This is a genomic window from Streptomyces spiramenti, assembly GCF_012034385.1.
Classification (GTDB): Bacteria; Actinomycetota; Actinomycetes; order Streptomycetales; family Streptomycetaceae; genus Streptomyces; species Streptomyces spiramenti.
In genome coordinates, this window is the sequence record NZ_JAAVJB010000008.1 from 1 (window position 1) to 57,671 (window position 57,671).

The following is a 57,671-nucleotide window of genomic DNA, read 5'->3' on the forward strand; positions in this document are numbered from 1 at the left end:
GTCGCCCCCCGGTCGCGGTCACGCCAGGCGCTGGCTGATGACCTTGGACACCCCGTCGCCCTGCATGGACACGCCGTACAGGGCGTCGGCCACCTCCATGGTGCGCTTCTGGTGCGTGATGACGATCAACTGGGAGCTCTCGCGGAGCTCCGCCATGATGCGGATGAGCCGCTGGAGATTGGTGTCGTCGAGCGCCGCCTCGACCTCGTCCATCACGTAGAAGGGGCTGGGCCGTGCCTTGAAGATGGAGACGAGAAGCGCCACGGCGGTCAGGGAACGCTCCCCACCGGAGAGGAGCGACAGTCGCTTCACTCGCTTCCCGGGCGGCCGCGCCTCGACGTCGACGCCGGTGGTGAGCATGTTCTCGGGGTCGGTGAGCACCAACCGCCCCTCGCCGCCGGGAAAGAGCCGAGCGAACACGCCTTCGAACTCGCGCGCGGTGTCGTGGTAGGCCGCGGTGAACACCTGCTCCACTCTCTCGTCCACCTCCTTGACGACCTGCAGGAGGTCGGCCCGCGTCTTCCTGAGATCCTCCAGCTGCTCGCCGAGGAACTGGTGGCGTTCCTCCAGCGCGGCGAACTCCTCCAGCGCCAGGGGGTTGACCTTGCCCAACTGCTTGTACGCGCGTTCTGCCGCACGGAGGCGGCTCTCCTGCGCTGCACGGTCGAAGGGAACAGGGGCACGGCCGCCTGCCGGCTCCCGCGACCCTTCCGGCAGCGGCGACGGCGGCACCGGCTGCTCGGGCCCGTACTCGGCGACCAGCACGTCCGGCTCGACTCCGAGTTCGTCCAGCGCCCGACCCTCCAACTGCTCGATCCGCAGTCGCTTCTCGGCACCGAGGATCTCGCCGCGGTGGACCGAGTCAGTGAGCCGGTCCAACTCGTCCTTCAACTCGCGGGCCGTCCGGCGTTCGCTCTCCAGAGCGTTCTCCCGCTCCGTGCGCGCCTTCTCCGCGGCGTCGCGTTCCGAGGCCGCGCGTTCCAGCGACGCCTCGACGAAGGCAAGGAGCCGGCGGGCACCGGCTGCCACAGCCGCGCCGACGGCAGCCTCGTGGCGCAGTCGCGCACGGCGCTGCTCGGCACGCGCCCGTGCGTCGCGCTCGGTGGCGGCGGCGCGCATCAGGCCGTCGGCCCGCCCCGTGAGACCCCGGACCCGCTCCTCGTGGGTACGGACCTGAAGTCGCGCTTCCATCTCGGCCTGGCGGGAGGAGGCGCCCTCTTCGACGAGACGGTCCCGCGCGACGCGATCGGGCTCCTCGTCGGTGCCGGCCTCCTCGGCCGCGGCGAGTTGCTCGGTCAGCTCCACTGCTTCCTCCGAGGCCGACCGGGCTGCGTCACGCGCCCGCCCCACGGCACGTTCCGCTCGCTCCGTCTCCTCCGCCAGCGCTCGCGACTCCCCCGCGAGTCGGGCGAGCTCCTGCACGAGGGACGAGCGCTGCCGGTCCGCCGCATGTCGATGGACGCCGAGCTCCTCGACACGTTCGACGGCGTCCACCCGGCTCGCTTCAGCAGCCGCCAGGGCTGCCCGCGCCGTCTCGGCCTCGGCATCGCGCCGGGTGAGTTCCTCGGTCGCCTCGTCCACGGAGGCCTGGAGTTCGATGCGGCTCGGAGCCCCCGCGGAGCCGCCCCGCGCCAGGTGGCGGGAGACCACGTCGCCCTCCGCGGTGACCGCGGTGACCTCTGGCGCCACCTGGAGCAGGCGGTGCGCGTCCTCCAGGCCCGCTACCACCACCACGTCCCGCAGCAGATGGCGCACGGCGGGCATCAGCCCCGGCGGGCCGCTGACGAGGTCCCCCGCCCGGACAGCTCCGTCCGGAATCCCACCGTGCGCACGGGGCGGGGACGCTCCCTGTTCGGCGCCGGGCACGGTGCGCGCCCCGTCCGGCGACCGGCCGCTCCTGCCGCGGGTTTCCCCGTGACGGCCGTCCTCCTCCGGGCTGAACACATCCGGGATGTCCCCGTCGCCGGCCAGGAGCAGCGCGACACGGCCCGCGTCGTTCTTGCGGAGCAGACGCAACGCATCCACCGCCACGGCGGGGCCGGCCACCGCCACCGCGTCCGCCGCGGCCCCCAGCGCAGCGGCGACGGCGACCTCGTGCCCGGGCGCCACGGTCAGGAGGGCGGCGGTCGGCCCCAGCACACCCGAGGACAGCTCGGCCGCATCCAGAACCGCGGCGCTCCCGTCCCTGCGACGCAGTCCCAGCGCGAGGGCGTCCCGCCGGGCGGCGAGCGCGGCGCGCCGGCTGTCGATCCCCGCGCGGGTCTCACGGGCGTTCGAAAGCACCTCCTCGGCGGCGACGAGCTCAGCTCCGGCCGTCTCGTGCCGGGCGATCGACTCCGCGGCGTCGGCTTCCCGCCCTGCCGACTCGGTGCGGAGCGCGGCATACCTGACCTCGGCCGCCGCCGCGCGTGCCGCGGCGTCGTCCCGCTCGTGCTCCAGCCGCTCGATCTCAGTGCGCGCGGTGTCGGCCCGTGTCCCCGCGGCATTGGCGCGAGCCTGCAGGCGGGCGAGGTTCTCCCGCCGGTCCGAGCGGGTGCGTTCCGCGTCCCTGAGCCGACGCTCCTCGACCGTCAGCTGTGCCTCCAGTGCGGCGCGGGCCTCCCCCGCCGACTCCAGCGCCGATGCGGCCGCCTCCAGCGCCGCCCGTAGCTCGGCCTCCTGCTCGCGGAGGCGCGCCGCTTCACGGTCGAGTTCGTCGGGGTCCCGGCCGGTGCGCTCCTCCGGTGGGTGCGACCGCGCGCTGGAGACCCTGGCGTCCGCCAGGGAGATCGTGCCGCGGACACGCTCCGCCAGCTGGGAGAGTTCCTGCCAGGCCGCCTGCCCGCGTCGCAGCCGCGGGGAGAGTGTGCGCACCTGCTGTTCCAGGGAGGCCTCGCGGTGTGCGGCCACGCGCAGTCGTTCCTCGGCCTCGTGCTTCCGCGCGCGCAGACCCGCCTCGTCGGCGCTGTCGTCCGCCAGACCGCGGCGCTGCGCCACGAGGTCGTCGGCAAGGAGGCGGAGCCTGGCGTCCCGAAGGTCGGCCTGGACGACGGCCGCGCGACGGGCGGCGGCGGCCTGGCGGCCCAGCGGCTTGAGTTGCCGCCGGAGTTCGTCGGTGAGGTCCTGTACCCGGGCGAGGTTCGCCTGCATCGCGTCGAGTTTCCGCAGCGCCTTCTCCTTGCGCTTGCGGTGCTTGAGGACACCGGCGGCCTCCTCGATGAAGGCGCGTCGCCCCATGGGGTCGGCGTGCAGCACGGAGTCGAGCTGGCCCTGGCCGACGATGACGTGCATCTCCCGCCCGATTCCGGAGTCGGAGAGCAGTTCCTGGATGTCCAGGAGCCGGCAGGTGCTGCCGTTGATCCGGTACTCGCTGCCACCGTTGCGGAACATGGTCCGTGTGAGGGTGACTTCGGCGTAGTCGATGGGGAGGGCACCGTCGGAGTTGTCGATGGTGAGGGAGACCTCGGCGCGGCCGAGCGGTGGTCTGCCGGTGGTCCCGGCGAAGATCACGTCTTCCATCTTCCCGCCACGCAGGGATTTGGCCCCTTGTTCGCCCATCACCCAGGAGAGGGCGTCCACGACGTTCGACTTCCCGGACCCGTTGGGCCCGACGACGCAGGTGATGCCGGGTTCGAATCTCAGCGTGGTGGCCGAGGCGAAGGACTTGAATCCCCTCAGCGTCAGACTCTTGAGGTGCACGTGGTCGGACTTTACCGGGCGCGGTCACGGGAATATCCGTTTCGACTCTCCGCGCGCGGGGCACACCCCTCAGTGAGCCCGGCAACCAGTCGGCGCCGAACACCCGTTCCAGGTATTTCGCGAACTAATTCGGGCGCGGGTGCGGCCGTCGGAAGAAGGGCAGAAAAGAAGGGACGCCGAAGCGTCCCTTGCACATCCGCAGGGAGCGAATCGATCCGCTCACCGGCCCACTGCGGATCAGGTCAGCGCGGGTTCCGCGCTGTGGACGTCGATGGAATCGAGCACCGCGTCCGAGTGCCGAGTGACAGCAGCCGCCAACGCGTCGTTCTCCGCCTGGACCCGGATGAGCTGGGTCTCGAGGTCCTGAACGCGCTGCTGGAGCCGCCGCATTTCGGCGAGTACTCGGGGGTCGGGTCCGCCGACGTAACCGAGAAGCGCCTTTGCCATGATGGATGGTCCTCCACAATGAGTGACCGACCAGAGGTCGTCGTGGGTCGGAAAGATCGCACCACGCGCTGCTGCCTTTGAGCTTCGGCGGGCTACACAGCCAAGGGTGCGCAGGAGTTTTCAGAGTCTCACCAAAAGGCATGCCGGTCAACACGATCACGCCTGGCGACCCGTCGTGATCAGCACGAAGAGGGGGCACCGGCGGTCTGTCGTGGCAGCGGGTCCGTCGTCCGGCCCGCGCGGTCCATGCAATGAGTGGATCTTTCGTTGGGCGGAAGCTTCGCACGTCGGAGCAGCTGCGGCAACCCCGCCTCCTGCGGCCGGCCACGAGAGTTCCCACGTGCCGTCAGCGGATTTCGAACTCCGCGTAACCACCCCTGGGTGTGTCCCATATCTCGGTGCCTCCGGTGACCTCTCCGGGTGTGTCGCCGGAGCGCAGCCACTCCAGCAGATCTTCGCAGTCCCGACGCGTCCCCTCGGCCACCACTTGGACGCGTCCGTCGTCGAGATTGAGCGCGAACCCCCGTAGCCCGCCCACGGCCAGGGCACGGGCGCGGGTGAACCAGCGGAAACCGACACCCTGCACCGTCCCACGCACCCAGACCGTCATCCGTGTCGGCGACCGGGGCGGTGCCGCCGGCGGTGCGACACCGCTGAGCAGCGGAACGCGGTCACGGAACACGCCGCCGTGAACCACCATCGACATCTCTCCCCTTCTTCCCGTCCGCAGGCGTCTCCGTGACCGCCGCGCGCTGCGGTCACGGAGACGCGGCTCAGGAACGGTCACACCTCTGCTGTCCCGTGTGACGCACGCTATCCCCGGGTTTCGGCCGGACCGCATCGTGGCGGCTGCAGCATGCCGTACAGTCCCACACCATGCATCACCCTTTCGAGTGAGTCGCATCGTGAGTCAGTGGTGAACGAGTTGTCGAGTGACGAAGGACGGTACGTCTGATGGGACGCCACGGCCGTTCCACGCCGGTACGGCGCGCGGTACACCGCAAGCAGGGCCCGGCGCGGGCCGGTCTGCTCAGCGCCTCGGCAGCACTGACCATCGGTGCGATGGCGATCGGCACCGGGGTCCTCCCGTCCCCCGGCGACACGGACGACCAGCGGGACGTCGCCGCGCACGAGGGCGACCGGAGCCTCGACGCAGCGTCCGCCGCCCCTGACCGTGAGCGGGACGACGCGACCAGCCGTGCGGCCGAGCGCGAGAAGGAACCGGAGGCGTCCGAGTCCCCGTCGGAGGAGCCGGAAGCCGACGAGGAGGACGAGGACACCGAGGTCGAGGACCCCACCGAGTCCGCCGAGCCCGACCCGGACCCCGAGCCCGCGGAGCCTGCGCCGGAGACCGTCGTCGAGTCCGAGCCGAGTTCCGCAGCCCCCTCCCCCGACAGGCCGTCCTCGCCCTCGTCCCCGCCCAGCAGCAACCCCAGCACTCCGTCCACGCCCCCGCAGAGCGACGACCCCGCCCAACAGGCTGCCGCCCGCGTGCTGAGTATCGTCAACGAGGAGCGGGCCCGAGCGGGTTGCCGTCCGGTGACGAACGACGGCAACCTCGCCGTGCTGGCACAGGACTTCAGCCGCGACATGGCCGAGCGTGACTTCTTCGACCACACCGACCCCGACGGTCGCAGCCCCTGGGACCGCGCCGACCGCGCCGGGATATCGAACCTGGGCGGGGAGAACATAGCCAGGGGCCAGCAGAGCGCGGAGGCGGTGATGGACTCCTGGATGAACAGCGAGGGCCACCGCGCCAACATACTGAACTGCGACTTCAAGACGCTCGGCGTGGGCGTCCACCTCGGTCCGGGAGGGCCGTGGTGGACACAGAACTTCGGCTACTGAGGCGCTCCCCCGGGCGGACCGCGCCGCCCGGGCTCCACCGACTCGCACGCACGACGGTCGCCCGGGCGATGGTTCCACGTGCGGCGGGTCGGTCCCACCGCTGTCGGGCGCCCAGGGGTACCGCGCCCCGGAGGACGCCTCACCCGGACAGTCACGGCTCCGGCTGGCACACGGGGCAGAAATAGCTCGACCGGTTGGTCCAGGAGCGCCGTCTGATCAGTGCACCGCAACGGCGGCACGGCTCGTCCTCTCGCCCGTAGGCGTCCAGCGACCGGGAGAAGTAGCCGGACTGGCCGTTGACGTTGACGTAGAGGCTGTCGAAGCTGGTACCGCCGGCGTCGAGCGCCGCGGTCATGACGTCGCGGGTTGCCCCGAGCAACGCCAGGGCCTCGCCGCGAGCGAGTCCGGCGGTGGGTCGTTCGAAGTGGATACGCGCCCGCCAGAGGGCTTCGTCCGCGTAGATGTTGCCGACGCCGCTGACGAGGCCCTGGTCGAGCAATGCCCGCTTCACCGTCGTCCCGCGCCTGCCCATCGCCGCCAGCCACTGCTCCTCGTCGAACCGGGGGTCGAGGGGGTCCCGGGCGATGTGAGCGACCGGCACGGGGAGCGACTCCGGGTCCCCCGGGACGGTCGGGTGCAGCGAGAGACCACCGAAGGTCCGCTGGTCCACAAACCTGAGCTCCCCCGCGTCGGCGTCGTCGAAGACGACACGGACGCGGAGGTGCTTCTCGTCGGGCGTGGCCGACGGCTGGACGAGGAGCTGACCGCTCATGCCCAGATGCGCCAGCAGCGCGACCGTGGGCGCCTGCTCGTCCCGGCGGTCGCCGTCGTCGGGACCGGCTTCATCTCGCTCCCCGGGGCCACCGCCGGAGGCAAGAGGCACCCAGAGGTACTTCCCGCGGCGTCGCGGTGGGAGGGTCCGGCAGCCGCGCAGCCGGGCGGTGAAATCCTCCGCTCCGGCTTCGTGCCTCCGCACGGCACGGGGGTGGTACACCTCCGCGCGGGCGATGGTCCTGCCGGTGGTCCACCGTTCCAGTCCCCGACGGACGACCTCGACCTCGGGAAGCTCAGGCACTCGCGGTGCCGCCCGGCACGGGCTCCGATCCGGCCACCCTGGCGTCGGCCGACTCGCGGATGGCGCGCCACGCGGTCTCGGCCGCCTGCTGTTCGGCTTCCTTCTTGCTGCGGCCGGTGCCGGTGCCGTGCGTGACACCACCGACGCGAGCAGCAGCCGTGAAGGTCTTCTCGTGGTCCGGTCCGGCCTCCGCGATCACGTACTCCGGCACTCCGAGCCCTTCAGCGGCGCTCAGTTCCTGAAGGCTGGTCTTCCAGTCCAACCCGGCACCGAGCCCGGCGGACCGCTCGATCAGCGGGTCGAAGAGCCGGTGGACAAGAGCGTCCGCGGCTTCCAGCCCCTTGTCGAGGTAGACCGCGCCGATCACCGCCTCCAGCGTGTCGGCGAGGATCGAGGCCTTGTTCCGGCCCCCGGTACCCTCCTCGCCCCTCCCCAACCGGACGAAAGCCCCCAGATCGAGGCCACGTGCGACCTCGGCGAGAGCTCGGGAGTTGACGACCGCGGCGCGCAGCTTGGCAAGCTGCCCCTCCGGCAGGTCGGGATGGGTGCGGTACAGCGTGTCCGTGACCACCAGGCCGAGGACCGAGTCACCGAGGAACTCGAGCCGCTCGTTGGTCGGTAGACCGCCGTTCTCGTACGCGTAGCTCCGATGCGTCAACGCGCGCGCCAGAAGGGCGGTCTCAAGCCGGTGGCCGAGCCGCCCTTCCAGAATGGCGTGGGACGAGGAACTGTCCGCCGACGTCTCGTTCAGCGACGTACTGGCGTCAGACATGACCCCTGTCACCCGCCGATCAGACCTCGAGAACCTGACGGCGGTTGTAAGTGCCGCAGTTGCCGCACGCGGTGTGCTGCAGCTTCGGCTCCTGGCAGCGGTCACACGTCGCCAGGTTCGGAGCCACAGCCTTCCACTGGGACCGACGGTGACGCGTGTTGCTGCGCGACATCTTCCGCTTCGGAACAGCCACGGCTACTTCTCCTGTGGTTCGTCCCCGCCGGAGCGAGGAGACTTCGCTTGCTCTGCGGCCGGCTCGTCGGTGCCCTCGGCACCGGCGAACTCCTGCAGCGCCGCCCAACGGATGTCGACGGCTTCGTCGTGCTGATGGTCGGGGTCGTCCGCGAGCCGTGCACCGCACTCGGTGCACAACCCCGGGCAGTCCTCCCGACACACCGGCTGCAGCGGCAGTGAGAGCACCACCGCGTCACGCAGTACCGGTTCGAGGTCGAACAGGTCGCCCTCGAGACGGAACCCCTCCTCCTCGGCGTCGTCGCCGGCTTCCGCGGGGCGGATCCGGTCGTCGGCGTCGGGGTAGGAATACAGCTCCTGGAACTCCGCTTCGCACTGCTGGCTCAGCGGCTCCAGACACCTTACGCACTCGCCCGTCAGTGGCGCACGCGCGGTACCCGTGACGAGCACGCCGTCCATCACCGACTCGAGGCGCAGGTCGACCTCGATCCGGCCGTCCCGGGGGACGCCGATGACCTCGGTCTCGAGATCGCCGGGCGAGTCCACCGTGCGGGACAGCCGCTTCAGCGCGCCCGGCCTCCGCCCCAGCTCCCGCGTGTCGAACACGAGGGGGGCACGGTGGTCGAGGGGGGCTTTCAGGACGTCCTGCTTTCTACGCGGGCGGTGTGGGCCACACTGCGGGACGATCCGAGAGGTTCGTCCGGGCAGCCCGGACCGTGAGATGTCCACGGCCGAAGAGCAAGGGTACTTCACCACGCGCTCACCGCCCAATCGGCCTGTCGGCGGCCCTCGGAGCGGGTCGGGGAGAGCGAGCCCGGTCGGCGTGCGGCCTTGCCGTGCGGGCGGGCGCGCACCGCGGGCGCGCCCGCCACGGTGGTGCGGCGGGCCGAAACCAGTTCGGGGGGGGACTCAGCGACCCTGTTCGTACCGGCGGAGCTGCTCGGAGTCGATCATGGCGGTGTCGAAGAGGCTGGTCTCGTCGAGGGTGCCGCCCGACCGGTAGCCGGGCGGGGCGGGCTGGTGCTGCCCGTAGCCGTAGCCGGAGGCATCGGCGTAGTCGGTGGCGGACGATGCGTCGTGGGCGCCGGACGTGCTGCCGTACGCCGGCTCGACCTGCCCCGTGTAGTGGCTCGCCTGCCCTGTCCCGGCCGTGGCGGTGTAGTCGTAGCCGGATACCGGCGCCGCCTGCTGCCCGCCGTACCCCTGGAAGTCGTCCCCATAGTCGTAGGAGGGGCGGTCGCCCGGGTGGGAGTAGTAGGTGTCGGGCTGCTCCTGGCCGTAGTTGGCCGCCGCCTGGTCGGCCCGCTCGTCGGTCTCGCCCCGGAACGAGCCGAGCTCGTCGCTGGGGCGGTGCCCCGTGAGCTTCTGGCGCCCCCGTCCGACGGCCTCCAACGTCTTGCGCAGGACGGTCTCGATGGCGCCGAACTGCGCCTCGACGTAGGCGTCCGCCTGTACGACGAGCTCAGCCGGGTCCCCTTCGCGGCCCAGCAGCTTCGTCCGGCCGCGCTCGACGGAGCCGATGGTCTTGCCGAGGACCACCTCGAAGTTGGCGAGCTTGCTGTCCACGTAGTCGTCCGCTTCCTCCCGGACGCTCGCTGCCTCGCGCTTCGCCTCGTCCAGGATGCGGGTCGCCTCGGCCTGGGCGCGCTGCACCACCTGGGTGTTGTCGACGAGGGTGCCGCGCTCGTTGCGAGCTGCCTCGACGATCGTCTGCGCCTCCTGCCGCGCCTCCGCCACCATCTGTTCGCGGCCCCCGAGGAGCTGCTGGGCCTCGGCGAGCGAGCCGGGCAGCGCACCGCGCACCTCGTCGAGGCGGCCGAGCAGGTCACCGCGGTTGATCACGCAGGACGCCGACATCGGCATCGACTTGGCGTTCTCGACCGCGGCGACGATCTCATCGAGTTTCTGGTGTACGTCCACGGCAGTGACTGTACGGCCCCTCGCGGGCCCCGCGCAGCCGAGTCGCGGCTCCCGCGGGGAAGCCGCGGCGGCCGTGGCTCAGTCGCGCATCAGCTTCCCGCGAAGCTCACGGAGGACCGGGGCGGGCACCAGGTGCGACACGTCGCCGCCCCAGGCTGCGACTTCCTTGACCAGCGAGGAGGAGAGGAAGCTGTAGGTGGGGTTGGTGGGGATGAACAGCGTCTCGACCCCGGAGAGTCCGTTGTTCATCTGCGCCATCTGGAGCTCGTAGTCGAAGTCGCTGACTGCGCGGAGCCCCTTGACGATGGCGGGGATGTCCCGCTCCTTGCAGTAGTCGACGAGGAGGCCGTGGAAGGACTCGACGACCACGTTCCCGAACTCGGCCGTCACCTCCTCGATCAGGGCGATGCGCTCCTCCAGGGAGAACAGTCCCTTCTTCGAGTTGTTGATCATCACGACGACGTGCACGGTGTCGTAGAGCTTCGAGGCCCTGCCGATGATGTCGAGATGTCCACAGGTGATCGGGTCGAAGGACCCGGGGCAGACTGCGCGGCGCAACGGTCTCTCCTCGTTCCGGCGGTCGGTCATGACAGGTCGGTGTCGTCGACGGCGGCGTGACCGTACCAGAGCGTGCCCTCGCCGTAGCGGCGGGAGCGCAGTGGTGCGAAGCCGGGCGGCCACGAGAACGGCCCCCCGCGCGTTCCGCGTTCCACGGTGACGAGTGCGTCGTCCGCGATCCAGCCGCCTGCGAGGAGTGTGACAAGGATCTCGGCGATCTCCTCGTCGGTCACGGCGTAGGGCGGGTCGAGGAACGCCAGGTCGAAGGGACGCTCCGGGGGCGCCGAGGTCGCCACCTGCTCCGCACGCCCCGTGCGGAGCTCCGCGCCCGGCATCCCCAGGCCCCGGATGTTCTCCCGGACGACGCGCGCGGCACGCTGGTCGGCCTCCACCAGCAGTGCGTGGGACGCTCCCCGTGACAGTGCCTCGAGTCCCACCGCCCCCGATCCGGCGTACAGGTCGAGGACCCGCGCGTCGGTCAGGTCACCGAAGAGCGCCTGCCAGGTGGAGAACAGACCCTCCCGGGCCCGGTCCGAGGTCGGCCTGGTGCCGCCGCCGGGGGGTACGGCGAGTCTGCGACCGCCTGCCGATCCGCCGATGACACGCGTCATGGAGTCCTCACTGTGCTGATCCGGCGGGAGCACCGCGCCGGTGCCGCCGGGGCTTCGCTGGTCCCCGGGTACGGGGAGGGCCCTGCGCCCCGTACGAGGCGCTGGGCCGCCGGATCCACGCTATACGGCGCGGGGCACCGGCCGCGCCGGTGGCCCCGTGCCACCCCGGGCGGGCACCGCTCGCCGGGACCGGCGCCCGTGCCACGCGCGCCGCTCACCCCTTGTCCAGGTAGCTCTCGCGCTCGGGATCGAGCAGCGCGTCGAGCACCGTGCGCAGCTCCGGTTCGCCCGCGAGTTCCGGGTCGTCGGCGATGAGTTCCGTCGCGGCGGTCCGGGCCTCGGCGATCAGTTCCTCGTCCTCCACGACCGTCAGCACGCGCAGCGAGCTGCGACCGCCCGACTGTGCCTGGCCGAGCACGTCCCCCTCCCGCCGCTGCTCCAGGTCGATGCGTGACAACTCGAAACCGTCGAGGGTCCGGGCGACCGCGTCGAGCCGGGCGCGGGCGGACGACGCCTCGTGCGCCTCGCTGACCAGCAGACAGAGGCCCGGCGCCGTGCCACGTCCGACCCGGCCCCGCAGCTGGTGGAGCTGTGAGACCCCGAAACGGTCCGCGTCCATGACGACCATCGCGGTCGCGTTGGGGACGTTGACGCCCACCTCGATGACCGTGGTCGCGACGAGCACGTCCACCTCGCCGGTGGCGAAACGACGCATGACGTCGTCCTTTGCGTCGGGCGCCATGCGGCCGTGCAGCACCTCGACGCGGAGCCCCGAGAGCGGCCCGGCGGACAGGCCGGCGGCGACGTCGAGCACGGCCAGCGGCGGGCGACGGGCGTCCCCGCCCTCCTCGGGAGGCGCCTCCTCGACGGCGGGCTCCGCGGCGTCCGCGGCGGGAGCCCGGATGCCTCGGTCCGGTCCCGTGGTCGGCTCGTCGCCGATGCGGGGGCAGACGACGTAGGCCTGGTGCCCGGCGGTGACCTCCTCACGGACGCGCGCCCAGGCACGTTCGAGGAAGTGCGGCTTGTCCGCCGCGGGCACGACGTGACTGGCGATCGGGGAGCGCCCGGCGGGAAGTTCGTCCAGGACCGAGGTCTCGAGGTCGCCGAAGACCGTCATGGCGACGGTGCGCGGGATCGGTGTGGCGGTCATCACGAGCAGGTGCGGCGGCCGGTCGGCCTTCGAACGGAGCGCGTCACGCTGCTCCACGCCGAATCGGTGCTGCTCGTCCACGACCACGAGTCCGAGGTCCTGGAAACGCACCGCGTCCTCGATGAGCGCGTGGGTCCCGATCACCACACCGGCGTCGCCGCTGACGAGCTCGAGCAACGCGCGACGACGGGCGGACACGCCCATGGACCCGGTGAGCAGCGCGACCTTGGTGCCGTTGTCCGCCCCTCCCAGCAGGCCTCCCTCGGCCAGGTCGCCCATCATCGCCGTGATGGACCGGTGGTGCTGTTGGGCGAGCACCTCCGTCGGCGCCAACAGCGCCGCCTGGCCGCCGGCGTCGACCACGGCGAGCATGGCGCGCAGGGCGACCAGGGTCTTCCCGGAGCCGACCTCGCCCTGCAGCAACCGGTGCATGGGGTGGTCGGTGGCGAGTTCGGCGAAGATCTCGTCACTGACCCGGCGTTGCCCCGCAGTCAGGGTGAAGGGGAGCCGCGCGTCGAATGCGTCAAGGAGTCCTTGCGCACGGGGCACCCGGGGAGTCGCCCGGAGCAGGGTGGTCGACCGTCTCCGTCGCGCCAGAGCGACCTGAAGGACGAAGGCTTCGTCCCACTTGAGCCGCTCCCGCGCCGCTTCGAGCTGCTCGTACGTGCGTGGTCGGTGGACCCCGAGGAGCGCCTCCGGCAGGGGCAGCAGTTCCTGCCGTTCGCGCAATGCCTGGGGCAGCGGGTCCCCGATCCCCTGCCAGTCGGCAGCTTCCAGCACGTCGAGCACCGTGTCGACGGCCTTGGCGATCTTCCACGACTCGATCTGTTTGCAGGCGGGGTAGAGCGGGAGGAGGCGGTCGGCGAACGCCTGGGCGGCCTGGCCCTCGTCGTCGGTCTCGTCCTGGCCCACCAGCTGGTAGGCGGGGTGGGAGAGCTGCATCTTGCGGTTGAAGACGGACGCCTTCCCCGCGAACATGCCGCGTCGGCCGGGAAGCAGCTCCCGGCGGTGGTGGTGGACCGCGCTGCCGAAGAAGACCAGCTGGAGTCTGCCGCTGCCGTCGGTCACAGTGACCTCCAGACGCCGGCCCCGGCCGTGGTTGAAGGTGTGCACCCGGGCGTCGGCGATCTCGGCGACCACCGTGACGTGCTCGTCCAGGGGCAGGTCGGCGAGCCGGGTGAGCTCACCTCGCTCGGCGTAGCGGCGGGGGAAGTGGTAGAGGAGGTCCCCGACGGTGCGGAGGTCGAGTTGGTCGGCAAGCACCTTCGCGGTGGAGCCGCCCACCGCGTCGGAGAGCGGGCTGCGGGTGGAGTACGGGGCGGTCACGGGGCTATTGCACACCATGCCGGTGACATCCGGGCGGCGGTGTCACCGGAGGCCCGGCCGCGCGTGGCCGTCCCGTACGGGGCGGGGACGGTCGCACGGGGCGGGGCTGGGCACGACGGGACGGTCGCACGGAGCGAGGCTGGGCACGACGGGACGGTCGCACGGAGCGAGGCTGGGCACGACGGGACGGTCGCACGGAGCGAGGCTGGGCACGACGGGACGGTCGCACGGAGCGAGGCTGGGCACGACGGGGCGGTCGCACGGAGCGGGGACCACGCACGAACAGCGAAGGCAGGAGGGATGCCCCGCCCCGTCACTCCACCCCGATCAGCAGCGGGGACGCCTGGTGCCCGTGAAAGACCACCGTGTCGACGGCGAGACTCGCCCGCCGGACCCGCCGCTCGATGCGGTCCGCCAGCTCGGGGGGTGCTCCCGCCCCGGGGACGAGGGTGACCAGTTCACCTCCGGCAGCGAGCATGCGTTCTACCACGGTCAGGGCGACTTCCGCGAGGTCTCGGCCAATGACCGCGATGTCGCTGTCGATCAGCCCCAGCACGTCGCCGGCCTGACATATCCCGGCGGTGGTCCACGCCTCGCCGGTGGCCACGGAGAGTTCGCCGAAGCGCGTGGCGCCGGCCGCGGCGGTCATGGCGACGACGTCCTCGTCGAACCTGCGCCCCGGCGTGTGGACCGCGAGGGCGGCCAGCCCCTGCACGGGGCTGCGAGTGGGAAGGACCGCGACCCGTACCCCCTCCGCCCGGGCCTGTGCCGCCGCCGCCGCGGCGGCGTGCCGGAGCCTGTCGTCGTTGGGAAGCAATACGACTTCCTGTGCGTGGGCGCGGAGGATCGCTGCTGCCAGCTCCCCGCTGCCGGGGAGTTCGTGCCCGTGGACGATCAGCGTCTGGGCACCGGCCTCGTGGCAGAGCGCCGCGAGACCCGGCCCCGGCACGAGGCCGAGGATCGCGCGGGGAGCGCGTGGTGCGGAACCCGGGGTGCGGCCACCGAGGTGGGTGATCCGGATACGGTGCGGCCGGCCGGCCTCGACACCCACCTCGACCGCGGCGCCCGGGTCGTCGGTGTGGACGTGGACGTTCCAGAGGCCGTCGCCGCCGACGACCACGAGCGAGTCGCCCACCTTCTCCAACCGGGACCGGAGCCGGTCGAGAGCGGTCGCGTCCGTTTCGAGGAGGTAGATGACCTCATGGCTCGGGCCGACCGGTCCACGCGAGGCCGGGAAGGCGTCCGCGGCGGTGGCCCCGACCGTTTCGTGCAGCGCTGCGCCGGTGTCGTCGCCGGTCTCCGGCGGCGCGGGGCAGAGCACCGGTGCACCGTGCGGGGCGGCACCGTGCCCCGACGGGGCCTGGACGTGGTCGTACGGGGCGCCGTGGACCTCCCCCCGTGGCGACCCGGGGGTGGCGCCGGAGGCCGGTCCCGGCTGGGCCCCGTGTCCGGGGTGCGGGCGGGCCCCGTGGGCGCCTACGCCGTCGTCCTCCTCGCCGGAACGGGCGGCCGCCGCCCCGTGCGGGGAACCGCCGGCCCGCCGCGCGGGCGTCGCGTCCCTGCCGAGGCCATGGTGCGGACGCCGATTCGGGGCCCGTCCCACCACCGCCGCGTCCAGCGCGGCGAGGATCGCCACCAGGCCCCGACCGCCGGCGTCCACGACGCCGGCCGCGGCCAGCACCTGGAGCTGGTCAGGGGTGGCGACCAGCGCGGCCTGCGCGGCGGTGTGGGCGGCGGCGGTCACGTCGGAGAGGTCGGCGAGTTCACCGGCGGCGCCCTCCGCGGCGAGGGCAGCGGCCGCGGCGACGGTCAGGATGGTGCCCTCCATGGGGCGGGCGACCGCCCGGTAGGCAGCGTCGGAGGCGGCTCGCAACGCCCGGGCGAGGTCGGCCGGCCGGACCGGGCCCTCGTTCTCGGCGAGCACGTGCGCGATGCCGCGCAGCAGTTCCGCCAGGATGGTCCCGGAGTTGCCGTGGGCGCCGATCAGCGCTCCGTGCGCCATGGAGTGGGCCACTTCGGCGAGGGTGGGGTCGCCCCCTGCCGCCGCCTCGACAGCCTGGGTGGCGGACTCGACCGTCAGGTACAGGTTGGTGCCGGTGTCGCCGTCCGCGACCGGGTAGACGTTGATCGCGTCGATCGACTCACGTGCCTGCCCCAGGTCGTCGAGGGCGTACCGGCACCAGCGACGGATCGCCGCGGCGTCCAGCGGTCGGGGCACGTTTCGGACCTCCTGAGCGGGGAGCTGGGACGTTCGCACCCTATGTCGAGCCACGTCCGTGGCGGTGCGGAAGACCCTGCACGCCAGGCCGGTTTTCACGCCCGGGAGACTCCGGGGTATGCTGCTCCGGTTGCCTGACTTCCGTCAGGCTGACCTCCTGGCGCCGAAGCGTCGGACCCCTGGGTCCGCGCGGTCGATCACGTCGGGCCCAAGCGTACGTCTTCCGTCACCCCGCAGCGCGGGGATGACCCGTCTTTGGAGTGACCCGTGGCTGCCAACTGCGATGTCTGCGGCAAGGGGCCGGGCTTCGGCAACAGCATTTCCCACTCGCACCGCCGCACCCCCCGCCGTTGGAACCCCAACATTCAGCGGGTGCGTGCGAAGGTGAACGGGACGCCGAAGCGCCTCAACGCCTGCACCTCGTGCATCAAGGCCGGCAAGGTCACGCGCTGACCCGGTGATTCTCCGCTGCGGCGGGGAACGGGTCCGGCGCAGCCTGCGGCTGTCAGGCCGGTCCGCCTCTGGCGGGCCGGCCTTTCGTATGCCCTCGAACAGGCGGCGACGCCCGAGCGCGGGCGCTCCACCCGGCGCCTGGACTTCGGATGCCGGACGCAGGGTGGCGGCGGGGGCCGGCGCGACGGACGGCGCGACGGGGCAGGAGCGCGGCCGATCGCCCCGTCGGCCTGTGTGGTCGCCCTGTCGTCCGCGTGAACGCGCGGTCGGCCGGTGGCCCGCAGGAGCCGGCCGTCGAAGCCCGGTGGTCGGGACGGCCTGGACGGTGTGCCTTCCGGCTGCGGACGGCGCCGCGCGGCCCCGTCCCACCGGCCCCCGAGCGGGGCGGCGCACCTCCGGGACGCGGAACGGCGGCCTCGGGCCGACCGGACTCTCCGAAGACTCCGTCGGTCCGTAGCAACCCGCGTCAGCCGGGCCCGTTCGTCCCGCCGTCCGCGCGGCGGGTGAGGTGGCCGTGGTCGACGGGGCCGATCCCGCCGCCGAGGGCGAATCCGGCGGCGATCGCGCCCGTGACGTACTCTTTCGCCCGTGCGACGGCCTCCGGCACCGTGCTGCCGGTGGCCAGACCGGCGGCGATGGCGGAGGCCAGCGTGCAGCCCGTGCCGTGGGTGTGACGGTTGTCGAGCCGGGGCGCACGGAGCCAGTGTTCGGCGCTGCCGTCCGTCAGCAGGTCCACGGCGTCGCCGGGCAGGTGCCCGCCCTTGATCAGCGCCCAGCGCGGGCCGAGCGCGAGAACGGCCGCAGCCGCCGCGCGGAGCCCTTCCTCGTCGGCCACCGCGATACCGGTGAGTTGGGTGACCTCGTCGAGGTTGGGCGTGGCGACCGTCGCCACCGGAAGCAGAAGGTGACGGACTGCATCCAGGGCGTCATGGGCGAGGAGCGCGTCGCCGTGCTTGGAGACCCCTACAGGGTCCACGACCACCGGGACGTCGACGGACGCCAGGAGGTCCGCGACGGTCTCGACGAGTTCCGCCGACGCGAGCATCCCGGTCTTCACCGCCTGGGCCCCGATGTCGTCCACGACCGCCCGGAACTGTGCCACCACGGCTGTCGCGGGGAGGGGCCAGGCGCCTTGGACGCCCAGCGAGTTCTGGGCCGTGACCGCGGTGATGACGCTCATGCCGTGGGTGCCGAGCGCGAGCATGGTCTTGAGGTCGGCCTGGATTCCCGCGCCTCCGCCGGAGTCGGACCCTGCGACGGTGAGGACACGGGGCGGAGCGGGGCGGCCCGGCATCAGGCCCCGTCCACGGCGACGGGGCTGTCGGCGTCACCGAAGTGGTCCCAGCCCCCGGCGGCGTCCCACGGGGCGTCGTCCACGGTGACACGGGGCAGCGCGGACGGGTGCCTCACCTCGCCGATGCGCCGCCAGCGCGCGGGCAGTTTCGTCTCGGGCGGGAAGCTGGCCACCAGCGCGTGGTCCTCGCCCCCGGTCAGGACCCACTGCAGCGGGTCCACCCCGACCGCGCTGCCGATGTCACTCATCTGTGCGGGGACGTCGAGGTCCCCGGAACGGATGTTGATCCGTACCTTGCTGGCCTGGGCGATGTGGCCGAGGTCGGCGAGCAGACCGTCGCTGACGTCGGTCATGGCGGTGGCACCGAGCTCGGCGGCGAGCGGGCCGGCGGGGTAGGGCGGCTCGGGCCGGCGATGGGCCTCCACGAAGGCACGCGGGGAGCGGAAGCCGCGGGAGAGCACCGCGTTCCCGGCAGCCGACCAGCCGAGCCATCCTGTCACGGCCACGACGTCACCGGGGCGTGCTCCGGACCGGGTGACGGGCTCCCTGCTGCGAAGGTCGCCCAGGGCCGTGATCGACACGGTGATGAGGTCGCCGCGGACGACGTCCCCGCCTGCGACACCGGCCCCTGCGACGCCGCACTCGTCGCGAATGCCGTCCATGAGCTCGATCGGCCAGGTGGCGGCCAGGTCTGCGGGGACCACCAGCCCCAGGAGCACCGCGGTCGGCACGGCACCCATGGCCGCGATGTCCGCCAGGTTCTGCGCGGCAGCCTTGCGGCCGACGTCGTAGGCGGTGGACCAGTCGCGGCGGAAGTGCCGACCCTCGAGGAGGATGTCGGTGGTCGCGACGACGCGGCGGTCGGGGGCCGCCACGACCGCCGCGTCGTCGCCGGGGCCGAGTCGCACGGCCGGCGCGGTGGTGATCCGGGAGGTCAGTTCCCTGATCAGACCGAACTCCCCGAGTTCGCCCACGGTGCCCCTCACTCAGCTCTCCTCATGTCGTGTCCCGCGAACGCGCGTCAACCCGCTGCGATCGGCGTCCGGTCCTGTCCCGGCGGCAGGGGGTGACGCGCTACGGTAGCGCCCCCGTTCCTCGAAGCCGCCCAGGAGGACCCGTGGTACAGGCCTACATTCTGATCCAGACCGAGGTGGGTAAGGCATCCACCGTGGCCGATGTCATCTCCAGGATCGACGGGGTGGTGCAAGCCGACGATGTCACCGGCCCCTACGACGTGATCGCACGGGCCGAGGCTCCCAGCGTGGACGAGCTGGGACACCTGGTGGTCGCCCGCGTGCAGCGTGTACCGGGGATCACCCGCACGCTGACCTGCCCCGTGGTGCACCTCTGACCCCTCGTATGATCGCCCGGTGACCTCTACCGTACGCCGCCGCCCGCTGCGGGCACTCGCCCTGTCGCTGCCGGTGGCCGCGCTCGTCGCGGCGTGCGGCTCCCCTGGGGAGCTCTCCGTCGAGGAGCCGCGACCGACCGGCGACGGGGCGGAGGTGTGCGAGGCGGTCATGGCTGCCCTGCCGGCCGCGGTGGAGGGCCAGGAGCCCCGTGACGTGGCGGGCCCGGCGCGGTTCACGGCCGCATGGGGCGACCCGGCGATCGTCCTGCGGTGCGGAGTGGAACGCCCCCGGGCGCTGGCCCCGGGCAGCGACTCGTACAACCCGATGTCGGACGCCGTCATGGTCGACGACGTCTCCTGGCTGCTGGAGGAACGGGAGAGCGGCGGCTACCTCTTCACCACGACCGAGCGGACCCTGTTCGTCGAGGTCGACGTCCCGGACAGCTACGCCCCCGAGGTGAACGTCCTGGTGGACGTCGCGGAGGCGCTGCACACGCATCTCCCCTACGACCCGCTGTGGGAGAGCTACTACGACCACCCGCACGGGGCGGGGTCAGCCGGGCAGCGCGGCGCCGAGACCGAGGGCGCCGACCCGGGGCACGAGGGCCACTAGGTCCTGTCGAGTAGCGCCGATGAGGCCCGCGGTGTCCGGTGCGGTGGCTCGCACGGCGGAGCGTCGCAGCTCGTACCCGCCGTACTCGCGTGATGCGCCGACGCGGCGAGATGCCGTGCCAGGCGCCGCGGGCCAGGCGGGATCTACCGGACAGGACCCGGCACGGCCCAGCGGCGACGCGCTCCGGCCGCACGAGGCGGTCTGCGGGCCGGGGACGCGCCGCATGGGGCGGTGGCGTCCGCACTCCGCGGCATCCCGGCCCGGGCCGGTCGGAGGGGGCGCCGATGCGGTGGGCCGGCGGTCAGCGCAGTCCAGCGCTGCGCCCGAGCGCGGTGACGATGAGGTGGTCGACGAGCTGCTCGTAGCTCATCCCGCTCTGTTCCCACATCCGGGGGAACATCGAGATCGGGGTGAACCCCGGCAGCGTGTTCACCTCGTTGATGACCAGGCTGCCGTCCTCCTGGAGGAAGAAGTCGGCACGGGCCAACCCCTCGCACGACAAGGCCTCGAAGGCACGGACGGCGAGCTCGCGGACCCGAGCGGTCTGCTCCTCGGAGAGCGCGGCGGGCACGATCCCCTGGGCGGAGTCGATGTACTTCGCCTCGAAGTCGTAGAAGTCGTACCCGGAGACCGGGGGGATCTCGGCGGGCACGCTGGCGCGCGGACCGTCCTCGAACTCCAGGACCCCGCACTCGATCTCGCGACCGCGCAGCAGCGTCTCCACGATCACCTTGGGGTCGTGGCGCTGCGCCTCCTCGATGGCCGCGTCGAGGGCCCCGGGGCCCTCGACCTTGCTGATCCCCATGGAGGACCCCGCGCGGGCGGGCTTCACGAACAGCGGCCAGCCGTAACGTTCCGCCAGGCCGAGCACGCGTTCGCGGGCCGCCTCGGGTTCCTTGCGGAGCTCCGCGGGGCGCAGCACCTCGTAGGGGCCGACCGGGAGGCCGAAGGAGGTGAAGACCCGCTTCATGTACTCCTTGTCCATGCCGACCGCGGAGGAGAGGACACCGCACCCCACGTAGGGCACGCCGGACAGTTCGAGCAGTCCCTGGAGCGTCCCGTCCTCGCCGTAGGGGCCGTGGAGCACCGGGAACACGACGTCGACCTCGCCGAGCGCCTTGGGGACGGCTCCCGGCTCGGTGTAGATGACCTCGCGACCGCCGGCGTCCATCGGCAGCAGCACCGATCCGGACTCCGAGTCGGTGAGGTCGGAGACGGCGGGGAGGCGACGGTCGGAGATGGCCATCCGGTCCGGGTCGTCGGCGGTCAGGGCCCAGCGGCCGTCCGCGGTGATCCCGACCGGCAGCACTTCGTAGCGCTCGCGGTCGATGGACCGCAGCACTGCGCCGGCCGTGACCACCGAGATGGCGTGCTCGGAGCTGCGACCGCCGAACACGACGGCGACGCGAGGCTTGGGGCTCTGGGGGGAGTGCTGGCTGCTCATATCGGTTCGAGATTACCTAACGGCGCGATGGGCGATAAGACGCCTCACCGTACTCGGCCTTGGGTACGCGGCTCGTGACCTGTCCGGGGTAACCGGGCCGGTGCGGCCGGAGCCGGTCGCACGGGGCGCGCCCTCGCCGCTCCGGCCGTCCAGGCGCGTGCCGAGAGGGACGGCGCGTCCCCCCAGGGGGCGGCACCGTCCGCGCCTCAGCCCCCCTCGGCCTTGGCCGATCGCGCCATGAGCTCCTGGAGAGCCACCTTGGGCGAGGTGCCGCGGTGGACGATGTTCACCACGGTCTCGGTGATCGGCATTTCCACACCGTTGCGTCGGGCGAGGTCGAGCACGGAGCGGCAGGACTTGACGCCTTCAGCCGTCTGCCTGGTCGCGGCCCGTGCCTCGTCGAGCGTCATGCCCCGGCCGAGGCTGGTCCCGAAGGTGTTGTTGCGGGACAACGGGGACGAGCAGGTCGCGACGAGGTCTCCCATCCCCGCCAGGCCGGCGAAGGTGGTGGGGTCCGCCCCCATCGCGAGGCCGAGCCGGCTCGTCTCCGCGAGGCCCCGTGTGATCAGGGACGCCTTCGTGTTGTCGCCCAGCCCCATGCCGTTGGCGATGCCGACGGCGAGTCCGATGACGTTCTTCACGGCACCGCCCAGTTCGCAACCGATGACGTCGGTGTTGGTATAGGGCCGGAAGTACGAGGTGTGGCAAGCGTGTTGGAGGCGACGGGCGACGTCTGGGTCGGCGCACGCCGCGACGGCCGCCGCGGGCTGCCGGGCGGCGACCTCCATCGCGAGGTTGGGGCCGGTCAGCACCGCGACCCGAGTGGCGGGCACATCGGCGACCTCCTGGATGACCTCGCTCATCCGCTTGGCGGTACCGAGCTCGACCCCCTTCATCAGGGAGACCAGCACTGCGTCGTCGGCCAGCAGCGGGCGCCAAGCGGCCAGGTTCTCCCGCAGGGTCTGCGACGGGACGGAGAGTACGACGAACTCCGCGCCGGCGAGAGCCTCGGCCGGGTCGGTCGTCGCGCGGACCCCGTCCGGGAGGACGACACCGGGCAGGTACTCGGCGTTGATCCGGGTCCTGTTGACCGTCTCCGCGATCTCCGGCCTGCGGGCGCAGAGGGTCACGGCACACCCCGCGTCGGCGAGGACCATGGCGAAGGCGGTGCCCCAGGAGCCGGTACCCAGGACGGCGACACGGCGGTTCACTCGCCTGCCTCCCGGTGCTGCGTCGCGGGCGTCGGGCCGGCGACCACGGGGTCGGCCGCCACGGGGCGCTCGCCGGGGGCCGCGCCGAGCGGCGGCGTCGGGTCGCCCGCGGGCGCGCCGTGGGGCTCGCGGCGGCGTTCGTGGCGCCTGGCGGGAGGTGCCTCGGACCGCACCTCGGCGAGGAGCGCGGTGATGGCGGCCATGATGCGCTCCGTGGCCTCCGCCAGGACCTCCGCCGTCGGCTCCCTGTCGTAGAGGTCGGTCAGCTCCACGGGGGCGCCGGCCACGACGGTGAGCGTCTTGCGCGGGAACAGCCGGACCTTCTTCTCCCGCGCGTAGGGCGGGACAGCCTCGTGCGCCCCCCACTGCGCCACGGGCACCACCGGGGCGTGGGTGAGCAGGGCGACCCGCGCCGCGCCGGTCTTCCCCTCCATCGGCCACAGGTCGGGGTCACGCGTCAGGGTGCCCTCGGGGTAGAACGCCACGCACTCACCGGCGTGCACCGCGTCCACGGCCGCCTTGAACGCCCCCGCCGCGTCGGCCGTCTCCCGGTAGACGGGGATCTGGCCGGTGCGCCGCATCATCATGCCGACGAATCCGGAGCGGAACAGTCCCACCTTCGCCAGGAACCGCGGTACGCGACCGGTGTTGTACTGGTAGTGGGCGTAGGAAAGCGGGTCCAGATAGGAGTTGTGATTGACGGCGGTGAGGAATCCGCCGACCTCCGGGATATTCTCCGTTCCGCGCCAGTCCCGCTTGAACAGGACCAGCATCGGCGGTTTCACCAGACAGGCGGCAAATCGATAGCTGAAGCCGATTCTGCGGCGGGACACTCGGGCACCATCTCCTCGGACACTGCTGCGGCGATCTGCCGCGGACAGCCGCACAAGTGTCGCCCCCGGCTCCTGGGCTGTCCAGCAGATCGTCTCATCACCGCGACCGCGCGTCGGACCCCAGGGGGACGGTGCGTTCCGCGGGGTCGGCAGGTGACTCGTTACCGGAGGGTAGACAATGGCGTGATCGCCGACACGAGGGGGAGCCGATGACCGGCGGCTGGGCCGTGGTGATGCCTGTGAAGCGGCTGGGCGGCGCCAAGACGAGACTGGCCGACACCACCGGCGAGGAGCTGCGGCCGGCGCTCGCCCTCGCGTTCGCTGAGGACACGCTGGCAGCCGTGCTGGAGTGCCCGGCGGTGTCGTCGGTCACCGTGGTCACCGACGACGAGGTGGTCGGGGCCGCGCTGTCGCGCCTGGGCGCCGGGGTGGTTCCCGACAGCCCGCGCGGTGGGCTCAACGCGGCGGTGGAACACGGTGTGGGGGCGGTCCGCGTCGACCGGCCCGGGGCGCCCGTGGCCGCTCTCAACGCGGACCTGCCGGCACTGCGCGCGGCCGAGCTGGGTCGGGTGCTCGACGAGGCCGAGGTCGCGCCCCGCAGTTTCCTGGCCGACGCGGCGGGAACGGGGACGACGCTCCTGGCGGTATTGCCGGGCGTGGAGCCGGCGCCGGGGTTCGGGCCCGCCTCGCGGATGCGGCATCGCGCGTCGGGCGCCGTGGAGCTGATGCCCGCGGATGTGGAGAGTGTGCGCCAGGACGTGGACACCGGCGAGGACCTGCTGGTGGCGATCGCGTTGGGCGTGGGGCCCCGAACGGCGCGGAGCACCCACCGGCTGGGGACGGGCTTCAGAAGGTCTGCAGCGTCACACAGCTGACGCGGCCGTCCTCCGGGTCGCGCTCGACGCGGACCCGCTGACCCGGCCGGAGCAGCAGGAGGCCCCCGGCGTCGAACGCGGCCCGGTCGAACTCCAGCGGCGTGCCGTCGTCGAAGAGCACGCTGCCGGTGCGGGTCTCGGCGTCGAAGGTGTGAGCGGTGGCCTGCATGAGCCGAGCCTAACGGCTCGGGCCATGCAGGTCACCGCCTGCTCCGGCGCCTCACTTGCGTCGCGCCGGGGCCTTCTTGGCTGTGGTCTTGCGACCGGCCGCCTTCTTGGCGGGTGCCTTCGTCGCGATCGCGCGTCGGGCGGGCGCCTTCTTCGCGGTGGTCTTCTTCGCCGCGGTCTTGGCAGTCCCCTTCTTCGCCGTCGCCTTCTGGGCGGTGGTCGACTTCTTCGCTGCCGTGGTCTTCTTCGCTGCCGCCTTCTTGGTGGTGGCCTTGGCCACCGTCTTCTTCGCGGCGGCCTTCTTGGTCGTCGCCTTCTTGGTAGAAGTACCACCGGAGAGGCTGCCCTTGGGGGCCTTCTTCACGGCGACGTCGTTCTTCGGCAGTTTCTTGGTTCCGGCGACCAGATCCTTGAAGCCCTGGCCGGCGCGGAATCGCGGCACCGAAGTCTTCTTGACGCGCACGCGTTCACCGGTCTGGGGGTTGCGCGCGTACCGGGCCGGACGCTCGACCTTCTCGAACGAGCCGAAGCCGGTCACCGAAACCCGCTCGCCGGACACCACCGCACGGATGATCGCGTCGAGCACGATGTCGACGGCCTCCGCGGCCTGCTGACGGCCACCGAGCTTGTCGGCAATCGCTTCAACGAGCTGTGCCTTGTTCACGTCTTCCCCTTCGGAGGCGGTGCTGGAACGAATGTGCTCAAGCTTTTTCGCACGTTAGGCAGATATATACAGCAAATCAAACCTGAAACGGGCGAATCACCCTCGTGTCGCAACGAACTCGACCGTCACGGACTCGCGTCACCCTCGCCCCGCGACTGCCCCTCGACGGGTCGACCGGGGTCGAGTTCCGCGATGAAGCGATCGAGGCGACGAACCGCGCTCGGCAGGTCCTGCTTGGTCGCTGCCGTGATGACGAGAAGGCGTCGCACCAGTGCGCGCCGCTCGTCTTCGGTGACGTTCAACGAGCGCACTGCGGCGTGCGCGTATTTCAGCCGTGCGGCGACGAGGTCGTACAGCTCGAGTTGACCGTCGCGTTCCATGCACCAATTGTGCCACTGGGGGCGAGTTGTCGCGGCTCCGGCCCCCAAGTGGGTGTCGGGACGACGGTGTCACGCCTGCGAGCCGGGTGGCAACTGACCGCGCCGTGGCAGTTTTCTGACGGTTCGTCAGTTCGTCGCACTGGCCGAAAATGCTACGCGGAGCCGCTGTTCGACAACGGGGCGCTCCTGTTCCCACCGGAGGGGCAGCACACCGGAGCGCGACACCACCGGGGCCGGGCGAGCAGTGCGCGGGGCAGGGTGGAGGGCAGCGTCCCGGACCCCCGCTGCCCGCACGGCGCCGCCGCCCCAGGGGCTCCTTCCGGGGGCCCGCGACCTCGTGACCACGAGGGCGGCCGGCGCCGTCGACGACGACGGCCGAGCCGCCCCGGTGGAGCTCCCGACGGGTTCCCGGGCACGGCGGCGGAGTTCACCCGGTTGGCCGGGGCCCGGGGCGGACGGCGCTGTGGACCAGCGCCACGGGCCGACAGCGGCCATGACTGCGACCGTCGACGGCGTCCTCCGTCGCACACCGCACGTGAGCTCCGCACGGCCCGGCCGGGGTTCGGGGGCGCGGTCGGAGCGACGGCACGGGGCCGCCGAGGCGCGGCGCGGAGCGGCCCGGGAGGCTTGCTGGGGGCCGAACAGTGGTACGGCAGTGGAGAGCCCCGTGCGGGTGCCGAGTTCGACTCGACACCCGCACGGGGCTCGTACGGGGCGGCGGCGCCCCTACCTCTACGGTGTCCCGACCCTCAGGCGGTGAGGGTACGGGGCTTGAACGACGGACGGGCCGCCTCGTACGCGGCGATGTCGTCCTCCTGGCGCAGCGTGAGGCTGATGTCGTCCAGCCCTTCCAGCAGTCGCCAGCGGGCGTTGTCGTCCAGGTCGAACGACTCCCGGAACGAGGGCCCGCAGCGCACCTCTCGGGCGACGAGGTCGACCGTGATCTCGGTGGTCGGGTCGGCCTCAACCGCCTGCCAGAGGGTGTCGACCGCCGACTGCGGCAGGACGACTGTGAGCAGCCCGTTCTTCAGCGAGTTGCCACGGAAGATGTCGGCGAACCGAGGAGAGATGACCGCGGCGAACCCGTAGTTCTGCAGTGCCCATACCGCGTGCTCGCGGGAGGAGCCCGTCCCGAAGTCGGGGCCCGCCACCAGGACCGATGCGCCCGCACGCTCCGGTTTGTTCAGCACGAACTCCGGGTCGCGGCGCCACGCCTCGAAGAGCCCGTCCTCGAACCCATCGCGCGTCACCTTCTTCAACCAGTGAGCGGGGATGATCTGGTCGGTGTCGACGTTGCTGCGGCGCAGCGGAACCGCACGTCCGGTGTGCGTGGTGAAGGCTTCCATCGTGATCAGACTCCCACGGGCTGTGCTGCGTCGGTGGTCTCGAGGTCGGCGGGCGAAGCCAGGTGGCCGGTGACAGCGGTCGCGGCTGCGACCTGCGGCGAGACCAGGTGGGTTCGGCCGCCCTTGCCCTGCCGTCCCTCGAAGTTGCGGTTGGAGGTGGAGGCGGAACGCTCCCCCGGCGCGAGCTGGTCGGGGTTCATCCCCAGACACATCGAACACCCGGCGTGGCGCCACTCGGCACCCGCGGCGGTGAAGACCCGATCCAGCCCCTCGGCCACCGCCTGGAGCGAGACCCGTACCGACCCGGGTACCACGAGCATGCGAACGCCGTCCGCGACGGAGCGGCCCTCGATGACGGCCGCCGCGGCCCGCAGATCCTCGATGCGCCCGTTGGTGCAGGAACCGACGAACACGGTGTCGACAGCGATGTCCCGGAGAGGTTGGCCGGCGGTGAGGCCCATGTACTCCAGGGCCTTCTCCGCGGCGAACCGCTCGCTGGGGTCGTCGAAGGACCCCGGGTCCGGCACGACCTCCGACAGCGGTGCGCCCTGTCCGGGGTTGGTCCCCCAGGTCACGAACGGGGCCAGCTCGGCGGCGTCGATGACCACCTCGTGGTCGAAGACCGCGTCGTCGTCGGTACGGAGGGTGCGCCAGTAGTCGACGGCGGCCTCCCGGTCGGCACCGTCGGGGGCGTGGTCACGGCCCTGCAGGTAGGCGAAGGTCGTCTCGTCGGGTGCGATCATGCCGGCGCGGGCACCCGCCTCGATCGACATGTTGCAGATGGTCATCCGGGACTCCATCGAGAGCTTCTCGATGGCCTCGCCCCGGTACTCGATGACGTATCCCTGGCCACCGCCGGTGCCGATCCGCGCGATGATGGCGAGGATCAGGTCCTTGGCGGTCACCGCGTCGGGCAGCTCGCCGGTGACGGTCACGGCCATGGTGCGGAAGGGCGCCATGGGCAGCGTCTGGGTGGCCAGCACGTGCTCGACCTGGCTGGTGCCGATGCCGAAGGCGAGCGCCCCGAACGCCCCGTGGGTGGAGGTGTGGCTGTCGCCGCACACCACGGTCATTCCGGGCTGCGTCAGACCCAGCTGCGGACCCACCACGTGCACCACGCCCTGCTCGTCGTCCCCGAGCGGGTGCAGCCGCACGCCGAAGTCCGCGCAGTTCTTGCGCAGGGTCTCCAGCTGGGTGCGCGAGACCGGGTCCGCAATGGGCTTGTCGATGTCCAGCGTGGGCGTGTTGTGATCCTCGGTCGCGATCGTCAGATCGGTCCGGCGCACAGTTCGGCCGCCCTTGCGCAGGCCGTCGAACGCCTGCGGGCTGGTGACCTCGTGAAGCAGGTGGAGGTCGATGTAGAGCAGGTCCGGCTCACCCTCCGCGCGCCGGACGACGTGGTCGTCCCAGACCTTCTCTGCCAGTGTCCGTCCCATCGGAATCCCTCCGGCCCGGTTGTGCTCGGGCCCGCTTCGAGTCGGTGACCGTACCTGTGGCGCCCGTACGGGACCGCCGTCCGTTCCCCTCGCGTGCCGGACGGTGGTCGGCGTCCCGCGTCGGTGCGGGGCGCCCTGCATCCAGGGTGCCGGGGTTTGCACCCAGGCGAGCTTGCGTTTCACAGAGTGAGACGCGAGTATCGTTGCATGGACACATCTCGTGGCGACTCCAGCGGGGTCGGAGTGCTCGACAAGGCAGCCCTGGTGCTGGGTGCCCTCGAGTCCGGCCCCGCGACCCTGGCGGGACTGGTGGCGGCGACCGGACTTGCACGCCCCACGGCGCATCGCATGGCGGTGGCGCTGGAATACCATCGGCTGCTCTCCCGGGACATGCAGGGCCGCTTCGTGCTCGGGCCACGCCTGTCGGAGTTGGCGGCGGCGGCCGGTGAGGACCGGCTGCTCGCCGCCGCGGGGCCGGTCCTCACCCATCTGCGGGACATCACCGGCGAGAGCGCCCAGCTGTACCGGCGCCAAGGCGACATGCGGATCTGCGTCGCGGCGGCCGAGCGGCTCTCCGGACTGCGTGACACCGTCCCCGTCGGCTCGACCCTGCCGATGAAGGCCGGGTCCGCGGCCCAGATCCTCATGGCCTGGGAAGAGCCGGAGCGGCTGCACCACGGGCTCCAGGGGGCGCGTTTCACCGCGACGGCGCTCTCCGGGGTGCGGCGCCGGGGCTGGGCACAGTCCATCGGCGAGCGCGAGCCGGGAGTCGCGTCGGTCTCCGCGCCGGTCCGGGGCCCGTCCAACCGCGTCGTCGCCGCCGTCTCGGTCTCGGGCCCCATCGAGCGGCTCACCCGGCACCCGGGGCGCATGCACGCCAAGGCCCTCATCGACGCCGCGGGCCGGTTGACCGACGCGCTCCGGCGCAGCGGCGGTTGACGCACGCGGCCGACTCCTGACTCGACGCGACGGAGCGGCCGACGCCGTCTGCGGGCTGGCTGGCTGGCTGGGGAGCGCCTGCCCGCCCGTGGATCGCCACGGGGTCGCGGTCGCCGCTCGGATGCCGTCGGGCGCGCGGCGAGCCGGCGGGCTCACGCTCCCAGCGCACCTGCTCGGGAGCGCTGCACCGGTGCGGCGTCCATCGCCTCGGGGCGCGAGCCGGACCGTGGCCAGGAGGCCGTCACCGCGCGACGGTCGTCACGGCGTGAGACGTGTCACCTCGATGGCGCCGGGACGGGATGCCGCCGGGCACGCTGACGGTGCGCACCGGGTGAGCCCCGGGGACCTGGGGGTGGCCTTCCTCTCCCCCGGGGTCTTCCCGTTCTTCGGTGAGGTTCAGCCGCTGAGGCCGTCGCCGGGCGGGCGACACGGCGACACAACGAACTGAGCCCCGCACCGAAGTGCGGGGCTCAGTCCTACCAAGTACCCCCGACCGGATTCGAACCGGCGCTACCGCCTTGAGAGGGCGGCGTGCTAGGCCGCTACACAACGGGGGCATCCAGCTAGTGACCATCGAGACGGTCACCGTACCCCCGACCGGATTCGAACCGGCGCTACCGCCTTGAGAGGGCGGCGTGCTAGGCCGCTACACAACGGGGGCCTTGATCTTGCTGGAAGATCGCTGGGCTACCAGGACTCGAACCTAGACTAACTGAACCAGAATCAGTCGTGCTGCCAATTACACCATAGCCCACCAGAACTTGACTCTTTGCGGAGTCTTCGCTCGGGTCTTCGCCTTGCGGTCCCGGCCCCTTTCGGTTCCGGTTCGCTTGGCGACGGGAAGAACATTACCCGATCGGGGACCGACCGCCAAAACGGGTTCCCCGAAGGGGGATCGAGGCACCGCCGGCGAGCCGCGGGAGACGCTTCCTGAGCCGCACGGGGCGGCGCCGGCGGCCGCGCACCGTCTCCCCGGGCGTGACCTGACCATCGGCGCCGTGGCACCCTCACCGCTGTCTCATCCCTCGTCGCCGCCGAACTGCCCCCGCGCAGCCCGCACAGGGCCGCGCCAGAGCCTTGCGGAGGCGCTGCCGGGAGCCGAGGTCGCCAGGGGTGTCAAGACGGAGCGCGAGCCGCAGCACGCGGGGGCGCATGTCTCGGACGGCCCTCTCGGACCGCCCCGTGCACCGGGCTACCGCCGCACGGGGCGGCCCCGTGCGGGCTCGTACGGGAGGGCACCGTGCGGCGGCAGCCCGGTGCAGGAGAAACGTGGCCGCCACGTGCCGGGCTGTGCGGGGTTCGGCAGGGACACCGCCGCCGCGCAGCCTGTCGAGAACGGCCGGGCCCGCCGGGTCGTTGATCGGTCCCCGCCGAGGAGCGCCGGCGCCGCTGCGTGCGCCCTGGGGTGACCGACGGCCCGGACAGCGCGGGGGGGGGCGGGCGGTCGCCGGTACCGGGGCGGGGAGCAGGGTGGTCCGAGCGCGCGGACAGCGTGGCCCGGGGCCGGCAGGGTCCGGGACGGCGGCCCCGGGCTCCCGCCTTTCGTCGACGCACAACGACCGCCCTCCCGCAGGACGACGACGGGCCTCTGCAGCGCGGTCGGCCGCCGCCGTACCCGCCGCACGGGTGCGGGCCCCGTGCTCGACCGCGACAGCGGGGCAGTTGTCGCGACGGTGGGTCGCACGGGGCGGCCGGAGTCCACCCGAGTCCGGCACGGCAGACGTCGCGAGCACCGGCGACGGGGCATGCGCACGGTTGAAGGGGCCACGGGCCGTGCCGTCCGGGCCGGTGACGCGATGCCCCCGGGTCGGGCGGCCCGGCGGCGCCCGGTGCCACGCACGAGGAACCACCGCACGAGGAACCACCGCACGGGGCGAGCAGCACGCCCCCCGTCCACGGCGCGTCGCCCACGGGGCCGTCACACGCACGGGGCACAGGACACAGGCGGCACGGCTACAGACGGCACGGGGCGGGAGTCCCGCCCACCCCGCCGCGGTGCGGCCATCGGCCGCACCGCGGCCCTGAGCAGCCGTGGCCGCGGGGACTGGGCGGCCGGGAAGTCGGCGGAGCCCCCTGCGTCACCGGACGCTCCGGAGGCCCCTCAGCCCGACGTGGAGAGTTTGGCGAGGGCCGCGTCGATACGGGCGAGCGTGCGGTCCCGTCCAAGGATCTCCAGCGACTCGAACAGCGGGAGGCCGACGGTGCGGCCGGTGACGGCGACCCGCACCGGGGCCTGCGCCTTGCCGAGCTTCAGACCGTGCGCCTCCCCCGCGGCGAGCACCGCGTTCTTCAGCGCCTCCGCCTCCCACGCCGACTCCGCGACGTGTGCCCGCGCGGTGGTGAGCAGCTCCGCCGCCCCCGGCTTCATCGCCTTCTCCCAGGACTTCTCGTCGACGGCCGGCTCCGGCAGGAACAGGAAGTCGACGTTGTCGGTGATGTCCGAGAGCACCGTGAGACGCGTCTGCGCCAGGGGCGCGAGGGCGGCGAACGCCTCGGTGTCGAACTCCTCGGGCTTCCACGGCGCGTACGGGGCGCGCAACCACGGCTCGCAGGCGGCGGCGAATTCGTCCACGGGCAGTTCACGCAGGTGAACGGCGTTGATCGCCTCGGCCTTCTTGAGGTCGAACCGGGCCGGGTTGCCGTTCACGGCGTCGATCTCGAAGGCGTCGGCCATCTCCCGCAGCGTGAAGATGTCGCGGTCCTCGGCGATCGACCAGCCGAGGAGCGACAGGTAGTTGAGCAGCCCCGAGGGCAGGAAGCCCCGCTCGCGGTAGAGGTTCAGCGAGGACTGGGGGTCCCGCTTGGAGAGCTTCTTGTTCCCCTCGCCCATCACGTAGGGCAGGTGGCCGAACTCGGGGACGGCTCCGTCCACGACGCCGATGTCGGCGAGCGCGCGGTAGAGCGCGATCTGCCGGGGCGTGGAGGAGAGCAGGTCCTCGCCGCGCAGCACGTGGGTGATGCCCATCAGGGCGTCGTCCACCGGGTTGACGAGCGTGTAGAGGGGCGCACCGTTGGCGCGGACGATGCCGTAGTCGGGCACGTTGTCCGGCGTGAAGGTGAGCTCGCCGCGCACGAGGTCGGTGAAGGTGATCGTCTCGTCGGGCATACGGAACCGCAGGACGTGGCTGCGTCCCTCGGCCTCGTAGGTGGCACGCTGTTCATCGGTGAGGTCGCGGCAGGCGCCGTCGTAGCCGGACGGCCTGCCCGCGGCGCGAGCCGCCTCCCGGCGCTGGTCCAGCTCCTCGGTGGTGCAGTAGCAGCGGTAGGCGTGGCCCGCCTCCCGCAGCCGGGTGGCGATGTCGGAGTAGATCTCCATGCGCTGCGACTGCCGGTAGGGGCCGTGGGCGCCGGGTGCGGTGCGGCCGGCGTCGAACGGCTCGGGGCCCTCGTCCCAATCGAGGCCGAGCCACCGGAGCGAGTCGAGGAGCTGCTGGTAGGACTCCTCCGAGTCGCGGGCGGCGTCGGTGTCCTCGATCCGCAGGACCAGGGCGCCGCCGTGGTGGCGCGCGAAGGCCCAGTTGAAGAGGGCGGTGCGGATCAGTCCCACGTGCGGGTTGCCCGTGGGAGAAGGGCAGAACCGCACGCGGACGGGGGGCAGGGCTGCGCTAGTCACGCTTCACGACCTTGTTGGTGAGGGTTCCGATGCGTTCGACGGTGACGGCGACCTCGTCACCGACGGTGAGGGGACCGACACCTGCGGGTGTGCCGGTGAGGATGACGTCGCCGGGGAGGAGCGTCATCGCCTCCGAGATGTGGACGACGAGGTCCGTGATGGAGTGCACCATCTCACTGGTGCGCCCCAGCTGCCGCTGTTCCCCGTTGACCGTGCACATGACGGCGAGGTCGCCGGCGGCGTCCAGGTCGATGTCGGTCTCGACCCACGGGCCGAGGGGGCAGGAGGCGTCGAAGCCCTTGGCGCGAGCCCACTGGCCTTCGGCCTGCTGCGCGTCGCGGGCGGTCAGGTCGTTGGCGCAGGTGTAGCCGAGGACGACCTCGGAGACGCGGTCACGCGGGACGCGGCTGCACATGCGGCCGATGACGACCGCGAGCTCGGCCTCGTAGTGCACGTTCTGCGAGAACGTCGGGTAGGGCACGGGGTCGCCCGGACCGACGACGGTGGTCGACGGCTTGAAGAAGACCACCGGGGCCTCGGGGACGGCGTTGCCCAGTTCCCGCGCGTGCTCGGAGTAGTTGCGCGCGGCGGCCACGACCTTGCTCGGCAGGACGGGTGCCAGCAGTCGGACCTCGGAGAGCGGCACCTTGTGTCCGCTGCGGTCGAAGTCGCCGAACGGATGGCCCTTGATCAGTTCGACGAGCTGCCCGCCTTCGTCGGCCGGCTCTCCTTCGATGATGCCGAAACCAACGTTTCCGTCGATGGAGAATCTGGCGATGCGCACGAAAGCTGCTGCCCTTCACTCGGAGGCCGGAGCGCGAACGATGTCGGCGCGCGCCGGGCGGTGCGTCGTTGTGCCGCAACAGGGTATCGGGCCGTTGTCGACCGGCTCACGGCTCCGGGGGCGGACACGACGGCGCCCCCGCCGGTGATGGCGGGGGCGAGCCGGCCGTGCCGGGCACCGGCGGCGCTGCCGCCGGTGGTGGTTCAGCGCAGGCGTGCCATGAGTGCGTGCTCGACCAGCGTGATCAGGGCGGACTTTGCGTCCGACCGGTGCCGCGCGTCCGTCGTGATGATCGGCGCGTCCGGCCCGATCTGCAACGCCTCCCGCACCTCCTCCGGCGAATACGGCTGATGCCCGTCGAACCCGTTCAACGCAATAACGAACGGAAGACCAGAATTCTCGAAGTAATCAACCGCAGGAAAACAATCCGCAAGACGACGCGTATCGACCAGCACCACCGCACCGATCGCACCACGCACCAAATCGTCCCACATGAACCAGAAACGATCCTGCCCCGGCGTACCGAACAGATACAGAATCAGATCCTGATCCAACGTGATACGACCGAAGTCCATCGCCACCGTCGTCGTGGTCTTACCACCGGTATGCGTCAGATCATCGATCCCCGCAGACGCAGACGTCATCACCGCCTCGGTCCGCAGCGGATTGATCTCCGACACAGCCCCCACGAACGTCGTCTTACCCACACCGAACCCGCCCGCGACCACGATCTTCGCCGACGTCGTAGACCGCGCCGCGGCCCCGGAACCTGCCGGAGCCGCACCGCCCCCACCGCTAGAGCTTCCGAAGTCCACTGAGCACCCTTTCAAGCAACGTCACATCAGGCTGACCACCCGGCTCACCCTCATGACCAGGCTGATGAATAGCGACAAGCCCGGCCTCCGCCAGATCGGCGACCAGAATCCGAGCCACACCCAACGGCATCGCCAACAACGCCGAAACCTCGGCAACCGACTTCATCTCGTAGCACAGCTGGCAGATCCGCTGGTGTTCCGGAAGCTGGCCATGGAGCCGGGCGGGTTCGACGCTGGTACTGACCAACGCCTCGATGGCCAACTGGTACCGGGGCCTGGTCCGGCCACCGGTCATCGCATACGGACGCACCAACGGCTGCCGGGGCTCGGTGCGCGGCGGAACACCCTGCCCGCTCCCGGGCCGTGAGCCGCTGGGCGCCGAAGGGAAGTCGAAGTGTCCGGGCCGGCCGCCATGGGTCCGGTCGGGGTGGTCGCCTCCGGAAGATCCGGTCGGGGGCGTCGTCACGTCTCTCTCCTCCTCCTGATGCCGTCGGTGTGGCCGTTGCGCTCTCGCCGTCAAGTGTTATCGCACCTTATGGCGAGGGCGGTCAATCCGCACGGTTGTCTCCTAGTTGAGCAGACTCCCCTGGAGTTCGGCCCGGAGGTCGGGGGTGAGGACGGCACCCGCGCGGTCGACGAGGAGCGCCATCTCGTACCCGACGAGGCCGATGTCGGCGTCCGGGTGGGCGAGCACCGCCAGCGACGAACCGTCCGAGACCGACATGATGAAGAGGAAACCGCGCTCCATCTCCACCACCGTCTGGTTCACCGGACCGCCCTCGAAGATGCGGGAGGCGCCGGCCGTCAGCGAGGTGAGCCCCGAGGCCACCGCCGCCAACTGGTCGGCACGGTCACGCGGGAAACCCTCGGACATCGCGAGCAGCAGACCGTCGGCCGACACCACGACGGTGTGCGACACCCCGGGGGTGCTCTCCACAAAACTGGTGATCAACCAGTTCAGGTTCTGCGCCGCCTGACTCATCGGGCTCACATTAACGCTCCTGATCGTTTACGGGGCCGAAGCCCTCGTGGTCGTTCTCCGCGCGGTCCCTACCGGCACCGCGTCCCTGCCTGACGCCGCGGTGGAGGTCGGTGAGGCGGCCCCGGACATCCTCTGGCGCCCGGGAGACCTGCCGACCGCCAGCCGGCGGCTCGGACCGGGTGTGCTCCACCAGATTGGCTTTCGGTACCCGCCTGGGGAGGCCCGAGCCAGTGGTGTCCGCGGGCTGCGCCTCGCGGTGCGGGCCACGGCCCCACTGCCGGTCCTGCGGCGTCCGGTCCGGGGTTTCCACCGGTCCCTGCCGTCCCTGCCGCTGCGCCCTGTCGTCGGGACGACGTCGGGGTTCGCGACGGGGCAACCCTGCGCCGGTGGTGGGGGTTTGACCCTCCGACACGAGCTCCGCACCGTGAGAGCCTACGCGGTGCGCGGCCCCAGGGGGAGTCGCAGGGTACGCATCCTCACCCTCCGGCCGCCGGTCGGGGGTGGTGTTCGGGTCGCTCGTCGCGGGGTCGAACCGGTGTCGTGCGGCCGGTTCCGGGTGGGTGGCGGGGGTGTGAGGGGGCTGTGTGCCGGGAGTGTCCGGGCCGTATTCCTGGCCGGAATAGGTGCCCTCGGGGACGTTGGTCGCGCCCGTGGCCCCCGGGTGGAGCGGAGCCCCGGGGGACGCTCCGTGCCACCCGTTCCCACCGCCCGGCCGCCACGGAGCGGTGCGGTCCGCGACCGCACCGTGCGCCCCGTGGGCGGTGGCGCCGTCCGGGGTGCCGTGAGGGGTGCCGTCGGGTGACGGAGCGTGGGCGGGTGCTGCCGCCCGGGCGTCGGAGGGCTCCACGACGATGCGGCGTTCACCTCGCCGCAGCGACCGGCCGACGTGGTCCACTGCCTGGCTCTCACCGTAGCGGGAGTCGTCGAAACCGAGCTCGGCGGCGGTTCGCGGGGACGCTTCGACGTCCGGTACGGGGCGTTCGGCGACCACGGGGGAAACGGTGAACCGCTCGTGCGCGTCGTGGGGGGCCGCCCCGTGCCCGCCGTGGGTGATGCCCTCCGGGAGCATCACCAGACAGGTGGTGCCCACCTGCTCACCGGACGGCCGAAGCTGCACGCGGATGCCGTGCTGCTGCGAGAGACGTGCCACGACGAACAGCCCCATGCGGCGGGAGACGTCGAGGTCGGCGACGGGAGGTTCGGCCAGGCGGTGGTTGATCAGCGCGAAGTCCTCGGCCGGCAGCCCCACGCCGCGGTCGTGGATCTCCACCATGACGCGCCCGTCGGGCAGTCGGGTCGCCGTGACGCGGACCCTGGTGTGCGGCGAGGAGAACGACGTCGCGTTCTCCAGGAGCTCGGCCAGCAGGTGGACGAGGTCGGTCACGACCGCCCCGTGGAGCTCGCCCGGGGGCACCCCGACGATGTCGATCCGCTCGTAGTGCTCGACCTCGGAGGCCGCGGCGCGCACCACGTCCAGGAGCGGCACGGGGCGGCTCCAGCTCCGGTCGGGCTCCCGCCCCGCGAGCACCAGGAGGTTGTCGCCGTTGCGGCGCATCCGGGTGGCGAGGTGGTCGAGGCGGAAGAGGTGCTCCAGCTGCTCGGGATCCGCCTCGTTGTCCTCGAGGCCACCGATCAGTTCGAGCTGCCGTTCCACCAGGCTCTGGTTGCGGCCGGCGAGGTTGGTGAACACCGTGTTCACGTTGCCGCGCAGCAACGCCTGTTCGGAGGCGAGCCTGACCGCCTCGCGGTGGACGTGGTCGAACGCTCGCGACACCTCGCCGATCTCGTCCCGGCCCGTGACGCGGATCGGGCTGACCCGGGTGTCCACGCGGCCGGGGTCCGGCTGCGACAGCTGGGACATCAGCGAGGGGAGCCGGTGTTCGGCGACCTCCAGGGCGGCGTCGCGCAACCTGGTCATGTTGCGGCTCATCGCCCGGGCCATCAGACCGGCGATGACGAAGGCGGCGAGCAGAGCGGTGACCGCGAGCGCCGAGTTGGTGATCATGCTGGTGCGGGCGTCCGCCGCGACGGCCCGTGCCTCGTGCACGGCGTCCTCGACGAGCTCCCGCTCCACGTCCCGGTAGGCGTCGAATCGGACGGTGACCGCCTCGAACCACGCGCTCGGGGTGACTCCGGCGTCGGCGAGCCCGGCGCTGCCCGCGTCGGGCTCCACGAGCGCGGCGGCCATCTCCGCCACCGGGTCCTGCCCGCCCTCGCCGGCCGCGGCCAGAGCGCGGTCCAGCCGCGCCACGTCCTCCGGCCGGGCGGCGGAGACGAACTCGTTGCGGGCGATGCGCTCCAGGTGGAGGTACGAACTGAGGGTGACCCGCAGCTGAGCGCGCGCCTCGACGTCCTCGTCCCCCAGCAGGATGTGGGTCCCCAGGGCCCGCTGGAGGGAGCCTGCCGCCTGAGCGAGGGAGATCGCGTAGACCGAGCGGCCGTAGGAGGCGAGGTCGTCGGAGCCGAGGCCCAGCTCGTTGGCGAAGGACATCACCGGATGCTGGATCGCGACGTAGCCCATCTCGGTCTCGGCATCTCCCGATGCGCCGCTCCAGGCGGCCGACCGAAGGTCGTCGAGCCCCGCGGCGGTCTCCGCCACCTCGGCGGCGCGCCGGTCGAGCCGCGCGTCCGACGGGGCGCTCGCGAGGCGCGACTCGAACTCGGCCCGTGCGCGGTCCGTGTGTGCACGGGTCCGCTCCACGACCGGGTCGTCGCTGCTCCCCGACAGGAGCGGCTCCGCGGTGAGGTCCCGCTCGTCAAGAAGTGCGTTGGCGTACGTGGTGGAGGCGCGGACCAGTTCCGCCACGCGCTCCGCACGGTCGGCCCCGCGCCAGGTGTCGTAGTGGGTGTGGACGCGCAGACCGGCGAAGACGAGGGCCACGAGGACCGGGAGGAGGAGGATGGCGTAGAGCCTCGGCGCGACGCGCCAGTTGCGTGGGGCGAGACGGCTGCCGCCCGAAGGGGCGTCCCACTCCCCCACGGGCCGGCCACCAGCGCCGGGAGCGGCCGGGGTGAAGTTTCCGCGCTCCGGTGGTGGCGACGACGTGCCGCCCGGGGTTGTCGCGTGACTGCTGCGCCTCACTCGCCTCACCTCTCGGTCCGGGCCGGGGTCCGGCCGCCGTCGTTTGCGGGTTTCACGGGGATTTCAGCACGGGTGGGCGGGGTGGGCCAATCCCCCGGCATCCCTGCCGTTTCACACCTTTGACTCTCCGGAAATCCGCCATAGCGCATGATCGGCGGAGAAAACGGATTGATCACCGGGCCGTACGGAGGCGAGCGGGCACGGTCGGTTGCGATTCGAGGCCGCATACACGCAGAACCGTTGCGGAGCCGGCCGGCCGGTCGTGGGAAGACCCACACGGGGGGGGACGCACACCGGACGGATGGTGTGGCGTGGGGCACATGCGCCCGCCGAAGCGCGAGGTGTGGGCCGAGGGGCACACACGCGCGGGCCGGCCGACGGGGCCGCGGGCAGCGGCTGACAAACAGCGCCGCGAGGGACGACCGGGCCCGGGACCGAGAACCGGCAGACACAAAGAAGTCGGCCGCCGTCCCGAAAGGAACGGCGGCCGACTTCGAAGTTCCGGGCGTCAGCCCAGGCGCGCCATGAGTGCGTGCTCGACCAGCGTGATCAGGGCGGACTTCGCGTCCGACCGGTGCCGCGCGTCCGTCGTGATGATCGGCGCGTCCGGCCCGATCTGCAACGCCTCCCGCACCTCCTCCGGCGAATACGGCTGATGCCCGTCGAACCCGTTCAACGCAATAACGAACGGAAGACCAGAATTCTCGAAGTAATCAACCGCAGGAAAACAATCCGCAAGACGACGCGTATCGACCAGCACCACCGCACCGATCGCACCACGCACCAAATCGTCCCACATGAACCAGAAACGATCCTGCCCCGGCGTACCGAACAGATACAGAATCAGATCCTGATCCAACGTGATACGACCGAAGTCCATCGCCACCGTCGTCGTGGTCTTACCACCGGTGTGCGTCAGATCATCGATCCCCGCAGACGCAGACGTCATCACCGCCTCGGTCCGCAGCGGATTGATCTCCGACACAGCCCCCACGAACGTCGTCTTACCCACACCGAACCCGCCCGCGACCACGATCTTCGCCGACGTCGTAGACCGCGCCGCGGCCCCGGAACCTGCCGGAGCCGCACCGCCCCCACCGCTAGAGCTTCCGAAGTCCACTGAGCACCCTTTCAAGCAACGTCACATCAGGCTGACCACCCGGCTCACCCTCATGACCAGGCTGATGAATAGCGACAAGCCCGGCCTCCGCCAGATCGGCGACCAGAATCCGAGCCACACCCAACGGCATCGCCAACAACGCCGAAACCTCGGCAACCGACTTGACCTCGGCCATGCAGAGCTGGCAGATCCGCTGGTGTTCCGGCAACAGCCCTTGGAGCTGAACCGGTTCGACGCTGGTACTGACCAACGCCTCGATGGCCAACTGGTACCGGGGCCTGGTCCGGCCACCGGTCATCGCATACGGACGCACCAGTGGCTGATCGCCGTCATCGTCGTACGGCCCGTGATGCGTGCCGTAGGAACCCTGTGAGGCGGGCGGGGTCGTCATAGCTCCTCCGGGTGGACATGAGGTCGGCGATGCGGACAGTGGTGCTCATGTGGGGGAGCTGGGTCAGTTGAGAATGCTCGTCTGGAGCTCGGCCCGCAGGTCGGGGGTGAGGACGGCGCCCGCGCGGTCGACGAGGAGCGCCATCTCGTACCCGACGAGGCCGATGTCGGCGTCCGGGTGGGCGAGCACCGCCAGCGACGAACCGTCCGAGATCGACATGATGAAGAGGAAACCGCGCTCCATCTCCACCACCGTCTGGTTGACCACGCCGCCCTCGAAGATGCGGGAGGCGCCGGCCGTCAGCGAGGTGAGCCCCGAGGCCACCGCCGCCAACTGGTCGGCACGGTCACGCGGGAAACCCTCGGACAACGCGAGCAGAAGACCGTCGGCCGACACCACCACCGTGTGCGACACCCCGGGGGTGTTGGACACGAAGCTGGTGATCAACCAGTTCAGGTTCTGGGCCGCCTGACTCATCGGGCTGTTCATCAACGCTCCTGCCGGTAGGGGGAACCGAGTCCCTGTCCGGTGTTCTCGCCACCGGTCGTCGTTCCCGCCTGACGGCCCTGCTGGATGCCGCGGCGGAGATTGGTCAGTCGGCCCCGGACATCGCTGGGAGACCGGGAGACCTGCGGGCCGGTCGGCGCCACCTTGGTCTCCTTCTCCTTGGCGGTGCCGGCGACCAGGTTGGCACGCGGTACGCGCCGGGGAAGCCCCGAGGTGGTGACGCCACCGGCGGCCGGGGAGCGCAACTGCTCCGCACGGCGCCACCGTTCGTCGTTGGGCGATTCCCAGTTGGGTCCGTTGCCGGTCGCCGGCGGCGCCGCTGGCGTCTCGGGCCGGGACGGGGGCAGCTCCCGCGGGGCGGGCGGCGCCGGGGCGGGCGCCGCGGGGGGCTGGTGCGCCTGCGGCGGCGCGGAGGCCTCGCGGGGCAGCTCGTGCGGGGCCGGGGCGCCGTTCCGCGCTCCGAACCAGGTCGACTCGACCTGCTCGAAGATCGGGGTGCGCTCCGAAGGCCCGCCCGCGCCGTAGTGCTGCCCCTGGTGCAGCGCCGTCTGCTCCTGCTGCGGCGGCGGGGTGTAGTGCCCGAAGAGGTCGTGCGTCCCTTCCGCCTGCTGCGACCCGATGGCCGGCATCTCGGTGGTGGGCTGGTGATCGCCGGGCCCGGGACCGCTGTAGCCGTGCTGCTGCCCGTGGCGGTCGCCCGTCCGGTTCCCGTGGGGCCCGCCGCCGTACGCGCCGTGCGGGTCCTGCCCCTGCGGTGCGTGGTGGACGCCGAACGGTCCGGTGAGCTCGCCGGTGTCCCCCGGGGAGGAGACGGGGCTGGTGAACTCCGTCGCCCCACCGCCGCCCTGGTGACCGCCCTGCGCCGGGTAGCCACCGGTCGCCCCTTGACCGTGGCCCGACTGCTGCCCCGGGTGACCGGCGCCGCCGACGTGCCCGTGCGGCTGGCCCTGACCGGGCGGCAACGCGCCCGCCGGGGGGTAGCCCCCGCCGTCCACGGCCGGGAACTCGCGGGTCGCGGAGAAGTCGTCGCCCGCGGGGTACTGCCCGGGGGCGTGGCCTGCGCCGAAGCCCTGGTCGTGACCGCGCGGGGCCTCGCCGTCCTGCATCGGGGGTATTCGCCCGGTGTCCTCACCACGGCTCGCCCAGCTGGGACGGTCCGCGGGACGCGCGGCGTTGCCTGCCCCGGGGGCCTGGCCGGTGGGGCCGGGTCGCCCGCCCGCCGGCTCGGCGTCCTGGGGACGGGCCGTGCCGGGGCGGGAAGGGAGCGCCGCCCGGGTGGGCGGAGCGGACATCTGGTTGCGGTTCGGCGGCCCGCCGACCTCGGCGTCGCCGGGCTGGCGGCGCGGCGGCGTCTCACGGCGCAGCGTCGCGGACGGCGGTTCGGCCGCGCCCCGGGCGGCGGCCCCGTTCGGGGCGGGCTTGGGACGCCCGGCGGTCTGGGCCACCTCGGCGGGCAGCATGACCAGCGCGGTGGTGCCGCCGGAGTCCGAGGGACGCAGCTGGATGCGGATGCCGTGCCGGAGCGACAGACGGCCGACCACGAACAGGCCCATGCGGCGGGAGACGGAGACGTCCACCGTCGGCGGGTTGGCCAGTCGCTCGTTGATTTCCCCGAGGTCCTCGGGGGAGAGGCCGATGCCCGTGTCGTGGATCTCGACGAGGATGCGCCCGTCGGGCAAGGCGTGACCGGTGACCTTGACCTTCGTCTGCGGCGAGGAGAACGATGTCGCGTTCTCCAGCAGCTCGGCGAGGAGGTGCACGAGGTCGTTGACGACGCGGCCGGCGACGTCGGTCTTGGGGACCGCCGACAGCTCGATCCGCTCGTACTGCTCCACCTCGGACGCGGCGGCGCGCAGCACGTCCACGAGGGGGACGGGGCGGGTCCAGCGACGTCCGGGCTCCTCGCCCGCGAGGACGAGGAGGTTCTCACCGTTACGACGCATGCGGGTCGCGAGGTGGTCGAGCTTGAAGAGAGAGGCGAGCTGGTCGGGGTCGGCCTCGCGGGACTCCAGCTCGGAGATCAGCGACAGCTGCCGCTGGATCAGGCCCTGGCTGCGCCGCGAGAGGTTGGTGAACATCGCGTTGACGTTGCCTCGGAGCAGCGCCTGCTCGCCGGCGAGGCGGACCGCTTCGCGGTGCACGTCGTCGAACGCCTCGGCGACCTTGCCGATCTCGTCCCGGGTGTGGACACCGACCGAGGCGACCGAGGTGTCGATGTCCTGCGGGTCGGCCTCGCTCATCTGGCGGACGACCTCGGGCAGGCGCCGGTGGGCGACTTCCTGCGCGGTGTCCTGCAGTCGCCGCAGCGACCGGACCATGGAGCGGGCGACGACGAAGGCGCCGACGAGCGAGATGCCGAGGACGAGGATGATCACGGCACCGTTGAGGATGGCGTCGCGCTGTGCCTCGTCGCGAAGCTGCTCCGCCTGGCGCTCCATCTCGGCCAGCAGGGTCTGCTCGATGGAGTCCATCGCGTCGACCTTGGAGCGCAGCAGGTCGTAGGCGTCCTGGTCGGAGAGCTGCTCGTCCGCCAGCGCGCCCTCGGCGTCGAAGACGCGGTCGGCGAGCTGACCGGCGCTCACCACGTTGGCGATACCGCCGTCGAGCGGCTCGGTGATCTCGTCGTTGCCGTAGAGCTGCTGGAAGCTCCGCATCGACGCCTGCTCGTTCTGCTGCGCCGTCTTGCCGTAGCGCCAGTCGCTGGACGAGAAGCCGTCGCCGCCGCGGGCCGAACCACCGCTGATCATGGCGCGCTGGATGGAGGCGTATTCCTTCGCGGCGGAGAACGCGGCCAGCGCGCGGGTGGAGTTGATCATCTCCTCGTTGCTGGTGGCCAGGGCCATGTCCTGGGAGAGCGCGAGGAGGGAGTCGATCAGCTCGTTGTAGCGACTGACGGTCTGGGATATGTACGCCGGGTCGTCGTACGCCTCGTCGCGGATGTCGCGGAGCTGGTTGAGCTGCCGGCCGATGCTGAGCACGCGGTTGCTGATGCCGGAGAGGGTGCTGTCGTCGCGGTCGATGCCGAGTGTCGCGTCGGCGAATGCGGACCGGGCACCGTCGGTGCGGTCGCGCAGCGTCGCGATGTTGCTGCCCTTGGCGCTGCTGTCACTGATCAGCGGCCCGGCGGAGCGGTCGCGCTCCTCCTGGAGCGCGGTCGCCAGGCGGGTCGCCTGCCGCGTCATGTCGGTGAGCAGCTGCATGTTGTCCAGCTGCTCGATGTCCTGGTTGGTGTCCTGGATACGGAAGACACCGAGCGCGGTGGCCGCGACGACGGGAAGAGCGATCAGCGAGACCAGGCGGGTGCTGATGCGCCAGTTGCGCATCGCCAACCGCGAGCCGACGGCGTTGGCCTCGGCGGGGTCGGTCTCGGGGACCGGGCCTTCGCCGACGCGCTCGGGGGCGGCGTCGTCGGTGCTGCCCGCGGCATGGAGGGGCTCGCCACCGTGGGGCTGCTGCCCTGTCGCCGGGCTGCTGCCCGACGGACCGCTGGGCCCCGCCTCCCCGGTGGCACTGCCTTCCTTCTTGAAACGTCCCTGCACTAGCGTCGCAACCTCTGGACAAGGCGCCCCACCGCTGCTGCGGCGGAACGGTGTTGAACCTGGAGCCAGGAGCTCCGTGGCGGTCGTGGGTGACCTTAGCGTCCCCGGATCGGCCGGCGTCGTGGTGGTGGTGTGCACCTGCGGCGTGACGGTCGATATCCCACGCGGTCCGTGGAATTCCAGCACAGAGCCACATCTCCAACAAGGGCCGGGATCACTCCTGGGCCATGATTGACGCTCCGCGCGCACCCCACCACGAGCCGTGGGGGGCAAGTTCGGAGGAAGCGGACTTTTGCTCGTCACCGCGCCACCGCCGCCGCCGCGCGACCAGGACGCGCAGGACCACCGGAAGTCGGCGCGTGCACCCATTGACCGTCTTTGTCCCGGCGGGCCACCGCACCGGAATGGCGCCTTTGCATCCCCTCTCGTGATGAACCTCACAGGCGATCACCTGGGGCTTCGGCGTGGCGAGCCGACCGCCCGTCCTAGCCTCTGGTGGATGAGCCGTCCGGCGGCGAACCGAGCAGGACCGACGAAGAGGCAGCCCTCGTGAAGACGACACTCAGCAACCGCCCCACCGCCAACCCGCGTCGCACCACCCTCGTGCACCTCGCGGACACCGCAGACCTCACGCCGGAGGCCGGCCCCGTGGCGGAGTCGGTCGTGCTGCCGACCCAGACGGCGAACCCCCGCCGCACGACGCTGGTGGACCTGCCCGACGCGTGACGTCGCGACGGCGTCCCGGGCCTGAGGGCCCGGGGCACCGTCCGGACGAGGCGCGGTCACGTCGTCCGCGAACCGGGACCCGGTGGAGCCGATTCGGTGGGCTCTTCCGGGTTCTTGCCTTTCCGGGGCGGGCGAGGGGCGCGGCGTCGTGCAGTCCTCTTCCCGTGTCGGCCCACTGCTCCTCCCCCACCGCCGGCGGCACGAGGGGCGACGAGCGCGGCAGTGACGGGGCGTGGGGCGTGACGAGGCTGGCGCAGGAGGCCGGGCGCCGGGCAGATCGCGGGAGGCTCCCCGGAGGCCACGGGCGCGCCGGTCGGCGGCGCGGGACCTCGGCCCGCGAGGTGACGACGTGTCGGTGGCGGCTGCGCGGTGGGGCGCCGTGGCTCGTCGGACACTCGCGACGCCGCGGGTGAGCGGCCGACCCACGCGGTGGGGGCTGCCCCGGACAGCACCGAACGGGTGGTGCGGGGCGGGCCGTCGGCGGGGTGCCGGCCCGCACGGTGGCGGTACACGGGGGCCCGGGGCCGGCCGTCGGTCGGGGATTTCACCCTCGGCGTCCGGAGGCGGGCTCGGACGCGGAACGGCGCCCCGCCGGGGGGCGGGGCCGGCCGCGACACGTCACGGTGCCCGCGGGGCCGTGTCCGCGGTCGGCACGGGGCGGTGGCGGTGGCTCGTCACGGCGCCGTCGTGGCCGCGCGACGTGACACTCCGCACGGTGCGGGGCGGCGGCCCGCCGACGCGGGACCGGTGCGGCTCGGCCTGCCCGGAGGCGGCGGTGTCGAGCCCCGTCCACGGCGCCATGAGGCGCCGCCCGCTCGACCGTCCGGGGGCTTCCCGGCGCCCTCCCCCGCCGGGACTGGGCGGTCCCGGGAACCGGACGAAGGGGCCGCGTCGCACGCCCGATGGCACGGCGCGCCGCTGCGCTGGGTGGTGGTGGCCGCCGTGGGCGCGGGCCCGGCGGGGTGACGACCGGCCTCCGCACGCCCGGTCCGTCCCACGTGCGCTGCCGGAGCGCCGCACCGCCGCACGCTCCCGGGCGTGCGGCGGTGCCCGACGCACCTGCTCAGAGCGTGTTTGAGACCCCACGTCGGCTTAGCTCGCGGCGCCAGATGCGGTCAGCTGCACGGCGGAGGGGAACCCTCATACCGGGTTGTATTCGGGTGTTCCTGACAACGCAGCAGGCGGCCGTAGCTGGCGTCGCGGGCCCGGCGTGGGGTCTCAAACGCGCTCTCAGCGCCGGAGGCGCCGATCCGCACCGCCCGGTGACGGACCCACGGTGGTGGAGCGGCACCCCCCCCCGCAGAGGCGCTCCGGGTGGCGAGGCCGGTGACGGGGCGCGGGCCGGGATGCCCGAAGGTCAGTGCTGCCAGCTGTGGGCGGAGCGGAAGCCGGTGGTCCGCTCCAGTCGGCGCCAGCCGACGGAGGTGCGGTGGACGGCGACGGGGCGCGGCGTCGTCTCGCGGGCGCGGCCGGCGCGGGCGATCAGCAGAGCGGTGACGGCGGCGAGCTCCTCGTCGCTGGCGTTGCCCCGTTCGACCCGCACCAGGTTGGTATCGGTGGTCATGTGGTTCTCCCCTCAGATCTGTGTGGCTGCGGTGATCGGTTCGATGCCGCCCGGCCCGCCGCCGTGGCGGCCGGCCGCGTCACTGCGGCGGGTTGCCGTGCTTGCGGGAGGGCAGGTCGGCGTGCTTCGTCCGCAGCATGTCGAGCGAGCGGATGAGGACCTCCCTGGTGTCGGCCGGGTCGATGACGTCGTCGACGAGGCCGCGCTCCGCGGCGTAGTAAGGATGCATCAACTCGGCCTTGTACTCCTTGACCATGCGGGCGCGCATGGCCTCGGGGTCCTCCGCCGCGGCGATCTGCCGGCGGAAGATGACGTTGGCCGCGCCCTCGGCCCCCATGACGGCGATCTCGTTGGTCGGCCAGGCGTAGGTGAGGTCGGCGCCGATGGACTGCGAGTCCATCACGATGTAGGCACCGCCGTACGCCTTGCGGAGTACGACGGAGATACGCGGCACGGTCGCGTTGCAGTACGCGTAGAGCAGCTTCGCTCCGTGGCGGATGATGCCGCCGTGCTCCTGGTCGACGCCCGGCAGGAAGCCGGGAACGTCGAGCAGGGTGATGATCGGGATGTTGAACGCGTCGCACATCTGCACGAAGCGCGCGGCTTTCTCCGACGCCTCGATGTCGAGCACGCCGGCCAGGGACTGCGGCTGGTTGGCGACGATGCCGACGACGCGGCCGTCCATCCGGGCGAGCGTGCAGATGATGTTGGTGGCCCAGCGCTCGTGGATCTCCAGGAACTCCCCGTCGTCCACCAGTTCCTCGATGACCTGCCGCATGTCGTACGGCCGGTTGCCGTCCGCGGGCACCAGGTCGAGCAAGGCCTCGCCGGACCGGTCCGTCGGGTCGTCGCTCTCGATGACCGGGGGGTTCTCCCGGTTGTTCTGCGGGAGCAGCGAGAGCAGGTACCGGACCTCCTCCAGGCAGCTCTCCTCATCGTCGTACGCGAAGTGCGCGACGCCGGAGGTCCCCGCATGGACGTCGGCACCGCCGAGGCCGTTCTGCGTGACCTGGGCCCCGGTGACCGCCTGCACGACGTCCGGCCCCGTGATGAACATCTGCGAGGTCTCGCGGACCATGAAGACGAAGTCCGTCAGGGCCGGGGAGTACGCGGCGCCACCGGCGCACGGGCCGAGCATCACGCTGATCTGCGGGATCACTCCCGAGGCGCGGGTGTTGCGCTGGAAGATCCCTCCGTAGCCGGCGAGCGCGCTGACGCCCTCCTGGATCCGCGCGCCCGCCCCGTCGTTCAGCGAGACGAGCGGGGCGCCGGCCGCGATCGCCTTGTCCATGATCTTGTGGATCTTCTGCGCGTGGGCCTCGCCCAGCGCGCCGCCGAAGATCCGGAAGTCGTGGGCGTAGACGAAGACGGTGCGACCGTGGACGGTGCCCCAGCCGGTGATGACGCCGTCGGTGTAGGGCTTCTTGTTCTCCAGCCCGAAGCCGCTGGCACGGTGACGGCGGAGCGGCTCCATCTCCTGGAACGAGCCTTCGTCGAGGAGCAGGTCGATACGCTCGCGCGCCGTCAGCTTGCCCTTGGCGTGCTGCGCCTCGGTGGCCTTCTCACTCGGGCCCCGGACCACCTCGTCACGGATCGCACGCAGTTCTGACACGCGGCCACGGGCGTCGGGTGACGGCAGGGAGGTCTGGAGCTGATCGGTCATGTAAAGACCCTACGAAACCGGCGGCCCGGAACACCTCGTGGGATCCGTACAGTCTCCGTCCCGTTTTCATGGTCCGGACGAACAGATCGCCGGGGTCCCGCGCGGTCGGCGCGCACCACGGGGCGCGTTGCGCACGTGGCGGGCGGGGGGGGGCGTGTGGTTGCTGCCCCGTGCGGGGCGGCCGCCGCCCGGGGCGCGGGCAGCCCGGGACCGGCGCCCCGTGCGGGGCGGCGGGTCGGTCAGTCGGTGGGCTCCAATCCGGCCCTCAGCAGCCCGAAGGTGTAGGCATCGTCCAACGCCTGCCAGGAGGCGGCGATGACGTTGTCGGCGACGCCCACCGTCGACCACTCGGCCGAACCGTCACTGGTTGTGACCAGAACGCGCGTCGTGGACTCCGTTCCCTGCGTGCCGGCCAGGATCCGGACCTTGTAGTCGACGAGCTGCATCCGGGCGAGTTCCGGGAAGGTCCGTTCCAGCCCGTTCCGCAGCGCGCGGTCGAGCGCGTGCACCGGACCGTTTCCCTCTCCCCCGGCGATGACGCGCGTCCCCTTCGCCCAGAGCTTCACGGTCGCCTCGTTCTCGAGTCCGCCGTCGGCGCGTTGGTCGGTGATCGTGCGCCAGCTCTCCAGGCGGAAGAAGCGGCGGACGCGGCCCAGCACCTCGTCGCGGAGCAGCAGCTCGAAGGACGCGTCGGCGGCCTCGTAGCTGTAGCCCTGGAGCTCACGCTCCTTCGTCCTCTCGACGATGCGGCCCACCAGGTCCCGGTCGCCCGCGAGGTCGTAGCCGAGTTCCTTTCCCTTGAGCTCGACCGAGGCGCGACCGGCCATGTCCGAGACGAGCATGCGCATCGTGTTCCCGACCCGCTCGGGATCGATGTGCTGGTAGAGGTCCGGGTCGACCTTGATCGCCGACGCGTGGAGACCGGCCTTGTGGGCGAACGCGGAGATGCCGACATAGGGCTGGTGCGTCGCCGGGGAGAGGTTGACGACCGCGGCGATCGCGTGGGAGATGCGGGTCATCTCCGGGAGGCAGCCCTCGGGCAGAACCCGGCGGCCGTACTTGAGCTCCAGCGCCGCGACGACGGGGAAGAGGTCGGCGTTGCCGACCCTCTCGCCGTAGCCGTTGGCGGTGCACTGCACCTGGCTCGCGCCGCCGTCGACCGCGGCCAGCGTGTTCGCCACGGCACACCCCGTGTCGTCCTGCGCGTGGATCCCGAGACGGGCCCCCGTGTCGGTGAGGACGGTGCGGACCACCGCCTGGACCTGTGCGGGGAGCATGCCGCCGTTGGTGTCGCAGAGAATGACGACCTCGGCTCCGGCGTCGTGGGCGGTCGCGACCACGCTCCGCGCGTACTCCGGATCGGCAGCGTATCCGTCGAAGAAGTGCTCGCAGTCGACGAAGACGCGTCGGCCGCGGGAGCGGAGGTACTCGACCGTGTCCCGCACCATCGCGAGGTTCTCCTCCAGTGTGGTGCGGAGGGCGAGTTCGACGTGCCGGTCGTGGGACTTGGCGACGACGGTGACGACCGGGGCGCCGGAATCGACCAGCGCCTTGACCTGCGGGTCGTCCGCTGCTGCGATGCCGGCCTTTCGGGTCGCGCCGAACGCCACGAGCGTGGCGTGGCGGAAGGTGATCTCCCGCCTGGCGCGCTGGAAGAACTCGGTGTCACGGGGGTTGGCCCCCGGCCACCCGCCCTCGATGTAGCCGACGCCGAACTCGTCGAGCAGCCGGGCGATGGCGAGCTTGTCGGCGACGGTGAGGCTGATTCCCTCGCGCTGGGCACCGTCGCGGAGGGTGGTGTCGAAGACGTGGAAGCCGTCGCTCGGCGGAGCGGTGGCCGGGGCGTCCGTGGTCATGGCGGTGAGACTCCTGTCGGTGGACACGCTGCTGGGGCGTGCCGCTCCTGCTGCCTCCGACTCGCGCGGGGCGTCCTCCGGTGGGGTGGTCCGGAAAACGAAAAGACCCCTCGCGGATGCGAGAGGTCTGCGCGCGGGTCCTGGCACTGTTCGCCGCTGCCGCCGAATGGTGGGACGGTCAGGGGCCGCTGGGGACCGGCGCGCTGTCACCCATAATCATGGAGAGCGAAAGCACGCCTTGAGTGTTCCACACAGGTTCCCGGGCCGCCTCCCATGTCTCACCATCCGGACCGCGTACGGGTGGGCCGGCGCGCACCGGTCGAAGCGCGTTCACCGCGGCGCACGGGGCGGGGGCGTGGAACGAGACGCGTTGCGCCCCACTCCGCGCCCCGGAGCGCACGGTGCCGGCCCGGACGGCGGAGGCGGGCACCGTGCGTCGCGCCGCTGGGCGACGCCGTCCGCAAGGGAGTCAGAGAACCCGGTGGAGCCACCCGTGCGGGTCGGGCGCGAGCCCGGACTGAACGGCGAGCAGCTTCTGGCGCAGGAGGGTGGTGAGGGGGCCGGGCCCGCCGTCGCCGACGGTCCAGGAAGCGCTGGTGGACTTCACCGAACCGACCGGGGTGATCACGGCCGCGGTGCCGCAGGCGAACACCTCGGAGATGGACCCGTCGGCGTTGCCCTGGCGCCAGTCGTCTTTGGTGAGGCGGATCTCACCGGTGGCGTAGCCGAGGTCCTCGGCGATCTTCAGCAGCGAGAGCCTGGTGATGCCGGGGAGCAGCGTCCCCGTCAGCTCCGGCGTGAGGACCCGTGCGTCGTCGCCGGTGCCCTCGACGAAGTAGAGGTTCATTCCCCCCATCTCCTCGATCCAGCGACGTTCCACGGCGTCGAGCCACACGACCTGGTCGCATCCGTGCTGAGCGGCCTCGGCCTGGGCGACGAGCGAGGCGGCGTAGTTGCCCGCGCACTTCGCCTCGCCGGTGCCGCCGGGAGCGGCCCGCACGTACTCCTCCGAGAGCCACACCGAGACGGGCTTCACCCCGCCGGGGAAGTAGGCGCCGGCCGGGGAGGCGATGACCATGAAGAGGTACTCGTTGGCCGGGCGGACGCCCAGGCCGACCTCGGTGGCGAACATGAAGGGCCGGAGGTAGAGCGACTGCTCCGGCTCGCTCGGCACCCACGCCTCGTCCTGGCGGATCAGCAGGTCGATGGCCTCGACGAACGTCTCCTCCGGGAGTTCGGGCATCGCCAGCCGACGCGCCGATCGCTGGAACCGGCGGGCGTTCTCCTCCGGACGGAAGGTCGCGACTCCGCCGTCGGGCTGCCGGTAGGCCTTCAGCCCCTCGAAGATCGACTGCGCGTAGTGCAGCGTCATGTTGGCGGGGTCCATCTGCAGCGGCGCGTAGGGCTGGAGCCGGGCGTCGTGCCAGCCCCGGCCCTCACTCCAGCGGATGGTCACCATGTGGTCGGTGAAGTGGCGCCCGAAGCCGGGTGCGGCCAGCACCGCCGCGCGGTCCTCGTCCGACAGTGGCTGTGCGGACGGCTTGAGGTCGAAAGCCAGGGGCGTCGTCATCTGCGGGTCCTTCGCTGGGTGTGTGGGCGGACCGCGCCTCCTTCTCGGGCGCCGCGCACCGCGTCCGTGCACAGTACTAGGACGTCCCAGCAGAGGTGGCCGCGGCGGCGTCGAGCGGTGGTGGAGGCGGTCCGGTGCGCGGCGGGGCGGCCGGCACGGGGCCGACGCCGCGCCGAGCACGGGGCGACAAGGAGGCACCGCACCGCCGGAGTCCGGTCGGTGCGGTGCGGGTACGGCGTGACGACCCTGTGGGGCCCTGCCGTCAGGCGGTTACTCGCGAGGCGAGGGCGTCACCGATCGCCGAGGTGGTGCGCGGCGCTCCGTCGCGCGAGGCGAGGTCCGCGGTGACGGCGTCCTCGATCTTCTCGGCCGCAGCCTCGTGACCGAGGTGTCGGAGCAGGAGGGCGGCGGAGAGGACCGTCGCGGTGGGGTCGGCCTTGCCCGTCCCCGCGATGTCCGGGGCGGAGCCGTGCACCGGCTCGAACATCGACGGGAAGGCCCCGGTGGGATTGATGTTGCCGGAGGCGGCGAGCCCGATGCCACCGGTCACGGCAGCCGCGAGGTCGGTGAGGATGTCGCCGAAGAGGTTGTCGGTGACGATCACGTCGAACCGCTCTGGCTGGGTCACGAGGAAGATGGTGGCGGCGTCCACGTGCAGGTAGTCGGTGGCGACGCCGGGGTACTCGGCGCCGACACGCTCGACCGTGCGGGACCACAGGTGACCGGCGTGGACCAGCACGTTGTTCTTGTGCACCAGGGTCAGCTTCTTCGCCGGCCGAGCCGCGGCCCGCTCGAAGGCGTCACGCACGACACGCTCGACGCCGTAGGCGGTGTTGAGGCTGACCTCGGTGGCGACCTCGGCCGGCGTTCCGGTGCGCATGGAGCCGCCGTTGCCGACGTAGGGGCCCTCCGTGCCCTCGCGGACCACGACGAAGTCGATGTCGGGGCGACCGGCGAGGGGAGTGGCGGTGTTGGGGAACAGCCGGCTGGGGCGCAGGTTCACGTAGTGGTCGAACGCGAAACGCAGCTTCAGCAGCAGACCTCGCTCCAGCACGCCGGAGGGTACGCCGGGGTCGCCGACGGCGCCGAGGAGGATCGCGTCGTGCCCGCGGAGCTGTTCCAGCTCCGCGTCGGGGAGTGTCTCCCCGGTGGCGTGCCAGCGACGTGCACCGAGGTCGTACTCGGTGGTCGCGAGCTTGACGTCCGAGGGCAGGACGGCGGAGAGGACCTTAAGCCCCTCGGCCACCACCTCGGGGCCGATGCCGTCACCGGGGATCACTGCGAGATCGATACTGCGAGCCATGTGGGGAACCTACTATCTCGGTCCACTGTGTGACACGGTCCGTCCGCGATGCGGACGGAGAAGGGTGGTCGCACGAGCACCTCGGGGCCGCGAACGGCCCCGCCGGCGGGGTCGAGCGGTTCCACCGGTCAGTGTCCGGTCGAACCGCCGTTGTCGCGTCGGTCCATCGCGCGCTGGAGCGCGTCGGCGGCACTGCGACGCTCGGCGTCGTCGGCGCGGGCGGCGTGGCGGTGGCGGACACGGGTGGGTGCGTTCGCGGGCATGGGTGTGCTCCTCAACCGTTCGGAACCCGGCTTGCGGGAACGGGGTGCAGATATCGGGAGCCGCGGGGCGGGGCCTCGGCGCGTCGGGGGTCACCCGACCTGATGCGCAGGCCGCTGTCGCCGTTCGCTGGATGATGCGAGAACGTTCGGCTCCTACAAAGCTAGAGCACGCTGCCGTCCGTGTCTCCACAAGTAGGCGGACGTCCTAGTATCTGAGACGCGATCATGTGCCCCCGCAGGTCACGGCGGCACCGCCCGCCCCGCCCCACCCGAAGGCTTCACCGCCCGGACGGGGCGTGGACGCCCCACGACCCGGCGCGCCCGACCCGTCGGACCGCACGACGGAGAGGCATGCCCGTGCGACGGGCGGGGGACGGAGAGGCCGGCCCCTGCGACGGGCGGGGCGCCCCGCCCGCCCCGCCCGTCACCGCTGGAGCGTGCCCGCACGGGTGTCGCCGGGCGGCCCCGGCAGAGCACCCGCGGCCGACGGTGCCCCGGGGGCGGCGATCGCCGGGAGCAGCTCCGCGAGGCCGGTGATCCGCGCTACCGCGGCGGTCTCCTCGGTGGGCACCGTGCCGGAGCGGTCCAGCCATACCCCGGTGAGCCCCGCGTCGGCCGCGGCCCGCGCGTCCGTGTCCCACCGGTCGCCGACATAGGCGACCTCCTCAGGCTCCAGGTTCATCGCCATGCAGGCGGCGTGGAACGCGTCCGGGTCCGGTTTGGCGCATCCGAGGTCGTCCGAGCAGACGAGCACCTCGAACCGGTCCCGGATGCCCAGTCGCCGGAGTTTGTGGTCCTGGAAGCCGGCGGCCGAGTTGGACAGCAGCCCCTGGCGCAGCCCCGCCGTCTCGACGGCGTCGAGGGCGGGGAGGACGTCGGGGAAGATCCGCCACTCGTCCTGGAAGTGCTCGCGGTACCGTCCGTACCAGCCGTCCGCCTCCTGGTCGGTGAGGACGCGCCCGAGGAAGCCGCGCACACGCTCGCGGCGGTGCTCGCCGAGGGTGAGCTCCCCCTGCACGAAGCGCGCGTAGTGCAGGCACATGACCTCGTGCCAGCGTCTCACGGCGTCGCCGGCTTCCGGCTCCGTGAGGACGATCCCCTCGGCTGCCAGATGTCTGAGCACGCCTGCACGCTCGGCGCCGGAGTAGTCGAAGAGGGTGTCGTCGATGTCCCACAGGACTGCACGGATCGGCATCTTTCGGGGCCGCCTTTCGGTGCGGTACGCGCACGTGCGCCTCGGAGCGATGGTAAGCACGGTTCTCCCGCCGGCGGCGTCCCACGGGGCAGAGAGCGCCTCACGCGGAGACTCGCGCGCCACGGGACGCGCGGGCCGCCCGGTGGTGCGCGAGCGGGTGGGACACAGAGCCGGCGGGGCCGCCCCGTGCACGGCGCCCGGGTACGCGGGTGGACGTCGCGTGAGGACGTCCGGGCGGATCAGCCCATGTGCGGGTAGCGGTAGTCGGTCGGCGGGACCAGCGTCTCCTTGATGGCCCGCGTCAGCGTCCAGCGCATCAGGTTCTGCTTGGCGCCGGCCTTGTCGTTCGTGCCGGAGGCCCGACCGCCCCCGAACGGCTGCTGTCCGACGACGGCGCCGGTGGGCTTGTCGTTGATGTAGAAGTTGCCCGCGGCGTAGCGGAGCACCTCCGCCGCGTGCGCGGCGGCGGCGCGGTCGCGGGCGATCACCGCGCCGGTCAGGGCGTAGTCGGCGACCGACTCCATCTGGTGGAGCATCTCCTCGTAGCGGTCGTCCTCGTAGACGTGGACGGCGACGATCGGTCCGAAGTACTCGTCCCGGAAGATCTCGTTCTCGGGGTCGGTGCAAGTGATGACGGTCGGCCTGACGAAGTAGCCCGTCGAGTCGTCGTAGCTGCCTCCGGCGACGATCTCGCAGGTCGGGTCGGCCGCGGCGCGGTCGATGGCGGCCTTGTTCTTGGCGAAGGCCCGGTCGTCGATCACGGCGGAGAGGAAGTTGGAGAGGTCGGTGACGGGGCCCATGCCCAGCCCGTCGACCTCGGCGACCAACTCGTCACGGAAGCCGTTCTCCCAGATGGAGGCCGGGATGTACGCACGGGACAGGGCGGAGCACTTCTGGCCCTGGAACTCGAACGCGCCGCGGGTCACCGCGGTCCGCAGCACCGCGGGGTCGGCGGACGGATGGGCGACGAGGAAGTCCTTGCCACCGGTCTCGCCGACGATCCGGGGATAGCCGCGGTAGTTCTCGATGTTCTCGCCCACGGTGCGCCACAGGTAGCGGAACGTCGGGGTGGAGCCGGTGAAGTGGATGCCGGCGAGGTCGCGGTGGTGCAGGGCGATCTCGGAGACCTCCTTGCCGTCACCGGTGAGGAGGTTGATGACCCCGGGGGGCATCCCCGCTTCCTCCAGGAGCTCCATGAGCAGCACGGCGGCGTGGGTCTGGGTCGGCGACGGCTTCCAGAGGACCACGTTCCCCATCAATGCGGGGGCGGTCGGCAGGTTGCCCGCGATCGCGGTGAAGTTGAAGGGCGTAATGGCGTAGACGAAACCCTCGAGCGGGCGGTGGTCGAGGCGGTTCCACACGCCGGGCGCGTTGGCGACCGGCTGCTCGGCGAGGATCTCGCGCGCGTAGTGGACGTTGAAGCGCCAGAAGTCGATCAGTTCGCAGGGGGTGTCGATCTCGGCCTGCTGGGCCGTCTTGGACTGGCCGAGCATGGTGGAGGCGGCGAGCTTCTCCCGCCACGGACCGGCGAGCAGTTCGGCGGCGCGCAGGATGACGGCGGCACGGTCGTCGAACGACATCGCGCGCCAGGCCGGCGCGGCGGCGAGGGCCGCGTCCACGGCGTCGCGGGCGTCGTCCGCCGTGGCGTTCGCGTAGGTGCCGAGCACTGCCGCGTGGTTGTGGGGTTGCACCACGTCGAAGCGGTCGCCGCCGCCCATGCGCTTGACGCCGCCGATGGTCAGCGGCAGGTCGATCGGGTTGCCGGAGAGCTCCTTGAGCTGCTGCTCGAGTCGAGCTCGCTCGGTGCTGCCGGGTGCGTAGGTGTGCACCGGCTCGTTCACCGGCACGGGGACCTGGGTCACAGCATCCATGGCCATGGGCTCCTTCGTGTGGGTCGCTTCGTCGGGTCGCGTGGTGGTCGGTTGTCGTGGTGGCGGGGACGCCGGATCCGCACCGTGCGTGGTCGGCGCCGCGCGCCGACGGCCGCCCCGTGCGCGCCCCGCGAGCCGCGCACGGGGCGCGTGGTTCAGCCCCGGCTGACGAGCGAGCGGGCGAAGAAGGCGAGGTTCGCGGGTCGCTCCGCCAGGCGTCGCATGAAGTAGCCGTACCAGTCGGTCCCGTAGGGGACGTACACGCGCATGCGGTGCCCCGCCTCGGCGAGGCGGTGCTGCTCGGCCTCCCTGATGCCGTAGAGCATCTGGAACTCGTACTCGCCCGGCTTGCGCCCGAAACGGGCTGCCAGCGCCTCGGTGATCGCGACGAGGCGCGGGTCGTGCGAGCCGATCATCGGGTAGCCGCCCCCGGCCATCAGGGTCTTCAGACAGCGCACGTACGCCCGGTCCACCTGGTGCTTGTCCTGGTACGCGACGTCGGCGGGCTCCCGGTAGGCACCCTTGACCAGCCGCACGCGGGAACCTGCCACGGCCAGAGCCGCGCAGTCGTCCTCGGTGCGGTACAGGTAGGACTGCAGCACCGCTCCGGTCTGCGGGAACTTGGCGCGCAGGTCGGCGAGGACGGCGAGCGTGGAGTCGACCGTGGTGTGGTCCTCCATGTCGAGCGTAACCGTCGTGCCCGCGGCGGCGGCGGCTTCCACGACCGGCAGCACGTTGTTGTGGGCGATCTCGTGGCCACCGGGGAGTGCCTGTCCGAAGGCGGAGAGCTTGACCGACATCTCGGCCCGTTCGCCCAGTCCCTCGGCGGCCAGCGCCTCGGCCAGGGCAAGGTAGGCGTCACGGGCGCGCAGTGCCTCGGAGGCGTCGGTGACGTCCTCACCCAAGTGGTCGAGGGTCACCTCGAGTCGACGGTCGGTGAGGGACCTGACCGCGGCCAGCGCGGAGTCCAGCGTCTCGCCGGCGACGAAACGGTCGACCACTGGGCGGGTGACGGGGGCGGATGCCACCACTCGGCGCAGCCCGTCGCTGCGCGCGGCGGCCAGAAGCACGGGACCCAGCACGGGGCACCTCCACTGAAACAGTCCGACGGATCTCTCACCCGCAATCTAAGGATCACGCGCGGCCCGTCCCATCGACATGTGTCACGCCGCCGTGGCCGTGATCTCATACAGATGTATGAACGTCCCGGCTGCCGCAGAATGGGCGCGGGTACGGGAGCCCCACCTCGAGGGGGACGGTCGGCCCCGCGTCGCCTCTCCGGTCGGCGCGGAGCGGAGGCACGGCGCGGGCGCGAAGAACGGTGGCGGAGGATGCGGGCGGACTTTCAGGAGCTGGTGGACGAGGTGTCCGCGTTGCTCGACACTCCCGCGACCCTCGAGGGCAGGGACTTCGGACTGATCGCCTTCGGCGCGCACGACAGCGACGACGACCGGGTGATGGACCCCGTGCGGACCAGTTCGATCCTTCGGAGGGGCTCCACGCCGGCGGTGCGCGCATGGTTCGAACGGTTCGGCATCACGCGGGCCGACCGGCCGGTCCGTATCCCGGCGGCACCCGACGCCGGTGTCCGCACGGGCCGCATCTGCCTCCCCGCGCGCAGCGAGGGCGTGGTGTACGGGTACATCTGGCTGCTCGACGACGGCGCGCTGTCGCTGGACGACCCTCGGCTGGCGACCGCATGGGGCGTGGCGGAACGGGCGGGGGCACTGCTCGCCGCTCAAGCCGGTGCCGGTGCCCGCAGCGGCGACCTCCTGGCCGAGCTGCTCTCGGCCGGGCCCGCCGGGGCGGAGGCGGCAGCCGCCGCGCTGGCGCCGGTGGCGCGTGTGGGCACCGGCGAGGCACTGGCAGTGGTGACCGTAGCCCCGTGGGCCGGCAGGGGCAGCACCCCGGCGGGTGTCGTGCCGGGGGTAATCGCCGCGTGCGTGGTGCCGAACGCGGACGGGGCGGCGCTCGCCGTGCTGGTCCGTCTCCGGAGCGACGGCGCGGAGGAGCGCGCCGTCGCGG

At 72.0% G+C, this 57,671-nt stretch carries 48 protein-coding genes, 3 tRNA genes and 1 pseudogene (1 of these 52 running past the window's edge); 8 read left to right on the forward strand and 44 right to left on the reverse strand.

Translation table 11 applies throughout. The features are described from left to right. Positions 1-18 precede the first annotated feature (18 nt). The 3 genes from HCJ92_RS02145 to HCJ92_RS02155 all read right to left on the reverse strand — a co-directional run bounded on the left by HCJ92_RS02145 (position 19) and on the right by HCJ92_RS02155 (position 4,735). Positions 19-3,678, reverse strand: a complete 3,660-nt coding sequence (locus HCJ92_RS02145) for an AAA family ATPase (RefSeq protein WP_167931645.1) — start codon at positions 3,676-3,678, stop codon at positions 19-21. Positions 3,679-3,915: 237 nt separating this feature from the next. After that, a complete protein-coding gene (locus HCJ92_RS02150) occupies positions 3,916-4,125 on the reverse strand; it encodes a hypothetical protein (RefSeq protein WP_167931646.1) in 210 nt (69 codons plus the stop codon). A gap of 346 nt (positions 4,126-4,471) precedes the next feature. Continuing rightward, positions 4,472-4,735 carry an acylphosphatase gene (locus HCJ92_RS02155; protein WP_245240486.1) on the reverse strand — a complete coding sequence of 88 codons (264 nt, stop codon included), beginning with the start codon at positions 4,733-4,735 and terminating at the stop codon, positions 4,472-4,474. A gap of 344 nt (positions 4,736-5,079) precedes the next feature. On the opposite strand from HCJ92_RS02155, the gene HCJ92_RS02160 reads away from it, so the two are divergent. Then, positions 5,080-5,973 (forward strand): CAP domain-containing protein, encoded by an 894-nt coding sequence (locus HCJ92_RS02160; protein ID WP_167931647.1) that lies wholly within the window; start codon positions 5,080-5,082, stop codon positions 5,971-5,973. Positions 5,974-6,124: 151 nt separating this feature from the next. Here HCJ92_RS02160 and mutM read toward each other — a convergent pair whose 3' ends face one another. The 9 genes from mutM to HCJ92_RS02205 all read right to left on the reverse strand — a co-directional run bounded on the left by mutM (position 6,125) and on the right by HCJ92_RS02205 (position 15,795). Then, complete coding sequence (gene mutM, locus HCJ92_RS02165) at positions 6,125-7,048, reverse strand: bifunctional DNA-formamidopyrimidine glycosylase/DNA-(apurinic or apyrimidinic site) lyase (protein WP_167931648.1); 924 nt, start codon at positions 7,046-7,048, stop codon at positions 6,125-6,127. Next, a complete protein-coding gene (gene rnc, locus HCJ92_RS02170; protein ID WP_167931649.1) occupies positions 7,041-7,820 on the reverse strand; it encodes a ribonuclease III in 780 nt (259 codons plus the stop codon). Before rnc ends, mutM begins: the two co-directional genes overlap by 8 nt. A 19-nt stretch (positions 7,821-7,839) precedes the next feature. Beyond that, positions 7,840-8,013: a 50S ribosomal protein L32 gene (gene rpmF / locus HCJ92_RS02175; protein ID WP_167931650.1), complete on the reverse strand. Its 174-nt coding sequence runs from the start codon at positions 8,011-8,013 to the stop codon at positions 7,840-7,842. 2 nt (positions 8,014-8,015) lie between these two features. Continuing rightward, complete coding sequence (locus HCJ92_RS02180; RefSeq protein ID WP_167931651.1) at positions 8,016-8,618, reverse strand: YceD family protein; 603 nt, start codon at positions 8,616-8,618, stop codon at positions 8,016-8,018. A 303-nt stretch (positions 8,619-8,921) separates the two neighbouring features. Then, positions 8,922-9,932: an ATP synthase subunit B family protein gene (locus HCJ92_RS02185; protein WP_167931652.1), complete on the reverse strand. Its 1,011-nt coding sequence runs from the start codon at positions 9,930-9,932 to the stop codon at positions 8,922-8,924. Between the two features lie 78 nt (positions 9,933-10,010). After that, a complete protein-coding gene (gene coaD / locus HCJ92_RS02190) occupies positions 10,011-10,490 on the reverse strand; it encodes a pantetheine-phosphate adenylyltransferase (protein WP_209310624.1) in 480 nt (159 codons plus the stop codon). 26 nt (positions 10,491-10,516) lie between these two features. Further along, complete coding sequence (gene rsmD / locus HCJ92_RS02195; RefSeq protein ID WP_338053975.1) at positions 10,517-11,134, reverse strand: 16S rRNA (guanine(966)-N(2))-methyltransferase RsmD; 618 nt, start codon at positions 11,132-11,134, stop codon at positions 10,517-10,519. 181 nt (positions 11,135-11,315) lie between these two features. Next, a complete protein-coding gene (recG, locus tag HCJ92_RS02200; RefSeq protein ID WP_338053976.1) occupies positions 11,316-13,577 on the reverse strand; it encodes an ATP-dependent DNA helicase RecG in 2,262 nt (753 codons plus the stop codon). Between the two features lie 313 nt (positions 13,578-13,890). Further along, the gene (locus tag HCJ92_RS02205; protein WP_167931656.1) at positions 13,891-15,795 is read right to left on the reverse strand and encodes a DAK2 domain-containing protein; all 1,905 of its coding nucleotides are present in this window, start codon (positions 15,793-15,795) and stop codon (positions 13,891-13,893) included. A 267-nt stretch (positions 15,796-16,062) separates the two neighbouring features. Here HCJ92_RS02205 and rpmB point away from each other — a divergent pair, with 267 nt between their 5' ends. Further along, positions 16,063-16,248 carry a 50S ribosomal protein L28 gene (rpmB, locus tag HCJ92_RS02210; protein ID WP_103501940.1) on the forward strand — a complete coding sequence of 62 codons (186 nt, stop codon included), beginning with the start codon at positions 16,063-16,065 and terminating at the stop codon, positions 16,246-16,248. A gap of 466 nt (positions 16,249-16,714) precedes the next feature. Here the strand turns inward: rpmB and thiD are convergent, their stop codons facing one another. Both thiD and HCJ92_RS02220 read right to left on the reverse strand, forming a co-directional pair. Next, on the reverse strand, positions 16,715-17,542 hold the full coding sequence (gene thiD / locus HCJ92_RS02215) for a bifunctional hydroxymethylpyrimidine kinase/phosphomethylpyrimidine kinase (RefSeq protein ID WP_167931657.1): 828 nt from the start codon (positions 17,540-17,542) through the stop codon (positions 16,715-16,717). Beyond that, positions 17,542-18,528: a thiamine-phosphate kinase gene (locus tag HCJ92_RS02220; protein ID WP_167931658.1), complete on the reverse strand. Its 987-nt coding sequence runs from the start codon at positions 18,526-18,528 to the stop codon at positions 17,542-17,544. The genes thiD and HCJ92_RS02220 overlap by 1 nt, the downstream gene beginning before the upstream one ends. Before the next feature lie 131 nt (positions 18,529-18,659). Here HCJ92_RS02220 and HCJ92_RS02225 point away from each other — a divergent pair, with 131 nt between their 5' ends. Then, positions 18,660-18,893, forward strand: coding sequence for an Lrp/AsnC ligand binding domain-containing protein (locus HCJ92_RS02225; RefSeq protein ID WP_167931659.1), 234 nt, complete (start codon positions 18,660-18,662; stop codon positions 18,891-18,893). Between the two features lie 19 nt (positions 18,894-18,912). Then, positions 18,913-19,506, forward strand: coding sequence for a DUF3515 family protein (locus tag HCJ92_RS02230; protein ID WP_167931660.1), 594 nt, complete (start codon positions 18,913-18,915; stop codon positions 19,504-19,506). A 301-nt stretch (positions 19,507-19,807) separates the two neighbouring features. Here the strand turns inward: HCJ92_RS02230 and HCJ92_RS02235 are convergent, their stop codons facing one another. The 3 genes from HCJ92_RS02235 to HCJ92_RS02245 form a co-directional block, all read right to left on the reverse strand. Then, entirely contained in the window at positions 19,808-20,950 is a 1,143-nt protein-coding gene (locus HCJ92_RS02235; protein WP_167931661.1) for a D-alanine--D-alanine ligase family protein, read from the reverse strand. A 206-nt stretch (positions 20,951-21,156) separates the two neighbouring features. Next, positions 21,157-22,107 carry an NAD(P)H-dependent glycerol-3-phosphate dehydrogenase gene (locus tag HCJ92_RS02240; protein WP_245240493.1) on the reverse strand — a complete coding sequence of 317 codons (951 nt, stop codon included), beginning with the start codon at positions 22,105-22,107 and terminating at the stop codon, positions 21,157-21,159. Positions 22,108-22,157: 50 nt separating this feature from the next. After that, entirely contained in the window at positions 22,158-22,994 is an 837-nt protein-coding gene (locus HCJ92_RS02245; RefSeq protein WP_167931663.1) for a 1-acyl-sn-glycerol-3-phosphate acyltransferase, read from the reverse strand. Between the two features lie 209 nt (positions 22,995-23,203). Here HCJ92_RS02245 and cofC point away from each other — a divergent pair, with 209 nt between their 5' ends. Beyond that, positions 23,204-23,869 (forward strand): 2-phospho-L-lactate guanylyltransferase, encoded by a 666-nt coding sequence (cofC, locus tag HCJ92_RS02250; RefSeq protein ID WP_167931664.1) that lies wholly within the window; start codon positions 23,204-23,206, stop codon positions 23,867-23,869. On the opposite strand, the gene HCJ92_RS02255 is transcribed toward cofC, so the two are convergent. The 5 genes from HCJ92_RS02255 to leuC form a co-directional block, all read right to left on the reverse strand. Continuing rightward, positions 23,841-24,038: a hypothetical protein gene (locus HCJ92_RS02255; RefSeq protein ID WP_167931665.1), complete on the reverse strand. Its 198-nt coding sequence runs from the start codon at positions 24,036-24,038 to the stop codon at positions 23,841-23,843. The genes cofC and HCJ92_RS02255 overlap by 29 nt on opposite strands. A gap of 51 nt (positions 24,039-24,089) precedes the next feature. Further along, positions 24,090-24,701 carry an HU family DNA-binding protein gene (locus tag HCJ92_RS02260; RefSeq protein WP_167931666.1) on the reverse strand — a complete coding sequence of 204 codons (612 nt, stop codon included), beginning with the start codon at positions 24,699-24,701 and terminating at the stop codon, positions 24,090-24,092. Positions 24,702-24,826: 125 nt separating this feature from the next. Further along, positions 24,827-25,081: an SCO5555 family protein gene (locus tag HCJ92_RS02265; protein WP_167931667.1), complete on the reverse strand. Its 255-nt coding sequence runs from the start codon at positions 25,079-25,081 to the stop codon at positions 24,827-24,829. 749 nt (positions 25,082-25,830) lie between these two features. After that, positions 25,831-26,427 (reverse strand): 3-isopropylmalate dehydratase small subunit, encoded by a 597-nt coding sequence (gene leuD, locus HCJ92_RS02270; RefSeq protein WP_167931668.1) that lies wholly within the window; start codon positions 26,425-26,427, stop codon positions 25,831-25,833. A 5-nt stretch (positions 26,428-26,432) separates the two neighbouring features. Next, on the reverse strand, positions 26,433-27,863 hold the full coding sequence (gene leuC, locus HCJ92_RS02275) for a 3-isopropylmalate dehydratase large subunit (RefSeq protein ID WP_167931669.1): 1,431 nt from the start codon (positions 27,861-27,863) through the stop codon (positions 26,433-26,435). Positions 27,864-28,070: 207 nt separating this feature from the next. Here leuC and HCJ92_RS02280 point away from each other — a divergent pair, with 207 nt between their 5' ends. Then, positions 28,071-28,802: an IclR family transcriptional regulator gene (locus HCJ92_RS02280; protein ID WP_167931670.1), complete on the forward strand. Its 732-nt coding sequence runs from the start codon at positions 28,071-28,073 to the stop codon at positions 28,800-28,802. A 484-nt stretch (positions 28,803-29,286) separates the two neighbouring features. Here the strand turns inward: HCJ92_RS02280 and HCJ92_RS02285 are convergent. The 13 genes from HCJ92_RS02285 to HCJ92_RS02345 all read right to left on the reverse strand — a co-directional run bounded on the left by HCJ92_RS02285 (position 29,287) and on the right by HCJ92_RS02345 (position 43,635). Next, positions 29,287-29,359, reverse strand: a tRNA-Glu gene (locus HCJ92_RS02285). Between the two features lie 31 nt (positions 29,360-29,390). Next, a tRNA-Glu gene (locus HCJ92_RS02290) sits at positions 29,391-29,463 on the reverse strand. Positions 29,464-29,484: 21 nt separating this feature from the next. Further along, a tRNA-Gln gene (locus tag HCJ92_RS02295) sits at positions 29,485-29,556 on the reverse strand. 1,347 nt (positions 29,557-30,903) lie between these two features. Continuing rightward, positions 30,904-32,415 (reverse strand): glutamate--tRNA ligase, encoded by a 1,512-nt coding sequence (gene gltX / locus HCJ92_RS02300; RefSeq protein WP_167931671.1) that lies wholly within the window; start codon positions 32,413-32,415, stop codon positions 30,904-30,906. Continuing rightward, positions 32,408-33,199: a fumarylacetoacetate hydrolase family protein gene (locus HCJ92_RS02305; RefSeq protein ID WP_167931672.1), complete on the reverse strand. Its 792-nt coding sequence runs from the start codon at positions 33,197-33,199 to the stop codon at positions 32,408-32,410. Before HCJ92_RS02305 ends, gltX begins: the two co-directional genes overlap by 8 nt. Positions 33,200-33,402: 203 nt before the next feature. After that, complete coding sequence (locus tag HCJ92_RS02310) at positions 33,403-34,014, reverse strand: ATP/GTP-binding protein (protein WP_167931673.1); 612 nt, start codon at positions 34,012-34,014, stop codon at positions 33,403-33,405. Continuing rightward, complete coding sequence (locus tag HCJ92_RS02315) at positions 33,995-34,480, reverse strand: DUF742 domain-containing protein (protein WP_167931674.1); 486 nt, start codon at positions 34,478-34,480, stop codon at positions 33,995-33,997. The genes HCJ92_RS02310 and HCJ92_RS02315 overlap by 20 nt, the downstream gene beginning before the upstream one ends. 102 nt (positions 34,481-34,582) lie before the next feature. Beyond that, positions 34,583-34,996, reverse strand: a complete 414-nt coding sequence (locus HCJ92_RS02320) for a roadblock/LC7 domain-containing protein (protein WP_167931695.1) — start codon at positions 34,994-34,996, stop codon at positions 34,583-34,585. A 10-nt stretch (positions 34,997-35,006) separates the two neighbouring features. Continuing rightward, positions 35,007-37,976 carry a nitrate- and nitrite sensing domain-containing protein gene (locus HCJ92_RS02325; protein ID WP_167931676.1) on the reverse strand — a complete coding sequence of 990 codons (2,970 nt, stop codon included), beginning with the start codon at positions 37,974-37,976 and terminating at the stop codon, positions 35,007-35,009. Positions 37,977-38,586: 610 nt separating this feature from the next. Further along, positions 38,587-39,198, reverse strand: coding sequence for an ATP/GTP-binding protein (locus tag HCJ92_RS02330; RefSeq protein WP_167931677.1), 612 nt, complete (start codon positions 39,196-39,198; stop codon positions 38,587-38,589). Continuing rightward, complete coding sequence (locus HCJ92_RS02335; RefSeq protein WP_167931679.1) at positions 39,179-39,589, reverse strand: DUF742 domain-containing protein; 411 nt, start codon at positions 39,587-39,589, stop codon at positions 39,179-39,181. Before HCJ92_RS02335 ends, HCJ92_RS02330 begins: the two co-directional genes overlap by 20 nt. Before the next feature lie 63 nt (positions 39,590-39,652). Next, positions 39,653-40,066: a roadblock/LC7 domain-containing protein gene (locus HCJ92_RS02340; protein WP_167931696.1), complete on the reverse strand. Its 414-nt coding sequence runs from the start codon at positions 40,064-40,066 to the stop codon at positions 39,653-39,655. 11 nt (positions 40,067-40,077) lie between these two features. Further along, positions 40,078-43,635: a sensor histidine kinase gene (locus HCJ92_RS02345; RefSeq protein ID WP_338053979.1), complete on the reverse strand. Its 3,558-nt coding sequence runs from the start codon at positions 43,633-43,635 to the stop codon at positions 40,078-40,080. A 495-nt stretch (positions 43,636-44,130) separates the two neighbouring features. On the opposite strand from HCJ92_RS02345, the gene HCJ92_RS02350 reads away from it, so the two are divergent. Next, a complete protein-coding gene (locus HCJ92_RS02350; protein WP_167931644.1) occupies positions 44,131-44,361 on the forward strand; it encodes a hypothetical protein in 231 nt (76 codons plus the stop codon). A gap of 1,357 nt (positions 44,362-45,718) precedes the next feature. On the opposite strand, the gene HCJ92_RS02355 is transcribed toward HCJ92_RS02350, so the two are convergent. The 9 genes from HCJ92_RS02355 to HCJ92_RS02390 form a co-directional block, all read right to left on the reverse strand. After that, entirely contained in the window at positions 45,719-45,925 is a 207-nt protein-coding gene (locus HCJ92_RS02355) for an acyl-CoA carboxylase subunit epsilon (protein WP_167931682.1), read from the reverse strand. A gap of 79 nt (positions 45,926-46,004) precedes the next feature. Continuing rightward, positions 46,005-47,588, reverse strand: coding sequence for an acyl-CoA carboxylase subunit beta (locus HCJ92_RS02360; RefSeq protein ID WP_167931684.1), 1,584 nt, complete (start codon positions 47,586-47,588; stop codon positions 46,005-46,007). A 239-nt stretch (positions 47,589-47,827) separates the two neighbouring features. Further along, positions 47,828-49,444: a citramalate synthase gene (cimA, locus tag HCJ92_RS02365; RefSeq protein WP_167931686.1), complete on the reverse strand. Its 1,617-nt coding sequence runs from the start codon at positions 49,442-49,444 to the stop codon at positions 47,828-47,830. A 469-nt stretch (positions 49,445-49,913) separates the two neighbouring features. Further along, positions 49,914-51,014, reverse strand: a complete 1,101-nt coding sequence (locus HCJ92_RS02370; RefSeq protein ID WP_167931688.1) for a branched-chain amino acid aminotransferase — start codon at positions 51,012-51,014, stop codon at positions 49,914-49,916. Positions 51,015-51,276: 262 nt separating this feature from the next. Then, positions 51,277-52,317 (reverse strand): 3-isopropylmalate dehydrogenase, encoded by a 1,041-nt coding sequence (locus HCJ92_RS02375; protein ID WP_167931690.1) that lies wholly within the window; start codon positions 52,315-52,317, stop codon positions 51,277-51,279. A 128-nt stretch (positions 52,318-52,445) separates the two neighbouring features. Beyond that, entirely contained in the window at positions 52,446-52,580 is a 135-nt protein-coding gene (locus HCJ92_RS25270; protein ID WP_275942232.1) for a hypothetical protein, read from the reverse strand. Positions 52,581-53,004: 424 nt separating this feature from the next. Beyond that, entirely contained in the window at positions 53,005-53,775 is a 771-nt protein-coding gene (locus HCJ92_RS02380; protein ID WP_167931691.1) for an HAD family hydrolase, read from the reverse strand. 239 nt (positions 53,776-54,014) lie between these two features. After that, the gene (gene pruA, locus HCJ92_RS02385) at positions 54,015-55,646 is read right to left on the reverse strand and encodes an L-glutamate gamma-semialdehyde dehydrogenase (protein ID WP_167931692.1); all 1,632 of its coding nucleotides are present in this window, start codon (positions 55,644-55,646) and stop codon (positions 54,015-54,017) included. A 155-nt stretch (positions 55,647-55,801) separates the two neighbouring features. After that, a complete protein-coding gene (locus HCJ92_RS02390; RefSeq protein WP_167931693.1) occupies positions 55,802-56,728 on the reverse strand; it encodes a proline dehydrogenase family protein in 927 nt (308 codons plus the stop codon). Between the two features lie 249 nt (positions 56,729-56,977). Between HCJ92_RS02390 and HCJ92_RS02395 the strand changes: the two are divergent. Continuing rightward, positions 56,978-57,671 (forward strand): annotated as a pseudogene (locus tag HCJ92_RS02395) (PucR family transcriptional regulator) (its annotated part continues 90 nt past the right edge of the window); the annotation flags it as partial.

Bases quoted from the DNA above. Each gene is read 5' to 3' on its own strand.
- HCJ92_RS02150 (WP_167931646.1), bottom strand. From the start codon at position 4,125: ATGGCAAAGGCGCTTCTCGGTTACGTCGGCGGACCCGACCCCCGAGTA.
- HCJ92_RS02155 (WP_245240486.1), bottom strand. From the start codon at position 4,735: ATGACGGTCTGGGTGCGTGGGACGGTGCAGGGTGTCGGTTTCCGCTGG.
- HCJ92_RS02160 (WP_167931647.1), top strand. From the start codon at position 5,080: ATGGGACGCCACGGCCGTTCCACGCCGGTACGGCGCGCGGTACACCGC.
- rnc (WP_167931649.1), bottom strand. From the start codon at position 7,820: ATGTCTGACGCCAGTACGTCGCTGAACGAGACGTCGGCGGACAGTTCC.
- thiD (WP_167931657.1), bottom strand. From the start codon at position 17,542: ATGCCGGGCCGCCCCGCTCCGCCCCGTGTCCTCACCGTCGCAGGGTCC.
- HCJ92_RS02235 (WP_167931661.1), bottom strand. From the start codon at position 20,950: ATGAGCAGCCAGCACTCCCCCCAGAGCCCCAAGCCTCGCGTCGCCGTC.
- HCJ92_RS02240 (WP_245240493.1), bottom strand. From the start codon at position 22,107: ATGGTCCTCGCCGACGCGGGGTGTGCCGTGACCCTCTGCGCCCGCAGG.
- cofC (WP_167931664.1), top strand. From the start codon at position 23,204: ATGACCGGCGGCTGGGCCGTGGTGATGCCTGTGAAGCGGCTGGGCGGC.
- HCJ92_RS02255 (WP_167931665.1), bottom strand. From the start codon at position 24,038: ATGCAGGCCACCGCTCACACCTTCGACGCCGAGACCCGCACCGGCAGC.
- HCJ92_RS02265 (WP_167931667.1), bottom strand. From the start codon at position 25,081: ATGGAACGCGACGGTCAACTCGAGCTGTACGACCTCGTCGCCGCACGG.
- leuD (WP_167931668.1), bottom strand. From the start codon at position 26,427: ATGGAAGCCTTCACCACGCACACCGGACGTGCGGTTCCGCTGCGCCGC.
- leuC (WP_167931669.1), bottom strand. From the start codon at position 27,863: ATGGGACGGACACTGGCAGAGAAGGTCTGGGACGACCACGTCGTCCGG.
- HCJ92_RS02280 (WP_167931670.1), top strand. From the start codon at position 28,071: ATGGACACATCTCGTGGCGACTCCAGCGGGGTCGGAGTGCTCGACAAG.
- HCJ92_RS02320 (WP_167931695.1), bottom strand. From the start codon at position 34,996: ATGAGTCAGGCGGCGCAGAACCTGAACTGGTTGATCACCAGTTTTGTG.
- HCJ92_RS02335 (WP_167931679.1), bottom strand. From the start codon at position 39,589: ATGACGACCCCGCCCGCCTCACAGGGTTCCTACGGCACGCATCACGGG.
- HCJ92_RS02340 (WP_167931696.1), bottom strand. From the start codon at position 40,066: ATGAGTCAGGCGGCCCAGAACCTGAACTGGTTGATCACCAGCTTCGTG.
- HCJ92_RS02355 (WP_167931682.1), bottom strand. From the start codon at position 45,925: ATGACCACCGATACCAACCTGGTGCGGGTCGAACGGGGCAACGCCAGC.
- HCJ92_RS02360 (WP_167931684.1), bottom strand. From the start codon at position 47,588: ATGACCGATCAGCTCCAGACCTCCCTGCCGTCACCCGACGCCCGTGGC.
- cimA (WP_167931686.1), bottom strand. From the start codon at position 49,444: ATGACCACGGACGCCCCGGCCACCGCTCCGCCGAGCGACGGCTTCCAC.
- HCJ92_RS02370 (WP_167931688.1), bottom strand. From the start codon at position 51,014: ATGACGACGCCCCTGGCTTTCGACCTCAAGCCGTCCGCACAGCCACTG.
- HCJ92_RS02375 (WP_167931690.1), bottom strand. From the start codon at position 52,317: ATGGCTCGCAGTATCGATCTCGCAGTGATCCCCGGTGACGGCATCGGC.
- HCJ92_RS25270 (WP_275942232.1), bottom strand. From the start codon at position 52,580: ATGCCCGCGAACGCACCCACCCGTGTCCGCCACCGCCACGCCGCCCGC.
- HCJ92_RS02380 (WP_167931691.1), bottom strand. From the start codon at position 53,775: ATGCCGATCCGTGCAGTCCTGTGGGACATCGACGACACCCTCTTCGAC.
- pruA (WP_167931692.1), bottom strand. From the start codon at position 55,646: ATGGATGCTGTGACCCAGGTCCCCGTGCCGGTGAACGAGCCGGTGCAC.